Genomic DNA, 57,350 nt, shown 5'->3' with positions numbered 1-57,350 from the left:
GCCGTTCGGGCGGGCAGCTGACAACAACCCGGTCCATATTGCGGATCACAGTCGCAAAACGATCCAGCATGTGAGGATCATCCAAAGCTGGCGAGATGCAGGCTGCCTGGGCATTGATACGGTAACTGTCCGGCAGTTCGACGGCGGGTCCACCATCATCAATCACCAGCAGGTTGATCGCACGCGGCCCTACGTTGCGCCGGGTGAACGCCCCCAGGTTCAAGCGGATAGTAACGGCCAGCAGCACCGCCACAATCAATCCGCTGGCGAAACCGAAACGCGACACGAACAGGCTTGATCGGGCAAGGAACATGACGACGATCAACAGCAGGACAGCCAGCGCAAGCGCCACCAGGGCCCGCTGGAGGCCACGCGGCGGCCAGACCAGTGAATCCACCGAATACGTCCGGTTCAGCAAGGCAATCGTCCAGAACAGTGGCAGCAATAATTGCGCCGCGCCCCAAACCGACGGTTCAAACGGATCGCCCAGATAAAGATAGGCCGCGAGCATGAATCCCGCGAGCACGGCCGCACCATCGAGCAGCACCAAAAGCAGATAAAGGCGCAGCCTGCGCCGCTCTAGCGAGGGCGCCAAGGCCTGTGATGGCCCCGGTTTGGCTGATTTTCGAGATTCAGTCATTTTCCTAGAGACTAACCCAACCGGTTGCGACCCCGGTAGGTTCACCTAACAACAATGTGTGCGGCGCGGAATGCCTAATTGCGTTTCATCGCTGCGCGCGTGATTTCGGACAGTCCCTGCGCCAAAAGCAATTCGGCCTGTTGACTGTTGCCAAGCAAGGCCCGGTGCAACGCAATCAGCCGATCCACCAACCGCGCAAGCCGGGGGCCGCGCCATTTTCTGAGCTGGGTACTGATGTCGCGCTTGTCCTTCCAGAAAATCCGGCGCGCGGCGGATTCGCTTTCAATCAGGGCGTCAATATCGCCGCGCGGACCAACCTTTGCCGCCAGCGCCGCCAATTGCGCCGCACGGCGTTCGATCGCCAGCAGCACACCAACCGGATTAAGGCCCAACTCGCGCATCCGCCGCAATTCGCGCGGGAGCTTGGTTACTTCGCCGCCCAGCACGACATTGACGATCGGCGAAAGTCCGTCCTCTTCAGTCCGTGCGCCGACCGCGTCGAGCGCGGCAGCATCGGCACTGCGAGGGGATTGAGGATCCGCATCCAGGTAGAGTGCCAGTTTGGTCACTTCCGATTGCGCCAGGCGCAAGTCAAGCGAGACCCCGCGGGCAATCCGTTCGGCCAGTTCGCCGCTCAGCCGCACCCCGGCGGCATCGGCCAGATCCCGCACGGTGCCGGAAAACTGGCGCATATCCGGTGGATAGAACATCGCCATCAGCGCATCGGGGCGGTTGGCCAGCAACTTCGCCGTGCGTGACTTGTCGGTCGCACTGGTGGCGACAATCAGCACCGGGCAAGCCTCGGCATCTCCGCTCAGCAGGATCTCGACAGCATCGTGCGCTTCATCGCCATTGGCGCGGACATAGATATGGCGCTTATCGCCGAACAACGAAGTTGAGCGCGCTTCATCCCCCAGCCGCACCGGATCGCGCTTAAGATCGGCCCCGGTCAGTTCGACCCGCTCGCCAGCATCGGGGAGCAGTGCCACAATCTGCTGCGCTGCATCGGCCGCCCCGGATTCATCCGGGCCACAAAAGAAGAAAACGGTCGCATCGCGCGCAAAGCGCTGCGCCTGCCCGCGAAAGTCCTTTTGAGTAGCCTTCACTGCGCCTTGGCCGGACCGCTGCGTAAATGCAGCGAGACACGAGTGATGATCCGGTCTGCCACTTGCTTGGCAAGGTTTTCCAGCGCGGTGCGCTCCGCCGCGATCGTGGCATATTCGGATGACACCACGTCGATCCCCGCATCCGATCCTGCAGTGGCGTCAATCACGATCTCACCGCTGGCAAGATCGACCAACTGATAGCGTGCGCGCAAGGTGCGGCGTTCGCGTCCGATGGTATCGTCCGAAAGCAGACCGAGCCCTTCAAGCTTGTCATCCAGCCGGACATCAAGCCGGAAGCGCGCTGAAGCTTGTCCGCCCGCACCCAGCCGGTCGACCAGCGCGTTGCGGACCAGCCAGCCAGCCTTGCCTTCGATTGCCGGAACCTCGACCGCAGCCAGCCCTTGCGCGACCGCGCCATTGGCCCCGCCCGCATACATCGGCTGGAGCCCGCAAGCCGCGAGCGCCATGGGCAACAGCAAGGCGGCTAGCCGCTTCATGCCACCAGATTGACCAGCCGGTCGGGCACCACGATCACCTTTTTGACTGCCTTGCCATCAAGCGCACGCTGGACCTTCTCGCTGGCGAGCGCAAGCGCCTCCAGTTCCTCACGCGGCAAGCCTTTGGCGACGGTCAAGGTATCGCGCAGCTTGCCCAGCACCTGGATCGCCACGGTCACCTCATCCTCGACCAGCAGCGCCGGATCGACCGGCGGCCAAGCCGCTTCGGCGATCAGGCCGTCAGCGCCAATCGCCGCCCAGGCTTCTTCAGCCAGGTGCGGCATCATCGGCGCGACCAGCAGCAGCACGGTGCGGATCGCGGCGCTGCGGCTGGCGGACGGGGCAGACTTCTCGGTTGCATTGGTCAGCTCGTAAATCCGCGCCACGGCCTTGTTGAAGCCCAGCGCGGCGATGTCATCGGCAACGGCGGCGACGGTCTGGTCGCGTTTGCGATCGAGCGCCTTGTCCTCGCCAGTGGCGGCGGCATCGTACTGACCGAACAGCCGCCACAAGCGCTGGACGAACCGGGCACAGCCCTCAAGCCCGGCCACCGACCAAGGCAGGTCGCGTTCGGGCGGGCTGTCCGACAGCATGAACCAGCGGATCGCATCGGCACCGAAAGTCGTGATGAACTCGTCAGGATCGACGACGTTCTTCTTGCTTTTCGACATCTTGATCACCCGGCCAACCTCGACCGGCTGGCCATCGGCCCTGAGCGTGGCTCCGTTGCCGCCACGTTCGACTTCGCCCGGACCGAACCAGATCGGGGCACCGTTGACAGGATCGACGCGCGAATAGGTTTCGTGCGTGACCATCCCTTGTGTGAACAGACTGGCGAACGGCTCTTTCACATCGATCAGCCCGATATGGGCCAGCGCGCGGGTCCAGAAGCGGGCGTAGAGCAAGTGCAGGATCGCATGCTCAATCCCGCCGATGTATTGTTCCACCGGCAGCCACTTGGCGATCACCGCCGGATCGAACGGGCGGTCCCCCGGCTGGCTGGCAAAGCGCAGGAAATACCACGAACTATCGACGAAGGTGTCGAGCGTATCGGTCTCGCGCTCGGCCGGTTTGCCGCACTTGGGGCAAGCGACATGTTTCCACGTGGCATGGCGCAGCAGCGGGTTGCCAGGCGTGTCAAAGCTGACATCGTCCGGCAGCACCACCGGCAACTGGTCTTTGGGCACAGGGACCACGCCGCAGCTATCGCAGTGGATGAACGGGATCGGCGTGCCCCAATAACGCTGACGGCTGACGCCCCAGTCGCGCAGGCGGTACTGCGTTTCGCCCTGGCCCCAGCCATCGTGCTGCGCTTTGGCGATCACTGCCGCCTTGGCTTCATCGATGGTCATTCCGTCGAGCCATTCGGAATTCACGATCCGGCCCGGGCCGGTATAGGCCTCGTCGCTGGCGAAGGTTGCATCGGTCTCATCGCCGTCGGCCACCACCCGGGTCACCGGCAGTTCGTATTTCCGCGCGAAATCGAGATCGCGCTGGTCATGCGCCGGGCAGCCGAACACCGCCCCGGTGCCGTAATCCATCAGCACGAAATTGGCGACATAGACCGGCAGGTGCCACGCCTTCTTGAGCGGGTGCTCCACCGAATAGCCGGTGTTGAAACCCAGCTTGTCCGCCGTTTCCAGCTCTGCCGCGGTGGTTCCACCGCGTTTGCATTCGGCGATGAAGTTCTGCAGTTCGGGCAGGTTTTCAGCCATTTGCTGGGCAAAGGGATGGTCCGCCGCGATCGCGACAAAGCTCGCCCCGAACATGGTATCGGGCCGGGTGGTATAGACCTCGATCCCGTCTTCGCTGTCGACGAAGTTGAACTTGCAGCGCAGGCCTTGCGATTTGCCGATCCAGTTTTCCTGCATCAGCCGGACCTTTTCGGGCCAGTTCTTCAGCTCGCCCAGCCCGCTCAGCAGATCGTCCGCGAACTGCGTGATCTTGAGGAACCACTGGTTGAGCTTGCGCTTTTCGACCAGCGCACCGCTGCGCCAGCCGCGTCCGTCGATCACCTGTTCATTGGCCAGCACGGTCATATCGACCGGGTCCCAGTTGACCGCCGATTCCTTGCGGTAGATCAGCCCTGCTTCGTAAAGATCGAGGAACAGCGCCTGTTCCTGCCCGTAATAGTCAGGCTCACAGGTTGCCAGCTCGCGGCTCCAGTCAAGCGCGAAGCCCAGACGCTTGAGCTGCGCCTTCATGTTGGCAATGTTGTCGCGGGTCCAGCCGCCGGGGTGGACGCTTTTTTCCATCGCGGCATTTTCGGCCGGCATGCCGAACGCGTCCCAGCCCATCGGGTGCAGCACTTCATAGCCCTGCATCCGCTTGGCGCGGGCCAGCACATCACCCATGGTGTAGTTGCGGACATGGCCGATATGGATGCGCCCCGATGGGTAGGGGAACATCTCCAGCACGTAGGAACGGGGCTTGGCCGAATTGTCATCGGCCTTGAAGCTCTGCCGTTCGTCCCACACGCGCTGCCAGCGCGGATCGGCGCTGGACGGATCGAAGCGTTCTGTAGTCATGACGGCCCCTCTAGCCGCCCCTCGCGGCTTGTCGAGGGGTTCCGTTACTTGATAGCGCCGTTGCGCAGATCGCGGGCCTTGGTCAGGATCACGTCTTCAAGCTTCTGCACGGTCGCGGCCTGGACCGCTGCGTCCTGCCACACGCCGTTTTGCGAAACCTGACGGCTGGCGGCGACGCGCAGAGCATCGGCGCGCAGGTCCTGATCAAGGATCGTGACCGTCACTTTCATCCGCTCACCCGGGTTGTTCGGGTTGGCGTACCAATCGGTGACGATCACGCCGCCGTTCGAATCAGTTTGCAGCAGCGGCATGAAGCTCAGCGCTTCAAGGCTGGCGCGCCACAGATAGCTGTTGACGCCGATCGTGGTCACACGGCTGGCGGCAAGGTCTGCCTTGGGGTGCTTCTTGCCGCCGCAGCTGACCAGCGCGAGCGCGGCCATGGCGACAAGGCCAGCCCGGCCGAGCATACGAAAGTTGGAAGGGCGCTTGATCATGCTGGCAGTCATTGCGTTGGTCCGGATCCTTTGGTTCGCGTGCCTCTATAGCCGAGGCGGGGCGCGCGGCAAGAGCGCAGCGCCGTGCCTTCCACTAACGCGATCCGGCACTGAATGCCCGCTGAACGCGCGTTAAGCTGCAATTCAGTGGGCTTAATGCAGAAAAGGCTTGGATTCGGACGGCAAAGGCGGGACAACCGGCACATCATGGCAACCACGGGCATCACGGCACCAGGCGCACGGCGCAGCGGCAGCACTGCCGCCGTGCTGTTGAGCTGTGCCGTCGGTATGCTTGCCTTGCCCAGCGCGGTACTGGCACTGTCCAACCGGGATGATCAGCGCCCGCTTGGCCCTGATGGGGTGTCTGGGCAAAGCAGCTTCCAGCCCGCCATGGTCGATCCCAGGCTGGCTCGCTCGATCACGGTGCGCGCCTTGTCCAAGGGTCAGCTGTTCCGCTTTACCCCCGCAGCCTCGCCCAACCGGCTGGACCGATCGGTGACGGTTGCGGTGCGGTTTGATCAGTTCCACCCGATCGTGGTGCGCGGATCGCAGCAGGGCGGCGAAGGATTGGGCGAAGGCCTGTTGCGGATCGCCCCTACGGCCTACAGCCTGGGCGCGGCGCGCGGTTACAAGAGTTTCGCGCAAAGCGGCGCTCCGGAAATCCGCAAGATCGACATGCCCGATCTTGCCAGCTTCCAACCAACGGCTGGCCAGGGCAGCGATCCTTCGCGGTTCGCCACGCGAATCTCGCTCGACGAACGGCAGAAATCCGGCCGTTCACCCCGCACCTTTGAACAGAGCGATCAGTCCGTAGATCTTGGCGGATCTTACCGTTTGACGCGCAACATCAATGTCACCGCCGGGGTGCGTGTCACTTCTGATCGTGACCGGCTCAAACCGCTGACCGACAGCCGCCAGGATAACCAGGCGGTCTATGTCGGCACTCAATTCAAGTTCTGATCGCCCTTTACGTATGCAACCTGCTTGCGGGTTGTCGCTGCGCTGCATAGTCTTGCCCTTACGGAATCCTCCTGATGGAAAGGCAGACCATGGCACGAGTGGCAATTGTAACCGGCGGCACACGCGGAATCGGAGCGGCGATCTGCAACCGGCTGCATAAGCAGGGTCACACCGTGATCGCCAACTATGCCGGGAATGAGGAAAAGGCCCGTGCTTTTACCCAGGCCACCGGGATCCCCGCAATCCGCTGGGACGTAGGCGATCACGAAGCCTGCATCCACAATTGCAACGATATTGCCGCCGAATATGGTCCGATCGACATCGTCATCAACAACGCCGGGGTCACCCGCGACGGTGTGCTCCACAAGATGAGCTTTGATGACTGGAATGACGTGATGCGAATCAACCTGGGCGGTTGCTTCAACATGGCCAAGGCGACCTTCCCCGGCATGCGGGAACGCGGCTGGGGGCGGATCGTCAACATCGGCTCGATCAATGGCCAGGCCGGGCAGTACGGCCAGGTCAACTATGCTGCTGCCAAAAGCGGGATCCACGGTTTTACCAAGGCACTGGCCCAGGAAGGGGCCAAATTCGGCGTCACCGTCAACGCGATCGCGCCGGGCTATATCGATACCGACATGGTGGCAGCGGTGCCTGCCCCGGTGCTGGAAAAGATCGTCGCCAAGATCCCGGTTGGCCGGCTGGGCATGGCCGAGGAAATCGCCCGTGGGGTCGCCTTCCTGACCAGCGAAAACGGCGGCTTCATGACCGGTTCGACCATGAGCATCAACGGCGGTCAGCACATGTATTGAGTCCGCGATTCGCCGACCGGACCGACTGTGCGCTGAAAGGTGTCTGAAAGGCGCACAAGGCGGCCCAGTCGGCGCTGAACGTCATTCAGCAGCGCCATACGGCGTGTTGAATGGAGTCAATTGTTCCGAATATATGATGTATTTTCAGAACTTTAAGCAACCAAACGGTCAGTTCGCACGGCGCTAAGCCCATTGCCGGACCGTTTTAACGCGGCCCGGCAATGTAGGAAAACCGTTTCGTCGTGGAATGCCGGGACCGCTTAGTCCAGCATCAGTCCAACCACCCGCCAGCCGCCACCTTCATAGGCCAGCGCCAAGGTTTCGACCGCCTCGCGCCCCTGCGCAAAGTGGCTACGGAACCGGACGTTATAGACCCCGTCGGGCGGTGCCGGGCTGAAATCGGCCGTGATCAGTTCGCGGGTCAAGGCCGGCCCCAGCGTCCCGTGCGCACCCTGCGCGGCGGCGGTCCACCCCGCCAGCGTGTTGGCTTGCCGAAACTTGCTGCCGGTTGCGGCATAGCTTGCCTGCCAGTCCTTCGCATCAACCAGCGCAAGGAACCGCCGCGCCGCCTGTTCGGACCCCTGCTGCGCCTGGTCGGCGACCACGGGCCCATCCTTGACCGCGCCCGCCGGACCGGCAGTGCCGCCCATCAGCGCCGCAGCTGCGTAAATCGCCATTGCTATGCTCATTGCCAAACCTCCGATGATCCAGCCGGTCCGGCGAGACTTGCCGCGACCTTCCACTGGCTGATCGTCAAACTGGCCCGCCGCAGCAATCGCCGCAGCCCCGATTGGTTTGTCCCCCAACAATTGGGGGTCCGCCTGCTCGGCTTCGTGCAGCAGGCGCGCCGCCTCGCGGCTGCTCGATGTGGCCAGCTTGCGCCGCGCATCGCGCAGCCGTTCGTGGATCGTATGAACCGACAGGCCCAGGTGCCGCGCCATGCTTTTGGCATCATGCCCGCCGACCAGCAGGCGCAGGGCCTGCTTTTCCTTTTCGGTCAGAGTGTCGATCGCGCCGCTCATGCCCCCCGGTTTAGGTTGCGGCGATATTGCAGGCCACCCCGAATTATTCGTATCACCCCCGTTATGACCACCCCGTTCCACCCTCCGGTCAAACGCTCGGTCGAGATCGCCGGTCACAAGACCTCGATCAGTCTTGAGCCGTTGTTCTGGGAACTGCTGAAGCAGGCCGCCGCAGCCGAGGCGCTGCCGATCAACGCATTGGTCGCCCGGATCGACGCTGAGCGCATTCAGGCCCCGGTCCCACCAGGACTGGCCGGGGCGGTCAGAGTGTGGCTGGTCGGGTGGCTGGCAGCGCGGCTGGGGTGAACGCCCGGATCATCACCCTGGCCATCCAGGGCTAACGCGGCGGGAACCGTTTGCGCGGCGTCGGGGCCGGCCCGTTTCGGCCGCGCCACAGCGCCCGGATCTGCGATAGCACAGAAGACACCGCAGCCATGGCGGCGCGCAGCTCAGTTCGCCGGGGCGGCGCGGGCGTGGTTTGCGCACCCGCTTCACCGGGCAGATCCGCCTGCACCGGCGGCACCCCGGCGGGATCCTTGGCAGCCATCGTCGGTTCTGGAACAGCAAACTCCTGCGCAGACCAGCCCCGCTCCGGTTCAAGCGGGCCAAGTGTCAGCCGCTTGAGCCAGTCATCCGCATCAAGGTTTACCGGCACCGGCTCGGCATCGGCCGTTGCATCAACTGGCGGTTCCGGAGAGACCGGCAGGCTTGGCGCGAAGGCATCGCACTCGTCCGGCAGCTTGACCGGATGCTTCTTGACCAGCAGCGGGCTGGCCCCGGACAAGCCGGGAACGGGCGGTTCGGCATGGTCCTCAGCCGGAACCGGCTGGTCCTGCTCCGCCGTCTCGTCATTGCTGCGCAGCCGGGCAATGCGGCTCGCCATTTCATCGGCATCTTCCTCAAGCACCAGCACGGCCCGCTTCTTTGCGCGCGGAATGCCGGTCATCAGCAGGCTGCTGTAACGGCAGGCGGGTGCGCCCTGGCTGATGTCCTCGGGCATCACCGGAACGGCGGGAGAGGCATCTTCGAACCATTCGGGTGTCGCGGGCGGCGCTTCAACCGGCATACCGGCCACCGGCGCATCGAAAAAGGGATAGACCCCGCTGCTGCCAGACATGACGCACAGGGGGCGCGGCAGGCCATGCTGGTCGATCTGCTCACTCACCGCCTGGACCAGAAGCGCGGACAGCAGACATGCCCCCAGCGATCCCGCCCGCAGGCCGTCTTCATCCGGACTGTCGGATCCCAGCAGCACTTCTTCCAGATCGGTCAGCGCGGTGTGGAGATCATCGATCCCGCCAACCGACAAGGCCGTATCGGTTGCTTCGCAATCGTCACCCCAGGTGCAGCCATAGGACGAATAGCCATCCAGCAGATCGTCGCGCGTGCTTTCCGAAAAGGGAAAGGCCGCATCGGTGAAATAGCGGGTTTCGAGATAGGGCGACAAGTGGCCCGCGGCATCGCGCGGACGCGGTTCCTCTCCCGGCCAGCCAAACGCAATCGAAATTGCGGTAATCGGGCTGCCTGGCCGGTCATAACGCCGAATCGATTCGTCCAGCGCTTCCCAGCCGCTCAATACAAAGTCGCTCGTTTCGACCGTCAGGAAGCGTTCCGGCAGGATCTTGCCCGGCCCCGCATAGGGCGCAAGCAAGCGCCGCAACCGCTCAATCGCGACACTCGCCTGTTTTTCGCGCAGTCGGTTCTCGATCGCCCGGCGAAAATCTTCTTCGTTCAATCGATCGATGACAATGCTGGTCACGCGCATATCCTGAAGCTGGCGTAGCGCCGACTCTGTGCCGCAATGGTTGATTTGGGGTTACGATGGGGGCGGAATTTTCCGCCTTTTCGCCCGGCCTTCAGAAGGACTGAGGGCAGCCTTGACAATTGCCTCTTTCCGCACCACTGTATTAATACAACAATACAGGCAAAACATCATGCTGAGCTTGCTGACCGCGATTCTGATGGCCGCCCAGCCCGCTGCCGCCGCGCCACTTGATGCCGCTCCACAAATCCGGCTGGATGGGGATTTGCGTTGCCTGCTGGGGGTCTATGCACTGCCGGGCGGCCAGGCCGTAACCATCACCGGAACCGATGGTGCGCCGCGCGCGTTGAGCTTTGCCTTTTCGACCGGACGGTTCGGTGCATTGAACGAAACGGCCAAGGGGCGGTTCACGGCGGATGATCTGACAATCGAATTTGCGCCGTGCAAATCGGGCACCCTCAAGCTTCAGCAGGGCCAGACACTTCAGCGCGGAACCCGTTTGCGGCTGATCGAACGCATGACAACCTTTTCCAGCGGCGGAACTTCGCTGCACGGCAAGCTGATCATGCCTGCCACGGGTCAGGCGCGGGCGGCGGCGGTGTGGATCGAAGGTTCCAACAATGACCCGTCGACTGATGACGCGGTCTGGCCCTATGAACTGGCGCGGCGCGGCGTCGCGGCTTTCGTTTATGACAAACGCGGCACCGGCGCATCAAAGGGCGCGCCAAGTTCGGATTTTCATGTCCGCGCACAAGACACCGCGGCTGCGGTGAAGGAAATGCGACGGCTGGCTCCGCAGATCCGGCGGATTGGCGTGATTGGCGGCAGCCAGGGCGGGTGGGTTGCACCGCTGGCCGCGACCATGGCTCCGCTGGACTTCGTGATCCCCGCCTTTGCCATGGCGGAAGGCCCGATCGCCCAGGACCGCGAACTGGTGATGCAGCAATTGCGCGACGGCGGTTTCGATGGAACGGCCCAGGCCCAGGCCCGTGAACTCACCGCGATCACCGAACGGATCGTGCGTACGAACATGCGCGAAGGACTGGACGAACTGGATGCCTTCAAGGCCGCCCATGCCGCCGCCCCCTGGCTCAAGGCAATCCAGCCGCGCTCATATACCGGCCTGTTCCTGCTGTTCCCCTCTGCCGTGATCAAGACCAACGGCCCGGCCATGGCCCAAGGGCTAAGCTTCGATTTCGAGCCGCGCCCAGTGATCGAGGCGATCAAGGCCCGGCAGCTCTGGTTGCTGGGCGGCAGTGATCGGCAGGCCCCCAACACGGGCACCCAGGTGATCCTGAAGCAGATCCAGCAACAACGCCGTGATCTGGCGGTGGTGGTCTTCCCCAAAGCCGATCACGGATTGATCGAGCCGGCTTCGGGCAATGCAGGCGCGGCGAAGGTTTATTCGGCCGGGCAGTTCGATATTGCCGCGAACTGGATCAAGTCTGGCACTTTGCCCGGTGCAGGCCAATTCATCCTATTGCCAGTGGCCGACTGAGCGAACCCGGATCAATCCCCGCCAACCCGCTCGATCTGCGCGCCCACCAGCGCCAGCTTTTCCTCCAGCCGCTCATACCCGCGATCAAGGTGGTAGAGGCGGTGGACCTGGGTTTCGCCCTGGGCCGCCAGCCCGGCGATCACCAGGCTCATCGAGGCGCGCAGGTCGGTGGCCATCACTTCGGCGCCGGTCAGTTGCTTGACCCCATGAACAATCGCGGTGCGGCCCTTGGTTTCAATATGCGCGCCCATACGGCTGAGTTCGGGGACGTGCATGTAGCGGTTTTCGAAGATCGTCTCGGTCAGCACCGAGCTGCCTTCGGCCAGGCACAGCATCGCCATCAGCTGCGCCTGCATGTCTGTGGCGAAACCGGGGTACGGCGCGGTCGAGAGGGTCACTGCTTTCATCGGCCCTTGCGCCGCGACATAGAGCCCGCCGTCACGCGGTTCGACGAAGACATTGGCGTCGCGCAGCGCCTGCACCGTGGCGTCCATTTCATCGACCACGGCGTGTTTCAGGAACACATCGCCCCCGGTGATCGCGGCGGCGCAGGCATAGGATCCGGCTTCGATCCTGTCGCTCATCACCCGGTAGGTCGCGCCGTGCAGGCGGGGGACGCCGTGGATGGTGATGTCACTGGTGCCGATCCCTTCGATCTGCGCCCCCATCGCCACCAGCAGGCGGCACAGATCGACAATTTCCGGCTCGCGCGCAGCGTTGTGCAGCACGGTCTTGCCGGTGCACAGCACAGCGGCCATCAGCGCATTCTCGGTCGCGCCGACCGAAACCACCGGGAAGGCATAGCGCCCGCCGGGCAGCCCGCCATCGGGCGCAATCGCTTTCACATAGCCCGCCGCCAGTTCGATCGTCGCGCCCATCGCTTCGAGCACTTTGAGGTGCAGGTCGATCGGGCGGTTACCGATGGCACAGCCGCCGGGCAGCGAAACCGTTGCTTCCCCCATCCGCGCCAGCATCGGGCCCAGCACCAGGATCGAGGCGCGCATCTTGCGAACCAGTTCATAAGGCGCGACCGAGCTGGTGATGCGGGTCGCTTCCAGCGTCATTACCCGGCCGAAATCTTCAGGCCGGCTGCCCGCGATCGCGGTTGAAACGCCAAACTGGTTCATCAGGTGCTGGAACCCGTCGATATCCGCCAGCCGCGGCAGATTGCGCAGGGTCAGCGGCTCCTCGGTCAGCAGCGCGCAGGGCAACAGGGTCAGCGCCGCGTTTTTGGCGCCGGAAATCGGGATGGTGCCGGACAGCTTCTTGCCGCCCTCGATGATGATCTTGTCCATGGCACCGATTTAGACGGATTTGCGGGGGCGGCAAGCGCCGTGCATCCCTATGCACAGCAAGGTTGCATTGACGCCGGGCTTGCCCTTAACGCTGCTGCAACACGAACCCGCTAAAGGCCCCGCCATGACCAACGCTGCACCCCGCAAGCCAATCCGCAAGGCCGTGTTCCCCGTGGCCGGCATGGGCACCCGCTTTCTCCCCGCGACCAAGGCAATCCCCAAGGAAATGCTGCCGGTGATCGACCGCCCGCTGATCCAGTACGCGGTGGACGAAGCGCGCGAGGCGGGGATCGAACAGCTGATCTTCGTGACCGGCCGCGGCAAGACCGCGATTGTCGAACATTTCGACATGGCGTTCGAGCTGGAAACCACCATGAAAGAGCGTGACAAGACGCTCGAAGTGCTGGAACCCACCCGGATCCAGCCTGGCAACCTGGTCACCGTGCGCCAGCAGGTGCCGCTGGGCCTGGGCCACGCGATCTGGTGCGCGCGGGCGATTGTCGGGGATGAACCCTTCGCGATCTTCCTGCCCGACGAACTGATGATCGCCAACAAGGGCTCTACCGGCTGCATGAAGCAGATGGTCGAGGCCTATAACGAAGTGGGCGGCAATCTGATTTCGGTGCTGGAAGTGCCGGAAGAGGAAGTGTCCTCTTATGGCGTGATCGCCCCCGGCGCCCGGCATCTGGGCAGTGGGGGCGCCCTGACCGAAGTAACCGGGCTGGTCGAAAAGCCCAAGCGCGAAGCAGCGCCCAGCAACCTGATCATCTCGGGCCGCTACATCCTTCAGCCCGAAGTGATGCGGGTGCTCGAAGGGCAAGGCAAGGGCGCAGGCGGAGAAATCCAGCTGACCGACGCGATGGCGCGGATGATCGGACAGCAGCCGTTCCACGCGGTGACTTTCGCGGGCAAGCGCTATGACTGCGGCAGCAAGACCGGCATGGTCGAAGCAACCCTCGCCCTCGCCCTCGAACGCGAGGACATGGCCGAGGACGTCCGCGCCATCGCCATGCGGCTGCTCGGGCTCAGCTGACCCCTTGCCCCGCCGCCCTCGACCTCTAAGGTAGCCACAACGACTGCCGGAGAGGACCAGATGGCCGCCTTGGAATACACCGCCCACGATCACGTGGCGACGATCACGCTCAACCGTCCGGAGCGGCTCAACACCATCAGCCGCGCGATGCTGGACGAGCTTTGCGCCGCCCTGACCCGCGCCAACGAAGACCCAGAGGTCCGCGTCGTCGTGCTCACCGGCACCGGCCGCGCCTTCTGCGCCGGGCTTGACCTCAACGAAGCGGCCAGCGGCACCGGGATCGGCACCGGCAGCAGCTTCGCCGCCACGCTGGACCTGCGCAACACCCCGCCCACGGTGCTGCATGAAATCGACAAGCCGGTGATTTGCGCGCTCAATGGTTCGGCGGCGGGCTATGGCATGGACCTGGCGCTCGGCTGCGATATCCGGATCATGGCCGAAGATGCCAAATTGGCCCCGGCTTTCGTCAAGCGCGGAGTGGTTCCCGAAAGCGGGGGAACCTGGTTCCTGCCCCGGATGATCGGCTGGGCCAAGGCGAGCGAGATCATCTTCACCGGCCGCACTCTCAGCGCTGCCGAATGCCTGGCCGAAGGGCTGGTCAATCGGACCGTCCCCAGCGCCCAGGTTCAGGCCGAAGCCATGCACATGGCCGCCGAAATTGCCGCCAATGCCCCGCTTGCGGTCACTTCGGCCAAGCGGATGATGCGGATGGGGCTGGAGGAAAGCTTTCCTACCCACGTCCAGCACGTCTACCTGCAATTGCTGCCGCTGTTTGCCAGCGAAGACTTTCAGGAAGGCATCAAGAGCTTCCTGGAAAAGCGCCCGGCGCAGTTTTCCGGGCGTTAGCGCGCCCGCCCCGCGCGAGGTGACACAGCGGGTGACAAGGTGACACAAAGGTGACAGATCGGGCCAACCTGTAACCCTGATTTACCGCTTAAATACCAAACACTTAAGCCCAAAAAGGGTGACACATTCACGCTTTTTGGAAAAATTGCGCATTCCGGCCGGAATCCGCCAGATGGCGCAGGCCTGTTGCGGCGGAAACGACAATGTCAAAGAGCTTCATGCTTATCGCAGATTCGCGGCTTGTAGGAAAGTTCTGCATGCGCCTGCGCGCCCCGGTCCACCGGGCTGCCGCGCCACAACCGGGGATGCCGGACAGGCGCTTGCTGGTGCCCGGCGTATTGCAGCGCTAGACCACCGGCCATGGATGATCTCTTCGCCGCGCCCCCTGCCACTGTGGCCGCCACCCTGGCGCGGGCCGATGTCCAATCGCTGATCGGCCCGGCCCCGCGCCACCTGATTGATTGCGATCTTGAAGCAGCGGACCTGTCCGGGCTCGATCTCGGCCGCTGGCGCTTTGAATGTTGCAACCTGCGCCGCAGCAGCCTGTCCGGCGCCCGGCTGGAAGGAACGATCTGGCAGGGCTGCCGCGCACCCTTTGCCGACTTTTCCGGCGCGGATCTGGCCGAGGCGGTGTTCACCGGGGGGGATTACAACAATTGCTCGATGCGCCGCGCGGCCCTTACCTCGGCCCGCCTGACCGGCTGCAAATTCACCGGAGCCGACTTTACCGAAGCCCGCGCCATGCACATCCAGTTTGAAGAAGTGCTGCTGATCAGCGCCAAACTGCCCGCATTCGATTTCCGCAAGGAAAGCCTGCGCCGCGTCGATTTCTCTGGCGCGGACCTGCGCAAAAGCGATTTCCGCATGACTCTGTTCGAACAGTGCAGCCTGCGCGATGCCATGGTCGCGGGCTCTCGCTTCGAGGGTGCGGACCTGCGCGGCGTGGATCTTGGCGGCCTGCGCCTGATCGACGCCGGCCTGTTCCGCGGCGCCACAATCTCTCGCGAACAGGCCGGGCAATTGCTCGGCGAACTTGGGCTCAACGTGCGCTAAGTAGCCTGGTGACCGCTCGCGGTGCCCCCCGATCCGGACTTCCCCTTATCCCGCCGCGATGCCGGGCTTAACCCTGTCTTGTTAGGACTGGAGGCGAAAGCATTGCACCTGTCGGCTGTCGATGGGGGCCTTCGTGGGGAAACAGATCCATGACCAACAAGCCGCGCAGCACGATCAAACGCCGCCTGACCATCAGCCTTTGTGCGCTGGCCGCCGTGGGTGCGATGCAGTGCCTGGTCGGAATCTATCTGCAGTATTCGCTGAGCTGGAACGCCCGCGAACAACGCCAGATCGCCGAGGCGCAGGTTGCGCAGATGGAAAGCGACATGATGCACGATGCGGTGCGCGGTGACATGCTGGAACTGGTCGCCGCGCGTGGCACGGGTGATACGGCGCGGGCGGCGGTGCTGGAAAAGGATCTGGCCGGACATCTGGACCGGCTCGACAAGACACTGGCCGAAGCCAACGATCTGGCCCACGGTGAGGCGATCGCCGGGCCGGTCAAGGCGGTTCAGGATGGCGCAGCCGCCTATCGCCGCGCCGCCGATCAGGGCGCAGCCGCACTGCGCGGCGGTGAAACTGCCGAGCGCGCCATGGCCGGGTTCAATTCCGCCTTTGACGAATTCGAAGGGGTGCAGGAAAATCTGACCAAGGCATTGCAAGGTGAACTGCAGAGCAAGGTTGACGCGGCCGATGCCAGCCTGGGATTTGCCACGTTCCTGCAATTGTTCAGTGCGCTGGTCGAAGCGGTTTCGGTTTGCGCCGTGCTGATTTTCATCAACCGTTCGGTGGTCAAACCGATCGCTTCGACCGCGGCCTCGCTGCGCCGGATGGCTCAGGGTGACCTGAACGAACGCTTCGACAATGTGGGGCAGAGCGCCGAAATTGCCGAAATGATCGATGCCGCGGCAGTGTTTCAGGACAATGGCCGGGCCAAACAGGCAGCCGAGCTGGAACAGCAGGCCGCCGTTTCCCAGCTGAACGCCGCGCTCGCCCGGCTGGCAGTGCAGGATCTGGAATGGCGGATCAGCGATCCCCTGCCCGGCGGCTATGAAGAGCTGCGCCGCAACTATAACCGCGCGGTCGAAGCGCTGTCCGAAGCGATGAGCCAGGTTCGGATCGGTGCGGAAACCGTGACCCACGGCATTTCCGATATCCGCGAAGCCTCTGACGATCTTGCCCAGCGCAACGAAGTGCAGGCTGCCGCAGTTGACGCCGCCCACCGCGAAGCCGAAGCGGGCGGGCAAGTGGTGCGCCGCGCCACCCAGGCCATGGCCGAAATCGAACAGTCGACCGGCGAAATCACCAAGATCATCGATCTGATCGATGCGATCGCGTTTCAGACCAGCCTGCTGGCGCTTAACGCCGGGGTTGAAGCAGCGCGTGCCGGGGATGCAGGCAAGGGCTTTGCCGTGGTCGCCACCGAAGTCCGCGCGCTGGCCCAGCGCACCGCCGATGCGGCGGCCAGCGTCAAGGGCCTGATCAACACCAGCACCGGCCATGTTGCAGGCGGGGTGGCGCTGGTAGCCGAAACTGGCAAGCTGTTTGGCGAGCTGGCGGGCAAGATCGGCGCGATGTCGGGCATGATCCAGCAGAACGCAGCCATGGCCGAAGAAACCACCGCTGCCACTTCCAGTCTGGCCAGTGAAAGCGGCCAGCTGATCAGCCTGGTTTCACGCTTTCAGGTCTCTGCCGCACCGGCCAACCACCCGATCCCCAGCCCCGCGCTGGCCCGCAAGGCCGAAGCCGCGCGCGGCAAAGTGGCCGTCCCCACCGTGCAGGGCAACCTGGCCCTCGCGCCTGACTTCGATGACTTTACGGAGTTTTGAGGGCTCATACCAATCCGTACCCGTCACACCGTTGCAACATCATGTGCGCACAGGTTGGACATGCAGACCGAAACCACCGCATTCGACTGGATCCGCTGGTACGCCGCGATCCCTGGCATTCCCGCTGACTGGGGCCAGCACTCCAAAGTGCTGGCGCTGCGGCCAGACCGCCCCAGCGCCCGGCCGGATGAGGCCGAGCCGCTGCCCAAGGCCGCTTAGCTCGCGGTGATCCGCAGCGGCAGGGTTTTGAGCCCGCCGACAAATGTGCTCTTCGCGCGGCGCGGTTCACCGGCCAGTTCAACGCTGTCCAGCCGGTCAAGCAGGGCTTCGAACAGCAGCCGCATCTCCAGCCGTGCCAGATGCAGCCCCAGACACTGGTGCGCCCCGGCTCCAAACGCCAGGTGGCGGGTCTGGTCACGGGTCACATCGAACTTGCGTGGGTTGTCGAACTGCGCCGGATCGTGGTTGGCGGCGACATAGTTGATCATCAGCCAGTCGCCCTTGGCCACTTTCACGCCTGAAATCTCGGTATCCTCGGCCGCCATGCGCATGAAGTGCTGGACCGGGGTGGTCCAGCGGATTGCCTCCTCGACGATATTGGGCAGCAGGCTGCGGTCGGCCTTGACCTTGGCGAACTGTTCCGGATCACGCGCCAGCGCCAGCATCGCCCCGGCGGTGGAAGCGCTGGTGGTATCGTGCCCGGCGCTGGCTGTGATGATGTAGTAACCCGCCAGGTCCCGCCGGCTGAGCGGCTGCCCATCGATCGTGGCATTGGCCAGGATTGTCGCGACATCGCCGGTTGGCTCGGCGCGGCGGCGGGCAGCCAGGCTTTCGAAATAGGCTTCGAAATCGGCGACAGCCCCGACCACGATCTGGGTGATCTGTTCCGGGGTAAGGTTGGCCATGCCGGACTTGTTGAGCTCTTCATCCTGCCCGCCGAACATCTGCTGGGTCAGAAACAGCATCCGCCCCTCATCCTCCTCGGGCACGCCCAGGATCTGCATCACGACATGCAGCGGATAGGGCGCGGCGACTTCCTTGACGAAGTCCACTTCGCCCCCGGCCGCGATCAGGCGGTCAACAGTTTTGACGGCAAGTTCGCGGATGCTCGCTTCGATATTGCGCAGGTTCTTGGGCATGAACCAATCCTGCGTCAGGCGGCGCAATTTGGGGTGTTTGGGCGCATCGATCTGCACCAGCGATTGGACCAGATTGGGACTTTCCTCGCCCTGCTGCGCCGTGAACTGGCGGGCGAAGGCTTCACCGGCCCGGTCGGTAAAGACTGTCGGGCGCGGTGCGTTGAGGAACAGCGCATTCTCCTTGGAAATGCGCATCGCATCGTCATAGCGCGTGATCAGCCAGAACGGTTCGTGGCTGTCCTCGGGCGAGACGATCCGCAGCACCGGGCTTTCGGCGCGGATCCGGTCGAACAGGTCGAGCAGCGGATCCCAGCCCGCATAGCTGTTCGGATCGATCACGGCCCGCGCCACATCGGGCGCGGCAACGGGTACGGTCATCTGCTTTTCTCCCGGGAGGAGGCGTCAGGCGGTGGCCTGCGCCTTTTCATAGGCTTCCTTGTACTCATCGCGCAGCAGCCGCTTATAGAGCTTGCCGGTCAGTTCGCGCGGCAGCTGCTCGCGAAAATCAATCTGGCGCGGCATTTTCACGCGGCTGAGCTGCGGGGCGAGCCAGGTGCTGAGTTCCTCGGCCAGCGCGGGTCCGGCTTCGGCCATGTTCGCGGGCTGGACCACCGCGACGACTTTTTCCCCCATGTCCGGATCGGGCGCGCCAATCACCGCTACGTCTGCCACTTTGGGGTGGGTGATCAGCAGGTTCTCGATCTCTTGCGGGTAGATGTTGACCCCCCCGGCGATGATCATGAAGCTCTTGCGGTCGGTCAGGAAGACATAGCCTTCCTCATCCTGGATCCCCACATCACCCAGGCTGGTCCAGCCGTGCTTGTTGCGGCTTTCGGCGGTCTTGACCGGATCGTTGTGGTATTCAAACGGCTTGGCGGCAGTGTCGGTCGGCTCGAAAAAGATCTGCCCTTCGGTGCCGCGCGGCACTTCATCGCCATTTTCATCGCAGACCCGCACGATCCCGGTCAGCGCGCGGCCGACCGAGCCGGGGCGCTGGAGCCATTCGGGGCTGGAGATGAAGGTAAAGCCGTTGCCCTCGGTCCCGGCGTAGTATTCGAACAGGACCGGGCCCCACCAGTCGATCATCGCGTGCTTGACCGGCACCGGGCACGGCGCGGCGGCGTGGATCGCGCATTTGAGGGTGGAAACGTCGTACTTCTTGCGCACGTCCTCGGGCAGCTTGAGCATGCGCACGAAATGCGTCGGCACCCACTGGCTGTCGGTGACTTTGTATTTTTCGACCATCGCCAGCGCATCTTCGGGGTCGAAGCGTTCCATCACCACCACGGTCCCGCCGATCTTGTGAACCGTCATCGACCAGCGCAGCGGCGCGGCGTGATAGAGCGGCGCAGGCGAGAGATAGACCCCGCTCTCCTGAATTCCGAAGGCCATCCGGGCAAGATCGACCAGCGAATTGCTTTGCGCGATTGCGGGATCATCCGGCAGTGCGATCTTGACACCTTTGGGCCGCCCCGTGGTGCCTGAGGAATAGAGCATGTCGACCCCGGCGCGCTCATCCGCAATCGGCGTGGCCGGCTGCGCGGCAAGCGCGGCCTCGGCCGATCCGGCCCCCTCGGTGCCAAACCGCAACTGCGGCAGGCCTGGCACCAGCTTGGCCACTTCATCCATCACCGGGGCGAGGTAAGACGAAGTGAATAGCAGCTTGGCGCCGCTATCCTCAAGGATATAGGCCACTTCGGGCGCGGTCAGGCGGCTGGAAATGCAGACATAATGCACCCCCGCCCGCTGCGCGCCCCAGGTCAGGCCGAAATACCACGGGTGGTTTTCCAGACATACCGCCACGGTATCGCCAATCTGGATCCCCTGGCTGCGGATCAGCTGCGCCACCTGATTGGAACGGGCATCCAGCGTGCCATAGGTTATCACCTCACCACTGCTGCCCATGATGATCGCGGGCTTGTCGGGATTGGTTTGCGCATGGATTGAAGGATGCATGGTGAATCACTCTCCGGTTGCGGCATTTCGCCGCTTTGGGAGAAGTTTAACCGTTCGATTAAATGATGCAATGGGGAAGGTGGGCAAGCCGACGTTTCAAGCCGTCAATCCCTCTCCATTTTCGCGTAGCGCAAATGGGGAGGTGGCATTTGCGCAGCAAATGACGGAGGGGCCGTTACCCTTGCGCCATTACCCCTCCGTCTCGCCTGCGGCGATCCACCTCCCCATTTGTGGCATTCGCCAAAAATGGAGAGGGACTTGTTTGGCCCACAACAGAAAAGGGCGACGGCATCGCCGTCGCCCTTTTCCCAGCATCCTCTCCGAAGCTGAAACCCCGCTCCGGGGCTTCCGCCCGGATGCGCGGAAGAACTTGTGTTACTTCGAACCGCCGATGTCGATCGCCACGTCAGCCGCCGAACCGCCCTGCATGTAGGGGATCGGGCTGACGGCGGTGCCGGCAATGCGGACTTCATAGTGCAGGTGCGGGCCAGTCGAACGACCGGTCGAGCCGACATAGCCGATCACGTCACCCTTGCGGACGTTCTGTCCGGCCGCAACGTTGAGGCGCGACATGTGGCCATAACGGGTTTCGATGTTGCCGCCGTGTTCAAGGCTGACATAGAGGCCATAGCTGCTGAACCAGTCAGCCTTGCTGACCACGCCATCGGCCGTGGCGCGAACCGGAGTGCCGGTCGGCTGGGCCAGATCAACACCCTTGTGCGCGCGGCGGCCGCCGAGCACCGGGTGCCAGCGCTGACCAAAGCCGCTGGTCAGCGCAGCGCCGCCCACCGGATTGATCGAAGGAATCGCGACCCGGGTGGGCACGGCAAAAGTGGAACCGGCCGGAGCCATCGGCGTGGTGACCAGGCCGGGGTTGGCAGCCTTGCTTGCGGTCATCACCGGGGTCACCATCGCGCCGTTGCGGGCATCGAGCGACTTCCAGCCCGCAAACAGGCGGCGGAATTCTTCATCGTTGTTCGGGACAACTTTGGCGGCGCGGGCTTCACGCAGCGGCGCAGTGATGTCCGCGTTGGCGGCAGCACTGTTGGCCATGGCAAGGTTGGGAAAGGCCAGGCTGGCGGCAGCTGCGGCAAGCGCGGCGACCGAACGGAACTTGGCAAAAAGCGCGATAGCGACCACAAAAACACCTTGTCTCAACGTAGCGACCGGATCGGACTACTACGTGCGAACCCTAACATTTGAGATGGTCGGACCCCCCGCCGTCTCGTTGGATCGGGGTGTGCCGGGCTCAATCCGATTGCGCAACCCCGGTATAGAATTCGCGCGGTAAACCGGCTTCGAGCCGCGCCGAGTCGTTGAACGGTGGCTTAACGGCACCTCTGAAATGGCGCGTAACCAGCCTTTTCCATAGGATTTCCGCAGATTCGCTGCGCTGCGCAGCAACTGCGATGAAATGCGTTGAGCCGAATCGAACGTGGCGAATTTCATCGTCAAGGATTCGTTTCAGAATGCGCGCGCCGCGCTCATCCCCGCTTGCCTCGACCCGCGCCAGCGTGGCCGGGGTGACATCCAGCGCCCGCGCTTCGAGCACCATTGGCACCACCGCCAGTCGCGCCGCCACATCGTGGCGCGTCTCATGCGCGGCATCCCACAGCCCGCCATGCGCGGGCAGTGCGCCGTAATGGCTGCCCATATTGCGCAAATGCCGCGCGATCAGCGCGTAATGCATCGCTTCATCCGCTGCGACCCGCAGGAAATCGGTGACGAATTGCGGCCCCATCTCTGCCCCGAACCGCCCGGCCATATCCAGCGCCAGATCGATCGCCACGAATTCGATATGCGCCAGGGCATGCCACAGCGCGATCCGGCCCCGGTCCGATCCGGCCTTGCGGCGTTTGGGCATCAGTTTGGGCGGGAGCAGTTCGGGCGCAGCGGGGCGGCCCGGTTCATCCGGCATGGCACAGTCAAAGGCAAAGTCCAGCCGCCCCAGACCCCAATCGCGCGCCACGGCCCGCGCGGCAAAAGCCTTGGCGGCCGGGTCCGAAAGCAGCAGTGCGGCACGGATTGCCGCAGCAACGCAAGTCACAACGCCCGCGCCGCCTCCAGCACTTCGGCAGCGTGGCCCTTGACCTTTACCTTGCTCCACACCCGCGCAATCGTGCCATCGGCGGCGACCAGCAACGTGGTGCGGACCATGCCCAGATAAGTGCGGCCATAGTTCTGCTTTTCGGTCCAGATTCCCAATTCGTCCGAAAGCCCGCCAGCTTCGGCATCGGTCGCCAGCGGAGCCCTGAGGCCATGCTTGGCCGCGAACTTCTGGTGCCGTGCCGGGCTGTCCTTGCTGATCCCGAGCAGGGCGGTTCCGGCTTTCGCGAAATCATCCGCCAGCGCCGAAAAATCGATGTTTTCAGTGGTGCAACCAGGGGTATCGTCCTTGGGATAGAAGAACAGCACCAGCTTCTTTCCGGCGAAATCGGAAGGCTTGACCGCGCTGCCATCGGGCGCGGTCAGGGCGATGTCGGGCAATTTTTCACCCACATTGGCACTCTTGCTCATCAGTCCAGCTCCAGGGTCTCTTCAAAATTGGCCGCCCAGGCCCGCGCAACGGCGGCGCGCGATTCGCCAAGCGCGGCAAGCAGGTGCTCCCAATCGCGGCATTGGCAGGCCTTGGCAAGCACCGCGCGCGCGGCGGGCGGGGGCAGTTCGGCATCGGGAGCCAGCAGCCGTGCGGCGATCAGAAACCGGCCCAGCGTGGCATGGGCTGTCAGCATTTCGTCAGACATCAAGCCTGCCGCGCCCAGCTCTGCCAGCGCTGCCGGGATGGCCGGAACCAGCGCCACATGCGTCCCTAATTGCAGGTAATGGGTCAGAAATTCGACATCGACCAGCCCACCACGTGCCAGTTTGACATCAAGCGGGCCTTTCGCCGGCTTGTGCTCAGCCATGGTCGCGCGCATCCCCAGCACGTCCGTGCGCAGCTTCACCGGGTCGCGCGGCAGCAACAGAACTTCGCGCACGATCCGTTCCAATTCGGCCCGGGCCGGAGCAGAGCCAAACAGCACACGGCTGCGGGCCAGCGCCATATGTTCCCAGGTCCAGGCCGCTTCGCGCTGATAGCGGTCGAAACTGTCAAGACTGACCGCGATCGGGCCTTGCGCGCCAGACGGACGCAGCCGGGTATCAACTTCATACAACGCGCCTTCCGCAGTGGGGACGGAAAGCGCGGCAATCACCCGCTGGGCCAGCCGGTTGAAATAGAGCGTTGCGCCCAGCGGCCGTGCTCCATCGCTTTCCGCCGCGTGATCACCGGTGAACAGGAAGACCAGATCGAGGTCCGAGGCGTGGGTCAGAGCCCCGCCGCCCAGGCGGCCATAGCCCATCACCACCAGTTCCCCGCCCGGCACTTTGCCATGAATCCGTTCGAATTCGGCAATCGCGGCGCGGGCCAGCACATCCAGCGCGGCTTCGGCCACGCGGCTGAGCCCCTGGCCGACCGCCATCGGATCGCCCACCCCTTCTATCAGCTGCACACCCAGGGCAAAGCGCCGTTCCCCAACCTTGCGGCGAACATGATCGAGCAATTGCTGGTAATCCGCAGCGTCCTCTCCGGCGGCAAATTCGGCCGACAGGTCCACCACGCTGCCGGGCAGGTCAAACGCGGTGGCATCGATCAGCGGATCAAGCAGGTCTGCCCGCCGCGCCAGCGCATCGGCCAGCGGCGGGGCCAGGCTGAGGATCCGGGCGAGCAGTTCCAGCAAGGCGGGACGCGCTTCCAGCAGGCGGAACAGATTGACTGCGCTGGGCAGGTTGGCCAGCAATTGCTCCCACCGCCCCACCGCACGGTCCTGTTCTGGTGCCTTGGCCAGTGCGGTCAGCAGGGGCAGCTGGATCGCATCATAGGCGGCGCGTGCCGCCTCGCTGCGCAGCGCGCGCAATTTGCCGTCACGCCAGCCGGTGATCCGCTGGCTCAGTTCGGCGGGGTCGGCAAAGCCCAGCCGCGCCAGCTCGGCCTCCAGGGCTTCACCCCCGCGCGGGGCCACGGCGACCAGCGTGTCCCCTTCCCCGGCATGCTGTGCGATCAGCCGGTCATAGCGCTGCCCGACCGCCTCGGTGATCGCATCCAGTTCTGCCACCAGCGCCGCCCCATCGGGCAAACCATCGAGCCGGGCGACATTGTCCAGCGCAGCCGGATCATCGGGCAGCGAATGGGTTTGCTGGTCAGCCACCATCTGCAGCCGGTGCTCAATCACCCGCAGCCGGTCATAACTGTCCCCCAGCAGCCGCGCATCGGCGGGATCGATCAGCCCGCAACCAGCCAGCGCATCAAGACTGGCCCGGGTGCCGCGCAGCCGGATCGCGGGATAGCGCCCGCCGTGGATCAGCTGATGGGTCTGGGCGAAGAATTCGACCTCGCGGATGCCGCCGCGTCCTTGCTTGAGGTTAAAGCCGGGGCCGGGCCGGGTGGGGCCGCTGTGGTTGGCGCGGATCCGCTGGGTCAGCCGCCCGATTTCGGCAATCGCCCCGAAATCGAGGCTCTTGCGCCAGACGAACGGCCGAATCCAGCTGAGGAACTGTTCCCCCGCAGCGACATCCCCCGCACAGGCGCGGGCGCGGATGAAGGCGGCGCGCTCCCACGCCAGCGCCGAACTTTCGTAATGGCTGAGTGCTGCTTCCACCGGAATTGCCAAAGGGCTGACCTCGCTGGCGGGGCGCAGGCGCAGATCGACGCGAAAGACATAACCATCTTCGGTCTGGTGGCTCATCAGTTCCATCAGCGTGCGCGCGACGCGCTGCGCTGCCTCGCCAGGCTCATCACGCTCGCGCCGAGGCAGGCGGGCGGGATCATAGAGCAGGATCGGATCGATGTCGGAGCTGTAGTTCAGTTCCTGCGCCCCGTGCTTGCCCAGTGCCAGCGCGATGAAGCCCTGATTGGGCGCATCGGGCACGCGGCGATGGATCGCCTCGGCAATCGCGGTGTTCAGCGCACGGTCGGCAAAGGCGGACAGTTCGCCGGTGACTTGCAGCAAGGGGAACGCCCCCGCCAGATCACCCACTGCCAGCGCGACCGCCAGAGCCAGCTTTTCCCGCCGGAGCGCACTGGCCACATCCGGCGCATCGGCGCCGGCTGCCTTGGCCCAGGCCAGCGCGGCTTCGCCCTGCCCGGCGGCCAGCAAAGCCTCAAGCGCGGGCAGCTTGGCCAGCCCGTGGGCAAGGAACGGCGCATGCGCGCGGGCGCGTTCGACAGCTTCGGTCCAGTTCACATCCATCACGTCCTGCCTGCCTGTCCCCCGTCGGCCAATCAAGTCATTCGTCGAGCCATGCCCTTGATCGCCCTGCCCTGCTCTGCCAAGCCGGGGCAATGATGAAGATCAATGAGGTATCCGCCGTGTCCTATCGCCTGTCCGTGATCGCACTTGCCCTTGCCCTGTCCGCCCCGGTGGCGGCCAAGCCCTTGCCTGTGCCCAATGTCACCCCCGTGCCGATCGAGCAGCGGGGGCTGGAAGACATGGTCCGCACCCTGTCGTCCGACGCCTACGAAGGCCGCGCGCCCAGCACAGCGGGTGAGGACAAGACCGTGGCCTACCTGATCGAACGCTTCAAGGCCGCCGGACTGCAGCCGGGCAACAACGGCAGCTGGACGCAGGAGGTTCCCACCGTTGAGATCACCGCCCAGAACCAGGCCGGGCTGGCGGTAACCGGCGGCAAGCAGACCATGCTGTTCGCCCCGGGCAAGGATTTCGTCGCCGGATCGTACCGTGTTGCGCCCCAAACCGCAGTCAGCGATGCGGAGCTGGTGTTCGTGGGGTTTGGCATCAACGCCCCGGAACTGGGCTGGAACGACTATGCCGGGATCGACATGAAGGGCAAGATCGCGGTGATTCTGGTCAACGATCCGGACTATGAAACCGCCACGGAACAGGGCCTCTTCAAGGGCCGCCGGATGACCTATTACGGGCGCTGGACCTACAAGTTCGAGGAAGCCGCGCGCCAGGGCGCCGCCGGGGCGCTGGTCGTGCACGATACCTTCCCTGCCGCCTATGGCTGGAACGTGGTTGAATCGAGCTGGACCGGGGCACAGTACTTTGTCCAGAAACCGAACGACGCGATGGACCAGACCCAGTTCAACGGCTGGATCCAGGGCGATGCGGCGCAGCAGATCTTCAGCGCGGCGGGTCAGAACCTGACCGCGCTGGTCGCCGCCGCCAAGCAGAAGGGCTTCAAGCCGGTGCCGCTCGGGCTGAAGGCCAGCACCCGGTTCGACAACCAGATCCGCAAGGCGATGTCGCACAACGTCATCGGCATCCTGCCCGGCAAAAAGCGCGCAGATGAATATGTGCTCTATACCGCGCACTGGGATCACCTTGGCCGGTGCAAGGCCGATGCCCATGGTGACGACATCTGCAACGGCGCGGTCGATAACGCCACCGGCACCGCGCTGCTGGCCGGGATCGCCCAGGCCAACGTCAAGGCCGGGGCGGCTGATCGCAGCCAGGTGTTCCTGGCGGTGACGCTGGAGGAATCGGGCCTGCTGGGCAGCGAATACTATGCCCAGAACCCGGTCTATCCGCTGGCCAGGACGGTCGGCGGGGTCAACATGGATGCGATCGCGCCGGGCAGCCCGGCCAAGGACGTTCAGGTTACCGGCGGCGACAAGAACGAGCTGACCCGCTATCTCAAGGCCACGATGGCCGCGATGAAGCTGTATGAAAGCCCCGAGGACCATGTCGAGCGCGGGCACTATTACCGCAGCGACCACTTCAGCCTGGCCAAGCGCGGCGTACCGATGTTTGCCGTTGGCCGCGGCGGGGACTGGGTGCCGGGTGGCAAGGCGGCATCGGATGCAGTGGCGGGCAAATACGTCAAGGAAGACTACCACCAGCCGAGCGATCAGTTCGACGGCAAGTGGGACTGGTCGGGCATCCTGCAGGAAGGCGAACTCTATTACCGGCTGGGCCGCCAGCTGGCCATGACCAGCGACTGGCCCAACTGGCACCCCACCGACGAATTCCGGGCGGTGCGCGACAAGAGCCGCAGCGGAAAGTAGAGCCATGACCGGAGCGACTTTGCGGATGCCTGCCGAATGGCATCCGCAGCAATGGCTGTGGGTGGGCTTTCCGCACGATCCGGTCGAATGGCCGGGTTTCCTTGGCCGCGCGCAAGAGCAGATCGCGGAATTTGCCAGCGCGGTGGCGGATAGCGGCCAGCCGGTGCGGCTGATCGTGCGCAATGAGGTCAACGCGGCGCGGGCGCGGGCGCTCTGCTCTGCGGCAGTCACGTTGGAAGTGCGGCGCTATGGCGATGTCTGGCTGCGCGATACCGGACCGCTGGTGGTGCAGGATGGCACCGGCCAGGTGGCGCGGCGGTTCGGCTTCAACGGCTGGGGCGGCAAGTACCTGATGGACGGGGATCAGGAGATCGGGGCGCAGCTGGCAGCAAGCGCCGGCTTGCCAGTTGAGGCTTGCGACTGGATTTTGGAGGGCGGCGCGCTCGACAGTGACGGCACCGGGCTGGTCGCGACGACCGAGCAATGCCTGCTCAATCCCAACCGCAATCCCGGCCTGTCACGCACAGACCTTGAAGACCGGCTGGCGCGCGACCTGGGGTTTGACCGGGTGCTGTGGCTGGGGGATGGCCTGATCAACGATCATACCGATGGCCACGTTGACAACCTGGCCCGGTTCGTCGCCCCGAACGTGCTGGCCCTGCCCCGCGCAACCGGGGCGGATGATCCCAATGCCGCGATCTATGCCGATGCCAGGGCGCGGGCCGAAGCGTTCGGTGTGGCGGTGCGCGAGGTGCCTTCGCCCGGGCGGGTCGAGACGGACGGGCGGATCGAACCGGCCAGCTACATGAACTTCTGCATCTCCTCGAAACTGGTGGTGGTGCCAACCTATGGCACCCGGCACGATGCGGACGGCGTGGCGGCGATCGCCGAACTGTTCCCCGACCGCGAGGTGGTGGGAATTCTCGCCGATGCCGTGCTGGCGGGGGGTGGCAGCTTCCACTGCGCCAGCCAGCAGATGCCGGTGCTGTAACCGGAGCATCCCTTCCTCCGTTCGTGTCGAGCGAAGTCGAGACACCTCGCGCGGCGTGTCTCGACTTCGCTCGACACGAACGGTGCTTGGGTGGTCAATTGGAGGTCGAGGACGCCATCCCGTGCCCACCCTGCGCTTGACTCCCTCCCTCCCTCGATATAGTTTCATTTGCAACTTTCATGCATTGGAGCACGCGCCGCCATGGCCGACCTGTTCGACAACCCCCTTGGCCTCGACGGCTTTGAATTCATCGAATTCTGCGCACCCGAAAAGGGTGTGCTGGAACCGGTCTTCGCGGCGATGGGATTTACGCTGATCGCGCAGCACCGTTCGAAAGACGTGCAACTGTGGCGGCAAGGCGCGATCAACCTGATTGCCAATTACGAGCCGCGCAGCCCGGCAGCGTGGTTCGGCGCAGAACATGGCGCTTCGGCTTGCGGCATGGGCTGGCGGGTCAAGGATGCGGCCAAGGCGTACAAGCTGGCGCTGGAACGCGGGGCGGAGCCGGTGGAAAGCCGCACCGGGGTGATGGAACTGCGCCTGCCTGCGATCCGCGGGATCGGCGGGTCGATCATCTACCTGATCGACCGCTATGACGGGCAGGAAGCGGGCGATCTTTCGATCTACGACATCGACTTCGTCTATCTGCCCGGCGTCGATCGCCACCCCAAGGGCGCGGGATTCCACACGATCGATCACTTGACCCACAACGTCTATGGCGGACGCATGGCGCATTGGGCGGCGTTCTATGAACGGATCGCCGGTTTCCGCGAGATCCGCTATTTCGACATCAAGGGCGAATATACCGGCCTCACCAGCAAGGCGATGACCGCGCCCGATGGCAAGATCCGCATTCCGCTGAACGAGGAAGGCCGCAGCGGCGGCGGCCAGATCGAGGAATTCCTGCGCGCCTACAATGGCGAGGGGATTCAGCACATCGCCTTTTCCTGTGATGATCTGCTGGGCTGCTGGGACAAGCTGAAAACGCTGGGCACCCCTTTCATGACGCCGCCACCTGCCACCTATTACGAAATGCTGGCCGAGCGGCTGCCCGGCCACGGCGAGCCGGTGGAAGAACTGCAACAGCGCGGCATCCTGCTCGATGGCTCGACCACGGCGGGCGATCCCCGGCTGCTGCTGCAGATTTTTTCCGAAACGATGGTCGGCCCGGTGTTCTTCGAATTCATCCAGCGCAAGAAGGATGAAGGTTTTGGCGAAGGCAACTTCACTGCCCTGTTCGAAAGCATGGAGCGTGACCAGCTGCGGCGCGGAGCGCTGCAGGTGGAAGGAGCAGGCGAATGACCGTCCCCGTCCTCCAGCGCATCCACCACGTCGCCTATCGCTGCCGCGACGCGAAAGAGACGGTGGAATGGTACGCCCGCGTGCTGGGCATGACCTATACCACCGCCTTTGCCGAGGACACCGTGCCATCCACCGGCGAAGACGATCCCTACATGCACGTGTTCCTCGACTGCGGCGGGGGTAACGTGCTTGCCTTTTTCGAATTGCCGCAGCAGCCGGAAATGGGCCGAGATCCGGGCACCCCGGCCTGGGTCCAGCACCTCGCCTTCGAAGTGGCGGACGAAGCCGCACTGCTTGCCGCCAAGGCGCATATCGAGGCGCAGGGGATCGACGTGCTGGGGCCGACCTGGCACGGCATTTTCCGCTCGATCTATTTCTTCGATCCCAATGGTCACCGGTTGGAACTGGCCTGCAACATCGGCACGCCGGACCAATATGCGCAGCTGCGCGAACTGGCCCCGGCGATGCTGGAGGAATGGAGCCAGACCAAGCGCGCTCCGCGTCACGCCGCCTGGCTGCACGAAGATCCGGCCGAGCGGGGTGACCGCTGAGGGCAGATCACCTGCCAGTCATATTGGATCGACGAACGGCACCAAATTGCCCTTTCCAACCGGACATAACCGGCTAAGGGCATCGCCGTGCGTTCGCTTTTCATCATCGGGGGCCTGACCGGGCTGACGCTCGCCATGACGCCACATGCCGCGCTGGCCCAACGCGCAAGCGAGAATGCGACCACGCAGTCGAGCGATGCTTTCGGCCGCTCGGTCGGCAGCGAGAAGACCGGGCTCTACAACAGCGAAGACGTGCGCGGGTTCAACCCGGTCGACGCTGGGAATGTCCGGCTGGAAGGGCTGTACTTCGATCAGGTGGACCGCATTTCATCACGCCTGGTCGATGGCAACACAATCCGCGTTGGCCCCGCCACGCTGCGTTATCCCTTCCCCGCGCCCACCGGCCTGGTCGACTATTCGCTGACCCAGCCACACGGCAAGCCGATCTATTCGCTCAACCTGGAACAGGGCTCGTCCAATGCCCGCGGCATGGGCGGGTCGTTTGAATTCAAGCAGCCGTTTGATGGTGAGCGGCTGGGCCTGTCGGGCGGGTTCGGCTGGCGCAACGCGCAGCGGTTTGAAGGTGGCCAATCGCGTTACCGCACGGTCGGGGCAACGCTCGCCTGGCGGCCTTCCCCGGACACGCAGGTGCTGCTGTTTGGAGGCGATTTCATCTATCGCAGTGACGAGGCCGTGCCCGTCTATTTCCCGGCTGGCACAGCCCTGCCGCCCAAGCTGAAGCGTGGCGAAAACCATGCGCAGGACTGGACATCACGCAGCCAGGATCTGTGGACCGCCGGAGCCGTGATCAAGGCGCCGCTGGGCGGACTGCGGGCGGAAGCTGGCCTGTTTTACAGCCTGCGTGACCAGCACAGCGTCTTTGCCGACATCATGGCCGGGGTGCAGCACGACGGTACGGTGGCCAGCCACCGGATCGTGGCCGATGCCGACAGCCGCGATGGATCGCTTTCGGGCGAAATGCGGCTGGTAAAGCGCTGGACCAGCGGCAGCATCAGCCAGCAGCTGACGGCATCGCTGCGCGGCCGCGCGCGCGACCGGCGGTTTGGCGGGGCGCAGACCGTGTTGCTGGGACCCAGCACCGTGCTGGCTCCCGATCCCCGTCCCGAACCGGTGATCACGATCGGCCCGAAGAACCAGGACCGTGTGCGCCAGTTGACCTATGGCCTGGCCTGGTCGTTGGTATCGGCGCACGGGTTCAGCTTCGACGCCGGGGTTTCGACCAGCAACTATCGCAAGGCAATCGACTTTGCCAATCCGGCGCTGGCCGATCCGATCACGCGCGATCACCCGCTGCTGTTCAATCTGGGCGGGTCGTGGAACCCGGCGCACAGCCTGATGATCTATGCCGGGGTCAGTCACGGTCAGGAAGAAGCCTTGATCGCCCCCGACATCGCGACCAATCGCGCCGAAGCCCCGGCCGCGATCCACACGCGGCAGATTGAAGCCGGGATCAAGTATTCCGTTACCCCGCGCCTGACGCTGATCGCGGGGCTGTTCAAGATCACCAAGCCTTACTTCAACCTCGATCCGGCGCTGCGCTATCGCAAGCTGGGGAAACTGCGCAACCAGGGCATCGAACTGTCGCTGACGGGGCAGCTGGCGCCCGGGCTGACGCTGGTTGGCGGGACCATGCTGCTCGATCCGCGCATTTCCGGAGAGGCGGTTGAGGCAAAACTGATCGGCGTGCGTCCGGTCGGCCAGATCCGCCGTCGCAGCGCAGCCAACCTGGATTGGCGGCTCGATCACGGGAAAAGCCCGCTAAGCTTTGATCTGGCGCTGGAAAGCTTGTCCGGCCGGGTCGGCAATTCGGCCAACACGCTCTACGCCCCGGCGCGTGCCACGGTAAACCTGGGCGCACGCTATCGCTTCAAGGCGGCCGGAGCAGACTGGTTGCTGCGTCCGGTGCTGCTCAACGCGTTCAACAATTACGGCTGGCAGGTCAGCACCAGCGGCGGCTTCACCTATACCACCCCGCGCACCCTGACCTTGCAACTGGCGGCGGATTTTTAGAGTCAGGACCTCTCCACCCGCAACGTGGCCACAGCCGCGAGAACCAGTGTGCCCGCCGCAAAAGCCATGGTCCAGATCGGCTCGCCGGGGAACCAAGCCTGCATGATCGATCCCATCACCGTCGCGACCAGCAATTGCGGCACCACCACGAAGACATTGAACAGGCCCATGTAGATTCCCAGCTTGGCCTGCGGCAGGCTGCTGGCAAGGATTGCGTACGGCATGGCCAGGATCGAAGCCCAGGCAATCCCGACCAGCACTTCGCTCAGCAACAAGTGCTGCGGATCGCGCAGGACAAAGAAGCTGGCATAGCCCAGTGCCCCTGCCAGCAGGCACAGCGCATGGGTTCGGACTTGCCCGATCCGGCGCGATAACCACGGCAGCAAAGTCAGCGCCGCAACGGCAGCAACCCCGTTATAGACCGAGAACAGCACTCCCACCCAGTTGGCGCCCTGTTGATAGGCGGCGCTGGCCGGATCGCCCGATCCGAAAAAGCTCTGTGCCACCACCGGGGTGGTGTTGATCCACATGATGAACAGCGCGGACCAGCTGAAGAACTGCACCACCGCGAGCCGCCGCATGATCGGAGGCATGCCTGAAAAATCACCGACAATGCTGGCCAGCATCGATTGCGCCCGGCCCGCGCGCGCCAGCAGGATCGCGGCCATGGTGGCAAGGCCATAACCGGCCAGCAAGCCGCCGAGCAGGTAAACCTCTTGCTTCAGCGCCCAGTGCCGCGTTGCCCCGGCAACCAGCGCGCCGGCCACCAGCCAGGGCAGCGCAGTAAGCAGGCTGCGTGCGGCAAGGTCCGGCCCCGGCACTGCGGCTTCCTCTGCCTCGCCAAAGGCGCGGAGCTGATCGGGCGAGTATTCCTGCGTGGTCAGCACGGTCCACAGCACTGCCCCCAGCAGCGCCGCACCGCCCGCCCAGAACGAATAGCGCACCGTATCGGGGATCGCCCCCAGCGGCGCTTCGTTCGACACGCCGAAGTGATCGAGCAGGTAGGGGAACAGCGATCCCGCCACTGCCCCCGCCCCGATGAAGGCAGTCTGCACGCCATATCCGGCAGTGTGCTGATCCTTGCGCAGCATATCGCCCACAAAGGCGCGGAACGGTTCCATCGCCACATTGAGGCTGGCATCGAGCAGCCACAGCAGCATGGCCGCCGACAGCAGCATGGTGCTTTGCGGCATCAGGACCAGCGACAAGGCTGCCAGCAGCGCCCCGGCCAGAAAGAACGGCCGCCGCCGCCCCAGCCGGCCCAGCCAGGTCTTGTCGCTCAGATGGCCGATCACCGGCTGGACCAGCAGCCCGGTCAGCGGCGCGGCGATCCACAGCGCGGGCAAGTCATCGATGCTCGACCCCAGCGACTGGAACACCCGGCTCATATTGGCGTTCTGCAAGGCAAAGCCGATCTGGATACCGAAGAACCCGAAGCTGATGTTGCACAGCCCGGCCCAATTCTGGCGCGGTTTTTCCATGGCCTTGTCCTCTCCCCGTATCTGCCGGGGTTCGCATGCCGCCGCGCGCCGGGCAACACGCATACGAATACGCAAATCGGACCTAGTCCCCCGAACTGCGCCGCACGACCAGCCGCGCAGGCAAGGTGCGCGGCGGCGGTTCGCGTTCCTCGATTTCGGCAACCAGGGTTTCAACCAGCAATTCGCCTGCGCCCCGCAGGTCCTGCATCAGGGTGGTCAGCGGCGGATTGGTCATGCTGGCGGCGGGCAGATCGTCAAAGCCGACCACGGCCACGTCTTGCGGCACAGACAGACCCGCTTCGGCCAGTTCGCGCATCGCGCCGATCGCGATCAGATCGCTGGCGGCAAAAACCGCGTCAAAACCGGTTCCCGCATCGATCAGCGCGCGCACCGCGGCGCGGCCCGAATCCTCAAGGCTCAGCGCGTCAGCCTGCAAGGCCGGATCCACTGCAATCCCGGCAGCGGCCAGCGCCGCGCAAAGCCCGCGATAGCGGTCGGCGAATTCGGGATAGTGTTCGTCCGCCTGGCCCAGAAAGGCGATCCGCCGCCGTCCCCGCGCCAGCAGGTGCTCGCCCGCCTGCCGCCCGGCGCCCAGATTGTCCGAACCCACCGTGACCCCGATGTTGTCTTCCTGCACCGACCCCCACCGCACGAACTGGGTGCCATGCTCGACCAGTTCGGTCAGGCGGCTTTCGTAGAGCGTGTAGTCCCCATAGCCGAGCAGGATCAGCCCATCGGCCCGGTGACTGTCCTGGTATCTGACGTGCCAATCATCTTCCATCTTCTGGAACGAAATCAGCAAGTCCAGCCCGCGATTGGCGCATTGCCGGGTGATCGACCCCAGCATGGCGAGGAAAAACGGGTTGATCTTCGAATCGTCCGTGGTCTGTTCTTCAAAGAACAGCAGCGCGATCGTGTTGGACCGCTGCGAGCGCAGCGATGAGGCGTTCTTGTCGACCGAATAGTTGAGCTCACGCGCGATCGCTTCGATCCGCTGACGGGTGGCAAGACTGACCGATTTGGACCCGCGCAACGCGCGGCTGACCGTGGGTTGGGACACCCCGGCGCGATAGGCGATGTCAAAACTGGTCGGCTTGTTCGACCGTTTGCGCCCCATGTTTCCTCCCCTTCCGCACCATGCCAAGCTGGTTCCGGAACCATGTCAGACTAGGCCCGGCAATACCGCAGGGCAAGCCGGAGCCATTGGTAAGCACTGCTTACAAATAACGTGACATTCGGGACACAGCAGGACTGAGCGCATAATATGCGTATACGTATGCCTTCTTCCAGCAAGGCGAATTGCAGTCCTATTGCGCCGACCCAATGTGGGGAGGGTCCGAAATTCTCCCGCAGTCATGGGTCGTACCACCTGGCCCGTCAGTATCCGGTGGTTCACAGGGAGAGTTCAATCGTGAACGCTAATCGCTCGCTCAATCGCGGCCTCGGGGTTTCAGCCCTGGCCATTGCTATTTCCGCATTTGCCCTGCCCGCCGCAGCGCAGGCACAAGATTCCGCCCCGACTGGAGACGCCACTGTCGCTGATGATGGTGCGATCGTTGTTACCGGGTTCCGCGCCTCGCTGCAGAACGCGGTCAACACCAAGAAAAAGGCCGACACGATCGTCGAATCGGTTTCGGCCGAAGACATCGGCAAGCTGCCCGACGCTTCGATCGGCGAATCGATCGCCCGTCTGCCCGGCCTCACCTCGCAGCGCCTGTTCGGCCGCGCCAATTCGGTTGCAATCCGCGGCCTGGGCCCGGACCTGTCCTCGACCACGATGAACGGCCGCCCACAGACCTCGACCGGTGAACAGCGCAACGTTGAATTCGATCAGTATCCGTCGGAAGTGGTTCGCCGGGTTGACGTGTACAAGGCGCCGATGGCCTCGCTGGTCTATCAGGGCCTGGTCGGCACGGTTGACATCAAGACCCTGCGCCCGCTGGAACTGAAGGAACGTATCCTCTCGGTCGGCGCGCGCGGCACCTATGCCGATCTGGGCAAGGTCAACGCCGAAAGCACGCAGTACGGCTACCGCGTTACCGGCACTTATGCCGACAAGTTCGCCAACGACACGATCGGCGTGGCGCTGTCTGCCGCCTATACCGACGATCCGTACCAGAGCCAGGAATTCGAAGCCTGGGGCTATGCCGATAGCGGCACCAACAAGGTGATCGGCGGAATGAAGCCATTCGGCGTTTCGAGCCGGGTCAAGCGCACTGCCGTGCAAGGCACGCTGCAGTGGGAAATGAGCCCCACCTTCACTCTCACCGCCGATGGCTTCTACAGCCATTTCCGCGACAAGCAGATCAAGCGCGGGATCGAATTCCCGCTGGCCTGGTCGGGCGCGACGCTGACTCCGGCAGGCACCACTGGCAACCTGATCACCAGCGGCACCTTCACCGGCGTAGGCGCGGTGGTGAACAACCATGGTTATGAGCGCAACGCCGATATTTTCAGCGGCGGCCTGAATGGAAAGTACCAGGGCGATGATGGCTGGTCGGCCGAATTTGACTTTGGCTATTCCAAGACCAAGCGCAACGAACTGAGCCTGGAATCAAACGCCGGTACGCTGAACGTACCGGGCAAGGTGCTGGATACGCTGAAGTTCGTTACCGACACGAACGGCACCCACTTCACCAGCCACGCGCTTGACTATTCCAACGTCAACCAGATCGTTTTGACCGACCCGCTTGGCTGGGGCGGCGGCGCGCCGAGCGGCCATCAGGAAGGCTATTTCAACGATCGCCGGATCAATGACGAGATCTTCAGCTTCCAGGCCAATGTTGCCAAGGAACTGGAAGGCGGGTTCATTTCGAACCTTCGCGCCGGTGTGAACTACACCGCCCGCGACAAGACCAAGACCCCGGTTGAAGCCTATCTTAACCTGGCTGGCGGCGCGAGATCGCTGGTCCTGCCGACCCAGTACCGCCTGGCCCCCACCGATTTCAGCTATATCGGTTCGGGCCCGATGCTGAGCTATGATCCGTTCAAGCTGCTGGCCGACGGCGTCTATGTCGCGCTGCCCAACACCAGCAAGGACATCCCGGCCAAGGCCTATGCCGTGTCGGAAAAGATCATGTCGGCCTATATCCAGGCTGACGTGAAGAGCCAGCTGGGCGCGGGCGAACTGACCGGCAACTTCGGCGTGCTGGTCCAGAACGCTGACCAGAAGTCGACCGGGATTCTCAACCTGGCGACCTTCCCGGCCAGCCAGGCACTGACCACCCGCGGTGCGAACTATTGGGACGTGCTGCCCAGCATGAACCTGTCGCTGCGCCTGCCCAGCGATTTCGTGGTCCGCCTGGCCGGTGCCCGCGAAATCCAGCGCCCGCGCATGGATGATCTGAAGGTGTCGAAGGAGTACGGCTACTCCACCGCCAGCGGCCTGATCAGCGGCACCGGCGGCAACCCCTTGCTGCAGCCGTACAAGGCCTGGGCGGCGGATCTGAACTTTGAAAAGTACTTTGGCAGCAAGGGCTATCTGGGCTTGCAGATGTTCTACAAGCACTTTGACAGCTACATCTACCGGGCACCGACCAAGTTCGATTACACCGGCTTGCCGATCACCATCCCGACCGGGTTCCCCTATAACCCGATCGGCACGATCACCCAGCCGATCAACGTCAAGGGCGGCGAGCTGTACGGGGTGGAACTGGCCGGCACGCTGCCGTTCGAAGTGATCACCCCGGCGCTGGAAGGCTTCGGCATCACCGGCGGTGCAGGTTACACCAAGACCAGCATCAACCCGACTGCAGGCGGCAAGGCCGAAGACATGCCCGACTATTCGAAGTGGGTCGCCAACGCCACGCTGTTCTTCGAAAAGGCTGGCTTCAACGCCCGTGCTTCGATGCGCTATCGTTCATCGTTCGTTGGCCAGTTCGTTGGCTTCGGCGGTGAAATCGAACGCCGCCGCGCGCTGGGCGAAACCATTGTCGATGCGCAGATCGGCTATGATTTCCAGGAAGGCAGCAAGCTGGCCGGGCTCTCGCTCTACATCCAGGGCCAGAACCTGACCAACGAACCCTTCATCGCGATCGACAACGAATCGGAGATGCAGGTCCACAACTATCAAAACTATGGCCGCCGTTTCATGGCGGGCTTCACCTACAAGTTCTGATAGACATGTCGCGCCCGGTCGCAGCAATGCGGCCGGGCGGGGCAGGGAACCATGTCATGAGCCACGCGGCACCACGGCGGATCGTCATTGTCGGCGGCGGCAGCTCCGGCTGGATGACCGCAGCCGCGCTGGCCCGGTTCCTCGATCCGTCATGGTCAGTCACTTTGGTGGAAAGCGACGCGATCGGCACGATCGGCGTGGGCGAGGCCACCATCCCGATGATCCGCAATTTCAACCAGGCACTGGGCCTGAACGAAGCGGAATTCCTGCGCCGCACCCAGGGCACGGTCAAGCTGGGGATCCAGTTTGACGGCTGGGGGGCACCGGATCAGCATTACATTCATGGCTTTGGCCTGGTCGGACGCGGGCTGGGCCTGATCCCGTTCCAGCATTTCTGGCTGCGCGGCCGCCAGCTGGGCCTGGCCCGTCCGCTTGGCGAATATTGCCTGAACGTGGTGGCGGCTGAGGCGAACCGCTTCGCCCCGGTAGAGCGCGGCGCGGACAGCCAATTGCCGCCCTTGCCCTATGCCTATCATTTCGACGCAAGCCTCTATGCCGCGCAGCTGCGCACATTGGCCGAACGCGGTGGTGTGGCGCGGCGCGAAGGATTGATCCGCAGCGTCAATCGCGATGGCGAAAACGGCGATGTGACCGCCGTGGTGCTGGAAAACGGCGAGGAGATCACCGGCGATCTGTTTATCGATTGCTCCGGCTTTCGCGGGCTGCTGATCGAAGAGACTCTACAGGCCGGGTTTGAAGACTGGAGCCATTGGTTGCCGTGTGACCGCGCGGTCGCCGCGCCGTGCGCCGGGACGCGCCCTTTGCTGCCCTACACCCGCTCGATCGCCAAACGCGCGGGTTGGCGTTGGCGGATTCCGCTGCAACACCGCACCGGCAACGGCTATGTCTTTTCATCGGCCCATATCAGCGAGGATGAGGCGACCGCCGCGCTGGTGGCCGATCTCGACGGCGAACTGCTCGCCGATCCGCGCGTGATCCGCTTCACTGCCGGGCGGCGACGCAAGGCGTGGAGCCACAATGTCGTTTCGGTGGGTTTGGCTTCGGGCTTCATCGAGCCGCTCGAATCGACCTCGCTCCATCTGGTCCAGACCGCGATCAGCCGATTGCTGGATTTCCTGCCGGTGGACGGCCGGATCGATCCCGCCAGCCGCGATGACTTCAACCAGCGCGCCGCTTGGGAAATGGAGCGGATCCGCGATTTCATTGTGCTGCATTACCACGCCAATGGCCGCCACGGGGAACCGCTGTGGGACGCTGTGCGCAGCATGGCCCTGCCGGACAGTCTGGCTGACCGGATCACGATGTTTCGTGCCTCTGGTCGCGTGCTGCGTGACGGTGATGAGCTGTTCGACGTACCTGGCTGGGTGCAGGTGATGATCGGCCAGGAAATTGTCCCGCAGGCCTGGCACCCACTGGCCGATCAGCCGGATGAAGCACAGCTTGCAGGCTTCCTTGCCGCGCTCCACGGCGCCCTGGCGCAGGATGCGGCGCGGCTGCCGGAACACGGCGCATTCATTGCGCAGAACTGCGCCGCGGAGACTGCCCATGCTGCGTAAGTTGTTCCCCTTCGTCGTTCTGGCGCTCACCCCTGCACTTGCCGGGGCGCAGGATTACCGTGCCCGCACGCCTGAACAGGAAGTGGTCTATTTCGTCCTGCCCGACCGCTTTGAAAACGGCGATCCGGCGAACGACAAAGGCGCTCTGAAGGGCGATCGGCTGAAGACCGGCTATGATCCGACCGCAAAAGGGTTCTACCATGGCGGCGACCTGAAGGGACTGACTGGCAAGCTCGACTATATCCAGGGTCTGGGCGCGACCGCGATCTGGTTTGCGCCGATTTTCAAGAACAAGCCGGTGCAGGGCCCAAAGGGCGACGAAAGCTCGGGCTATCACGGCTACTGGGTGACCGATTTCACCCGGGTCGATCCTCATTTCGGCACCGATGCCGAATTCAAGGCCTTTGTTGATGCCGCCCATGCGCGGGGGATGAAGGTCTATATGGACATCATCGCCAATCACACCGCAGACGTGATCGCTTACCGCGAGGGCGGCGACTATGCATATCGCGGGAAGGCCGACTATCCGTTTTCGCGCCGCGGCGGGGTGAACGGCGCGCCGATCAATTCCGGCTTCAACGGCGATACCGATCCGCGCCCGGACAACTGGGCGAAGCTGACCGATCCGTCCTTCGCCTACACCCCCTTCGTGCCCAAAGGTGAAGAGCAGGCCAAGGTCCCCGCCTGGCTCAACGATCCGGCGCGTTACCACAACCGCGGCAACACCGACTGGAAGGGCGAAAGCTCGCAATACGGCGATTTCGTCGGGCTCGATGATCTGGCGACTGAAGATCCCAAGGTGGTTGCCGGGATGATCGCAATCTACCAGGGCTGGATCGAACGCTATCGCATCGACGGCTACCGGATCGATACGGCCCGTCACGTCAATCCGGAATTCTGGCAGGCCTTCGTTCCCGCCATGCTGGAAACGGCGCGGCGGGTGGGGGTGCCCAATTTCCACATCTTCGGCGAAGTCGCGACCGGCGAAATCGACCCCGCGATCACGGCGCGCTGGACCCGGACCTCGGGCCTGCCCAGCGTGCTTGATATGCCGCTCGCCGCTGCCTTGCAGCAGGCAGTTAGCGGGCCGGGCGGGACCGACAAGCTCGCTCGGTTGCTGGAAGACGATGCCCTTTACGAAGGCGGAGCCAAGGCCGCGCTGCAGATGCCGACTTTCCTGGGCAACCACGATTTCGGCCGTTTCGCCATGTTCGTGAAGCAGGCCAATCCGGCGATTGGCGATGACGAACTGCTGGCCCGCACCATGCTGGGCCACGCCATGCTGCTGACCCTGCGCGGCGTGCCGGTGATCTATTACGGCGACGAGCAGGGTTTCATCTCCGACGGCAATGACCAGCTGGCGCGGGAAGACATGTTCCCGTCCAAGGTGCCCGAATACAACGACAACAAGCTGATCGGCACCACAGCCACCACTGCCCAGGCCAATTTTGACCGCAGCCACCCGCTCTACCGGCAGATCGCCACGCTTTCGGCGGTGCGGCGTGAAACCCCGGCACTGACTGGCGGTCTGGGCAGAGTGCGCACGGCCGGCGAAAAGCCCGGGCTGTTCGCCCTGTCGCGGTTCGATCCCACCACGGGCAAGGAATTGGTGCTGGCTTTCAACACCGCGGCCCACAGCATTTCGCAGCGGATCGAAGTCAATCCCGCCAGCACCGCCTTTTCCCCGCTTGCCGGGCAATGCGCCCCCGTGGCCGATGCCCCCGGCAGCCTTACCATCACCCTCCCCGCATTCGGCTTTGCCGTCTGCGCCGCCAAAGACTGAATGCGATTCCGATCCCTCCCATGAACGAACAGACCCGCCTTACCCCGCAAGCCGAACTGACGCTGGAAACGCCGTGGTGGCGCGGTGCGGCGATCTATCAGGTCTATCCGCGCAGTTTCCGCGATGCCAATGGCGATGGGATCGGCGATCTGGCCGGGGTTACCCAAGGGCTGGATTACATCGCTGCGCTGGGGGTGGACGCCATCTGGCTATCGCCGTTCTTCACCTCGCCGATGAAGGATTTCGGCTATGATGTGGCCGATTACTGCGATGTCGATCCGATCTTCGGCACGCTGGCCGATTTCGACACGCTGATCGCGGCGGCCCATGCGCGCGGGCTGAAAGTGATCATCGATCAGGTCTATGCCCATACCTCTGATGCGCATGCCTGGTTCACCGAAAGCCGTCAGAGCCGGGACAACCCCAGGGCCGATTGGTACGTCTGGGCCGATCCCAAGCCCGATGGCTCACCGCCCAGCAACTGGCAATCGGTGTTCGGCGGCCCGGCCTGGACCTGGGATGCGCGGCGCGGCCAGTACTACATGCACAATTTCCTGAGCAGCCAGCCGCAGCTCAATTGCCACTTGCCTGCGGTGCAGGACGCGCTGCTGGATGTGGCCCGGTTCTGGCTGGAGCGCGGGGTCGACGGGTTCCGGATCGATGCCTTGAACTTTTCGATGCACGATCCCCAATTGCGCGACAATCCGCCTGCCCCGGACGACGGCAAGCCGCGCACCCGCCCGTTCGATTACCAGCAGCGGCTGTACAACCAGTCGCATCCCGGCATCGTCCAGCTGATCGAACGGATCCGGGCCCTGACCGATAGCTATGATGCGATCTTTACCCTGGCCGAAGTGGGCGGAGCCAGCGCCCTTTCCGAGATGCACCAGTTCACGCAAGGTCCGGCCCGGCTGAACAGCGCCTATGGGTTCGACTTCCTTTATGCTGATCGCCTGACCCCGGCGCTGGTCACCAAGGCGCTGCATGACTGGCCGGCCGGACCGGGCATGGGCTGGCCCAGCTGGGCCTTTGAAAACCACGATGCGCCGCGCGCCCTGTCGCGGTGGTGCGCGCCGGAACACCGCGATGCCTTTGCCCGGCTCAAGGCGATGCTGCTGGTCAGCCTGCGCGGCAACGTGATCGTCTATCAGGGTGAGGAGCTGGGTCAGGTTCAGGTCGAAATCCCGTTTGAACAATTGCAGGACCCCGAAGCGATCGCCAATTGGCCGCTGACCCTGTCGCGTGATGGAGCCCGCACTCCGCTGCCCTGGGCTGCGCAGGACGAGCATGGCGGCTTCACCACCAGCCAGCCCTGGCTGCCACTGGGCGAGGACAATCTGGCGCGCGCGATTGACCGGCAGGAACGCGATGCCGCATCGCTTTTGCACCTGACCCGCGAACTGCTGGGTCTGCGGCGGAACAATCCGGCGCTGCGACTTGGCGACTGCCGCGCCGATGCAGTGTCTGATCAGGTGCTTGTGCTGCACCGCATGGTGGGCTCGCAATCGACCGTATCAGTGTTCAACCTGGCCTCCCAGCCCGCTGACTGGCCCGCCGGGCTCAGTGCGGCAGGCACAGTGCTGGCCGCCGTCAACGGAGCGGAGCCGGGGCACCTGCCGCCCTTTGGCGCGCTGTTGATCGAGGAGACGAATTGAGATGAAGCCGCTCCCCTTTGCACTGGGTCTTGGTCTGGCTCTGGCTGCCGTGCCCGCGCTGGCCCAGCAGGCGCCAGTCAGCGCCGCATCGCCCGATGGCAGCGTTGCCGTGACGCTCAGCATCGATGGTGATGGCCGCGCGGCCTATGCCGTGACCCGCAAGGGCAAGCCGATTCTGGCGCCATCCAGACTGGGCTTCCTGTTCACCGACGTTGCCAAGATTGATCGCAAGCTGACCGTGACCGGCACCGAGCTGCGCGATTTCGATGAAACCTGGACCCAACCCTGGGGCGAATGGTCAAAGATCCGCAACCGCTACCGCGAATTCAAGGTCCATCTGAAAGAGACCACAGCCCTAGCGCGGGTCTTTACTGTCGCGTTCCGGATCTATGATGACGGGGTTGGCTTTCGCTATGAATTCCCCGCGCAAGCCGGTCTCGCCAAAGCCAATGTTGCCGAGGAGCTGACCGAATTTTCCTTTGCCCAGGATGGCACCGCCTGGTGGAAGCCCGCGTTCCTGTGGAACCGCGAGGAATACCTTTACAACAAGACCCCGCTGTCTTCGGTCAGCAACGCCGCTACCCCGATCACGATCAAGCTGGCCGATGGCACCCATGTGGCGCTGCACGAAGCCGCGCTGATTGACTATTCCGGCATGGCCGTGGCCCGCACTGAAGGCACCACCCTGCGTGCCGCACTGACCCCGGGCGCGGACGGAGCCAAAGTGCAGAAGACCGGTGCCTGGACCACCCCCTGGCGCACCCTGATCCTGGCAGACGATGCGCCGGGCATCTACCACAGCCACCTGATGCTGAACCTCAACGAACCCAACAAGCTGGGCGATGTTTCGTGGTTCAAGCCCGGCAAGTTCGCCGGGGTGTGGTGGAACATGATCAAGGGCGAATGGTCCTGGGCGCGCGGACCGAAACACGGCGCGACCACCGAAAACGTCAAACGCTACATCGATTTCGCGGCCGCCAACCAGATCCCCAACGTGCTGGTTGAAGGCTGGAACGTGGGCTGGGACGGGGATTGGTTCGGCAACGGTCACGACATGGACTTTGCACAGCCGACCGAGGACTTCGACGTCAAGGCACTGGTCGCCTATGGCAAAAAGAAGGGCGTGCGCCTGATCGGCCACCACGAAACCGGCGGCGCCGCCACCCATTACGAAAAGCAGTTCGACAAGGCGTTCCAGTTCGCCGCCGATAACGGCTACATGGTGGTCAAGACCGGCTATGTCACGGATGCGGCGCAGATGGAGCGCGAGGACGCCGATGGGCGCAAGTACCGCGAATGGCACGAAGGCCAGTGGATGGTGAACCACCAGCTGCGGATGGTGCAGACCGCCGCGCGCTACAAGATCGCGCTCGACAGCCACGAACCGGTCAAGGGCACCGGCCTGCACCGCACCTGGCCCAACTGGGTGGCGCGCGAGGGCATGCGCGGCATGGAATACAATTCGTGGGCCGGGAAGAACCCGCCCGAACACGAAGCCAACATCGTCTTCACCCGCATGCTCGAAGGGCCGATGGATTTCACCCCCGGCGTGGTCAGCCTTGAAGGCGAAAAGGGCAGCGCGATCCTGTCCACTCTGGCCAAGCAGCTGGCGCTGTATGTGGTGATCTATTCGCCGGTCCAGATGGCGGCGGACACGCCGGAAAACTATGCCAAGTACCCCGGCCCGCTCAAATTCATCCGCGAAGTGCCGACCGACTGGGATGAAACCCGCGTGCTGAACGGTGAGATTGGCGACTTCGTGACCATCGCCCGCAAGCAGCGCGGCGGTGAAGGCTGGTACATCGGCGCGGTGGGCGACGAACAGGAGCGCGGCAGCAGCTTCAAGCTTGATTTCCTGACCCCCGGCAAGCGCTACAAGGCAGAGATCTACCGCGATGGCGACGATGCCGACTATCGCACCGCCAAGCGCCATTCGATTGTGATCGAAAGCAAAGTGGTGACCAGCCAGGACGCCATGAGCCTGCGCATCGCGCCGGGCGGCGGCTTTGCGATCCGTTTGGTGCCAGTGAAATGATCCGCGCTGCGGCCCGCCTGCTGGTGCTGCTTGCAGCGCTGCTGGCGGGCCCGGCGCCAGTCCGATCCGATCAGGGCCGCCTGCTGGAATTCGAACATGTTGCCGCCGCTGGCCTGCCCGAACAGCGGCTGACGGTGTGGTTGCCCCCGGGCTATGACCGGTCAAAGCGGCGCTATGGCGTGGTTTACATGCACGACGGGCACAACCTGTTCGATCCGGCCAAAGCGAATTTCAAGAAAATCTGGGCGGCGGACAAGGCAATGCTGGCGGCGATGCGCAAGGGAATTGCTCCGCGGATCATCGTCGGCATCTGGGCTCCGGGCAAGGACCGCCAGCGCCAGTACCTGCCGCGCAGCGCCTATGCCATGGCCAGTGCGCCGGTCCGTGCGCGAATGGATGCGCTGGCGCAGGGAGCAGTCGTTTCGGACGCTTACCTCGACTGGATCGCGGGACCGCTCAAGCAATGGGTCGACGGTACTTTTCGCACGCGCCCCGGCCGCGACGATACGGCGATGGTGGGATCGAGCATGGGCGGGCTGATGACCTGCTATGCCTTCCTCGAACGTCCCGTCGTGTTCGGCCAGGGGGCCTGCGTCAGCTCGCACTGGCCCGCCGCCATTCCCAGTGCGCCGGGCGAATTCAATCCCGAGGTGGCGCAGCTGTGGAGTGACTGGTTCGCGGCGCGGCTGGGCCAGCCGGATGGGCGGCGGCTGTGGCTCGATCACGGCACGGCCACGCTCGATGCGTTCTATCCGCCCTATCAGCAGGTGATCGACGCGCGGCTGACCTCCAGCGCCTGGCAACGCGGGCGCGATTGGGAAAGCCGGGTCTATCCCGGTGCCGAGCACGAGGAAAACGCCTGGGCGCGGCGCCTGCCTGAAGTGTTCGAATGGCTGTGGCGCAAGGGTTAGGCTATCTCAAACCCACCTCCGTTCGTGTCGAGCGAAGTCGAGACACGCCGTGCAAGGTGTCTCACCTTCGCTCGACACGAGCGGGGGTAGGGAGGGAAATCGGCCGGAAGGACTCGCCTAGACCGGCCGGACCAGCGCAGTCGTCGCCTTCATCCGTTCCATCGAAAAGGTCGAACTGACGTCGGTCAGCCCGGGCACCGCAGCGATCAGCTTGCGATAGATCCGGTCATAGTGGGCGATATCGCGCACCACCAATTTGAGCAGATAATCGACATCGCCAGCCATGCGGTGGCATTCGGTAATCTCGTCAATCCGGGCAATACCGCGACTGAAGGCTTCCAGCCATTCGGGATCGTGGCGGCTGGTACGGATTGCGACGAACACGGTGGTCGCCAGCCCCAGCTTGGCCGGATCGAGCAAAGCCACGCGCCGCGCGATCACTCCGCTGTCCTCAAGCCGCTTGATCCGCCGCCAGCAAGCGTTGCTTGACAGGCCAACCCGCTCTCCCACCTCATGCACCGGGAGCGAGGCGTCGGCCTGCAGCACACCGAGGATCGCCCAGTCAATCGAATCAAGTTGCGTGATATCGTCCTTCATTGGGATGAATTAACCGACATTTGTGCAAATAGCCATAAATCAGGTGATGATTTCGCGCCGCAGCGTGCATATTCTCTGCCGCACGAGGAGATTTGCCGCATGTCGCTGACCAAACTGTTCACCGATCACCCCACTTCGGTTGACGAAACCTATGGTGAGCATCTGGTCATGGCGAGCAGCTTTGGCCTGCGGATGATCCTGGGCGGCTTCGCCTGCCTGATCCACGGCCTGCTGCCGTTCCTGTTCGTCAAAACCGGCAGCCAGCAGATCGGCGCGCTGCATGACATCATGGTGGTGAACCGCAACCGCAAGCAGCGGCGCGAAGTGCAGATGCCCGCCGTGCTCGATTTCGTGATCTGATCCGCCTCCTGCCCCCGCTGGGGGAGGCTGGGGCCGACCGCTTGCGCCCACGGGTCGCGCAATTCCCCGCGCGCGGATGGTCGGCCCCGAACGCAGGATCCGATGCGGATCTGACGGGGCATTTTCCTACACGGCGCGGTTCTGTCATGCTTGCCAAGGCTCGCCCGAATCGCTCGCGCTTGCTTCTTTGACATTGTCGGCAATCGAGCAACGCAGGCTGCGGCAAACGGAAAGTCACAGATCCGGGCCGCAATGCAGCGCCAAATCTGCGCTTTTCCCTATACATTACAAATTGATGGACCGCCGGAAAGTCACACGAATTCCGCCATGCTTGGGTGTCTACCAAGGGCCGCTTTCAGCTCATCCTTTGAGCCGGGCCGTTTCCGATGATGTGCTGGCCGGGCCGGTATTGCGGCTGGTCAGCCCGAACACGCGCGGGTTGCGGTCAAACGGTTCGGGATCGCCAGCGCGCGGCTGATAGCCGAACAGCGGGCTCATGCCCGGAATGCGGCCCAGCCCGCCAAACAGGTCGAACCCGCGATCGATCCAGTCACGCAGCGGTTCGTCATCGGTCATCGGCGGCACATCGGCGCAGCTGGCGCACCACAGGAACACTGCCAACGCGCGGTAGTCCGCATAGTTGGGCGTATCCCCGCCCAGCCATGGCCGTTCACGCAGCAAGCCGCGCAGCGGTTCGAGATCAGGCAGGACTTTGCCGAACACTTCCTCGCGCCCTTTGGCCAATTCCTCGCACGGCGCGCCCCACATGTTGAGGCGGCTTTCGGTGATGTACTGCACGTCTTCCGGCTTGCAGCGATCCCGGTACTGCACGGCATAGGCCCGCACCCACGGGCCCACGGCAGTCTTCCACAACCAGCCTTCCAGGAATTCGATCAGCGGCTTGAGCGAGGGATCAGGGATCAGGGTGGGCCGGTCAGGGTATTTGGCATCAAGGTATTCGGCGATCAGCCAGCTATCCAGCACCCATTCGCCGTCATCTACGATCGCGGGCAGCCGCTCGCTGCGCCGGTGGGTTCGGTCCATGATCCCGGTGAACCCGCCATCGACCACGTCGAGATCAAAGCCCTTGTGCTTCAGCGCATACTTGGTCGCCCAGACGAACGGACTGGTGGTCGCCCCGCTGGCGTGTTGCAGGTCGTAGAAGGTGATCGTGTTGTTCAAGGCCATGGGGTCAATCCTGTTGCAGAAGGAGAAGAAGCTGATCGAGCTTGTCGATCACGTGATGCGGTTTGCGGTGATCGGATTGCTGGGCCCACTGCGCGGCGCTGGTGGTGCCGGTGGTCACCCCCACGCCCAGGGCTCCGCCGGCGCGGGCCATTTCGATCTCGACACGCGGATCATCGCCGACCACCACCACCCCGTCGCGCGGCACGCCGAGACGGGCGGCGACGAAATCGAGCGCGTGGAGCGAGGGCTTGCCGGTAACTTCGGCATCCGTGCCGGTCACCCGGTGGATCGCCCCGGCGATGGCGCAGGAGTAGCCAAAGGCCGGGCCGCTCTGCGTGGCAAAGAACGGCACATCGCTGGCGGTATAGAGCGCCGCCCCGTCCAGCACGGCCGAACAGGCGGCATGAATATCGGCCATCGTGCAGTCCGGATGCCAGGCAACATAGACCGCGTCCGCATGGCCATCGCCGGGCGCGCAGGTGGCGATCCCCAGTTCCTCCAGCGCATCGCGCACGCCTGCGGTGCCCAGTACCATCACCCGGCCGTGCCCCCGCGCCGCGAACAGCTCTGCGGCGACGGAGTTGGGAGTGTAGAGGTTGTCGGCCGTGATCGGCAGGCCCAGCGCGGCCAGGCGCGGTGCCTGCGCCCGTGCGGGATAGGCGCTGCCGTTGGTCAGCGCGAGGAACGGCACGCCGCGTTCCTGCAAATGCTCCAGCACCTCCACCGCATGGGGCAGCAGGTGGTAATGACCAAGCTGGCGGTCGCTGAGGATCAGCGTGCCATCCAGATCGAACATCACCCCGCGCGCGGCCATCACGACAGCTCCAACCGGAAGCCCTCGCGGGCGATGGCAATGGTCTCGACATCGCTGCGCTCGAGCAGGTCCCGCAGCAGATTCATCGCGCCGCTTTTGGTGGGGTCATAGTGCAGGTCCGCCGCCTCACGCATCGCAGCAACCTGTTCCGCAGGCATGGTCGCGCGCAGCAGGAACTCCTCGTCCGAAAGCTGCGCACCCAACCGCTGGCGCAGCGTGGCTAGGTCGGCCATGCCGGTCTCCGCCGCCAGTTCCTTCGCGCGCGGGCTGGCCATGATCCGGTCCATCACATGGGGCGCGATCGGCACGTTGGGCCGCCCGAACTTGCCCAGCGCATAGCGCACCACCTCGTCCGGGATCACGCCATAGCGTTCGGCCCCGGTGACATTCATCACCGCCTGGGTCAGCACCATCTGCGCAAACGGGGTCATCACGATCGGCCAGCCCAGCTCTTCGCGGACCCGGCCGATCTCCTCGATCACCTGGCCTTCGACCTGGCTGAGCCGCTGTTCGGACAGATGCCGCCGCATCGTCCCGACCATGCCGCCGGGCAGCTGGTGGCGATAATAGGCCGCATCGAAGGCCTGCGGCATGCCGCGCGGCAGATCTTCAGCCTGTGCGAGGTCATCGAAATAACGCGCGATCCGCGCCACGGCCTCTTCGTCCACATCGACGGTGTGGCCCAGTGCCTTGAGGTTGGCGATCACCCGTTCGATCGGCGGGTTGGAAGTGCCGTCCCCGGCGGCGCCGCTGGCGCATTGCAGCGCGTCCACGCCAAGCTCGGTCGCGGCAAGGTAGCAGGTATCGGCCTGGCCGATGGTGCAATGGCTGTGCAGTTCCAGCGGCTTGCCAGCGATCACCGCCTGCACAGCCGGGATCAGGGTGCGCGCGCGTTCGGCCGAGAGCAGCCCGCCCGGATCCTTGATATAGAGCGCATCGACATCAGCCGACGCGGCAAGTTCGCGGGCGCACTGCGCAAAGTGCGCATCATCGTGGATCGGGCTGACGGTGAAGACCAGCGCGGCGATCACCTGATCCGCCCCGCCCGCCTTGGCCATGCGCGCACCCGCAAGGTTGCCGGCCACATCGTTCATCGGATCGGCCAGCGCAAACCGCCGCATCCCGTTGGTCACCAGCGTCTTGTAAGCCAGCGCCATGAAGTCCGGCGTCGCGGTTTCCCAGCTGATGAAGCGGAACCCCGTGGAGAGGAACTGCAGCGGCACATCCGGGCAGGCCTGCGCCATCAGCCGGATCCGCTGCCACGGATCTTCCTGCTTGTAGCGGACGGCAACGCCCATGTGGGTCGAGGTGGTGAAATCGATCGCGCGGAACCCGGCGGCAGCCATCAGCGGCGCAACCGTCAGCGTGCGCGCGCTGTCCACCCCCAGCGCCGCCCACAGGCTCTGGTTGCCATCACGCAGGCTGGTTTCGACCATGCCGATCCTGGCCATCAGACCGCCACCCGGATCAGCGGCTGCCCGGCTTCCACCGCCGCGCCATTTGGGGTAAGCGCGGCCACCACCGTCCCGGCCACCCCAGCACGGATCGGGTTCATCAGCTTCATCACTTCGATGATCCCGATCACCGTATCCTCACGCACCTTCTGCCCCGGTTCCACGAACGGCGGATCGCCGGGGCGCGGAGCGTGAAAGAAAGTGCCAAGAAACGGCGCCGGGACATCTTGCTCGCCCGCAGCCGGGACACTGGTGACAGGCAGCGGGGCAGGATCGGGCGCGGCGATGGGCGGCGGCGGAGCGTCCGCGAAACCTCCACCGCTCTGCCCGTCGCGGCGGATGCGCAGCCGGAAATCGCCGATCTCCAGCTTGAGTTCGGTAAAGCGCGACTGATCGAGCAGCCGGGCAATCTCCGCAACATCCTTGCCCGACAGGCTCATTTCCGGCCTCCGAACACGGTCATCAGATGACCCAATGGATTGGCCTGCGCGGTTGCGACCGGGGCCTGGTCTTTGGCGGCCCAGACGGTTTCCGGGCGGCTCTGGAGCAGCAGCACCTCGCCGCTCACGCGGTCGATTGCCCATTCGATGTCTTGCGGCTTGCCGTAATGCTTTTCAACCTGCCGCCCGATCGCGCGCAGACGCTGCAAGTCATCATCGGAGAGGCAGGGGACTTTGCGTTCGGTGTCCGGCACCGCCTCATCGACGATCCCGCCGCCAGGGGCCGGAACCTGGCGGATATGCTTGTCAGAGATGTCGCGCACCGGAATCTCACCAGTCAGCTTGCCGATCACCCAGCGGTCCGGCGTCACCTCGCCCGAGACCACTGCGCTGCCAAGGCCCCACGCGCCCTCGATCGTGATGACCGAGCGGTCCCCCGTGGTCGGGCTGCGGGTGAACATCACCCCGGCGCACCGTGCATCGACCATCCGCTGGATCACCACCCCCATCGCCACCCCAGCTTCGGGCAGGCCGTGCTTGCGGCGATAGGTGACGCTTTCGAGGCTGTAGAGGCTGGCCCAGCAGCGCCGCACGGCACCCAGCACCTGCTCCGGCCCGATCTGCCACAGGTAGGTATCCTGCAGCCCGGCAAAGCTGGCTTCATCAGAATCCTCGGTCGTCGCGCTGGAGCGGACCGCGACCGGCTCACCCTGCGGGACCAGTTCTGCCAGTGATGCGCGCACCGCCTGTTCGACCGTAGCGGGCAGCGCCGCCGCCTCGATCCGCGCGCGCACTGCGGCGCACACCGCCTCGGCACGGGCGAGGTCGGCAGGATCGAGCGCCTCGACCGGCGCGCGCAGTGGCTCGGCCGCGTCGAGCGCAGTGACGAAGCTTTCGAACCCTTCGGTCCGCACCACGAAGCCCGGGGGCACCGCGATCCCTGCCTTGATCAGTTCGCCCAGGCTCGCGCCCTTGCCACCCACGGCGGGGCGGTCAGCAAGCGTCAGATCGGCAAACCAGGCCACGGTCACAGTATGGTCACCAGCCCACGTGCACCGTCCACCCGGATGCGGGCGCCATCGGGGATGCGGGTGGTGGCCTTGCCGGTGCCGACCACCGCGGGCAGGCCATATTCGCGCGCGACAATCGCCGCGTGGCTCATCGAGCCGCCGATGTCGGACACGGCAGCGGCGATCTTCTGGAACACCGGCGCCCAGGTGGGATTGGTGACCTGGCAGACCAGGATGTCGCCCTGTTGCAACCGGCCGATGTCCTGCACCGATTTGACCACCCGTGCGGTCCCTTCGACCACGCCTGAGCTGGCGGCAAAGCCCTTGATCTCGTTCGGGTTCTCCTCTCCGCCATCCAGCCAACGATCAAGGCTTTCGCGGGTGATCCCCCACAACATGACGATTGCCGGATCATCGATCAGATCGGGGACCTCGCCCAGCGCCGGGCTGCTTTCCATCCCGGACCAGACCTGAAGCGCGGCCTTGCGTTCGGCAATCAGCGGTCGCCAGCGCTGCGTCCCGCGTGGCGGCAGGCCGATGGCCCAGCTGGTCATGGCATCGACGATCGCCTGCTCAACCTCATAGCGGCTGAGGTGGAAGATGTCCTCCTCCGCGTCCCACATCCCCAGCCCGGCCAGCAGTGCGCCGTATTCACGGACCTTGTTGAAGAACAGGTTGGTGTACCAGTGCTCGCAATAAAACTTGTGCCCCTCGACATAGGGGAACACGCGGCAGGCCAGCTCGATCATCTGGTCATAGGCAGCGCGTTCCTCGTCGCTGCCCAGCAGTTCGCGGTAACCCTCGATCAGCTCCTGCCGTTCGGCCATCAGTGCCTCGGTGGGGCGCTCGATATTCTCGCCCGCGCGGATCTTGGCGGCATAGCCGGGGATCGCCGCGAAGGGCAGCGACAGGTCGTCGTTCCAGCTGCGGTGATAGTGATAGAACCCGTCGCCGACGTTGACGTTGAACCATGGGTTGCGGCTGCTCTCCAGCGCGGTGAGCCAGTCCTGCCCGGCCTGACCCGACGCCTGTAGCGAGGCCATGATCTGATCGGCGCTTTGACTATCGATGAAATGGTGATCGACCCCCAGTTCCACCGCGCGGCGAGACAGACGTTTCACTTCCTCATCGGGCTGGAAGATCTCCGCTTCGAACCCGGCTACCATCCGGGCGATGGTCTGGTCGGTGATCTCGGGAAAGGCCTTCTTGCAGAAATCGAAGAACACCATGTAGGCGCCGTAGCCCAGCAGCAGGAATTCGAAGTGGTGGTGCCACATGCGGAAGTAACCTTCCAGCGTGGCGTGCCAGGTGGTCAGCAGTGTGTGGTTGGCGGCAACGCCCTTGCCCGCGTGGACATTTTCCAGCGGCTCGTAACGGGGCAGTTCGACCTTTGGCAGGGCCTGTGCAGCGTTGATCAGCGCCTTCATCTTGCCTTTCCACTGATCGTAAAGCCGCTCCCAATGCTCGTAGTAATAGAACGCGCGCTGCTGGAATTCGGCAGTGCGTTCCTCGATCTCGGCAGGATCGGTCACGCCGTGGCCGCCGATATAGACCCGCCCGTTGACGATCCGGTAATCGATCCCCTTGGTGGTGGGCAGCGAGTGGACCCGCGTGTTTGATGCCCCCAGCGCGATATAGGCCGCCTCGGCCGTAACCATATCAAACAGGCACATCGGTTCGGGGAAATGCATCGAATTGTAGAACCAGAAACGGGTATCGTCGCCCGGTTCAAACTGCATGTACCACGGATAGGCCGCCTGCGCGGCTTCGGTGCCGGGGGCCACCCCGACCGAACTGGGCAACGGGAATCGCTTGGCAGATTGCGCCATGGACCGTTCCTCTCCTGCCGGCTTCGCAGCGCCGGATTATTGTTTGTCAGACTGACGATTACGCCTTGCGCTTCATCCTGCCTGTGGCAAGAATAGGCGTAATAACTTACAAATTCCAGAGGGGATGCACAGGTGGCGCGGGCTTTCCGTTTTGCCCCCGAAATCCCCGGTAAGGCGGGAGATTGGCGATGATCGGCAAGCTCGGCTGGGGCCAGCAACTTGGCACGGTTGCCCAGATCGCCTGGGTGGTTGAGGATCTGGATACCGCGATCGACCACCTGATTCGCGATTGCGGCGCAGGGCCGTTCTTCGTGATCGACCATTTTCTGCAAGCCGGACAACAAACCTATCGCGGCGCAATCAGCACCGCAGATCAACGGATCGCGATGGGCTTTTCCGGACAGACCTGGTTCGAACTGATCCAGCCGCTGGATAAAGAGCCTTCGGTCTACCGGGAAGTGATCGAAAGCAGGGGCTATGGCTTGCACCACCACGGGATTGCCGTAACCGATGTAGATGCCGCCCTGGCCGAATATCAGGCGCGCGGCTGGCGCGAATGTTTCCGCTCTCCGGTGCCGACAGGCGGGGACGTGGTGTTCCTTGAAAGCGGCCATTGCGCTGCCCCCGCCTTTATCGAGCTGCTGCCGGTAACGCCGGGAATGGATGCCCATTTCACCAGTTTCTGGAAGGCCGCGCAGGATTGGAACGGCAAGGATCCGATCCGTCCGTTCATCTGATCACCGCGACCGCGTTAGACACAAAGGGGACAGTTCAATGCAGGCACCATCCAGCCCGGCCCCGCCCACCGAGACCGGCCGTTCGACCGGATATCAGGCGTTGCTGGTCGGCTTGCTCAGCCTCAACTTCGGGATCGTGTTCTTCGATCGCAATTCGCTCAACTTCCTGATGCCCTTCGTCCAGCCGGACTTGCAACTGAGTGACGGACAGGTTGGTGCGGTGGCGGGGATCTTTTCGTTCACCTGGGCGCTGGCCGCCTTCGGGATCAGCCGCCTGTCAGACATGGTCGGCAACCGCAAGCTGCTGCTGGTGATTGCCACTCTGGCCTTTTCGGCGTGCTCGTTCCTGACCGGACTTGCCGCCAGCTTTGCCATGCTGGTCGGCGCGCGGATCCTGATGGGGATTGCCGAAGGCGGGGTCATGCCGATCAGCCATGCGATGGTCGCGTCCGAAGTGGAACCAAGATGGCGCGGGCTGGCGCAAGGGATCGCGCAGAACTTTGGCTCGAACTTCTTCGGATCCTTCGTTGCCCCGGTGGTGCTGGTCTGGCTGGCGGCAAATTATGGCTGGCAGAACGCTTTCTACATCGCCGGGCTGCCCGGCCTGATCAGTGCATTGCTGATCTGGTTCCTGCTTGATGAACCCGCCCCCAACCCGCACGCCGCCCCGGCTGGCGAGAGTGGCAGCTTTTCCGGCTGGGTCGGCGCGGTGCGCGAAGTGCTGAAAGTGCGCAACATCTGGGTTTGCGTGGTGATGGGGATCGCGCTGGTCGCCTATCTGGTTACCTGCTGGGCCTTCATGCCGCTGTACCTGATCCAGAACCGCGGGTTCGATCAGACCACCGGCAGCTGGCTGATGGGCACCCTTGGGATTTCGGCGACGCTGGGCAGCTTTGCCATTGCCGGTCTGTCCGATGTGATCGGGCGGCGACCGGTGATGATTGCCTGTTCGTTTCTGGCAGTGATCCTGCCGCTGGGCGCGATGTATTATCAGGGATCGGCCTGGGGGCTGGCGGCGATCTTCTTCGTCGGCTGGGCGCTTAACGGCATCTTCCCGTTGTTCATGGCCACCGTGCCTTCCGAAAGCGTCAGTCCGGACAAGGCAGCGACCGTATTCGGCCTGTGCATGGGATCGTGCGAGATTTTGGGCGGCGCTGGCGGACCGGCAATTGCCGGGCAGCTCTCACAGTCGCTGGGCCGTGATGCACCGCTGTGGTTCATGGTCCTGCTGGCGCTCGCTGGCGGGGTCGCCGCGCTGTTCCTGCAGGAATCCGCCCCGCGCGTGCTGGCGCGCGGCAAACAATAATCAACGAGGAGAGAACACATGGCTACCGTAGACCGCAGTGTGCCGCCATCTGACTATGCCGAAATCGTGGATGTACCGTTTGACCAGCGCGCGCTGGTCGAAAAATACAGCCCCGGCGGGCGCTATATCGATGCGTTGACCGATGTTGACAGCCCGTGGGTTCCGTTTGGCGATAATGCCGCGATCAAGCACCTGTGCTTTGACGTGCGCCAGAATCTGTTCTCCAACATCCTGTGGGTTAAGGGCCCCGGCGCGATCGGCACCCACCTGCACCGCGGCACCATCACCATGGTCTGCCTGGAAGGGTCGGTGCGCTATCTGGAGTATGACTGGGTTGCGACCCCGGGCGGGCTGATCCTGGAAGTGCCGGGAGAAAGCCACACACTGGTCACCGAACATCCCCAGGGCGTGAAGCTGTTCGGGTGGATGCAGGGTCCGATCGAATTCTACAATTCGGATGCGACCTTCGCGTTCACCGCCGATGTCTGGTGGTTCATGGAACACTATGAAAACCACTGCAAAGCCAACGGCATTCCGATCAACAAGAAGCTCTATCTGTGAAGACACTCGATCAGTTCGCGATTACCGGACGTTCCGCACTGGTCACCGGTGCGGCATCCGGCATCGGCCTTTGCTATGCCGAGGCCATGGCCGAAGCCGGTGCGAAAGTAACCCTGACCGACATCGACGCGGCGGGGCTGGAGCGTGAGGCCGCGCGCCTGACCACTGAAGGCTTTACGGTGCGCACCGCCGTGCTGGACGTGACGGACCGCGCGGGCTGTGATGCAGTGTTCGATGCCCATGCGGCCGCTTTCGGCGGGCTCGACATCTGCTTTGCCAATGCGGGCCTTGGCGAAGGGCCAGGCTTCGTCGCCCCCGATGGCAGCCGCGTAGCCGATGGGCAGATCGACACCTATGATCCCGCGTTGTGGGATCGGGGCATCGCGATCAACCTGACCGGTAGTTACAACACCATGCGCAGCGCCGCGCGGCTGATGAAGGCAGGCGGAGCGGGCGGGTCGATCATTGCCACGGCCAGCAATGCAGGGATGATCCTGGAGCCGATCGTGCCGATGCCCTATCACCCGGCCAAGGCGGGCGTGCTGCACATGGTCCGCGCGCTCGCGCTGGAGCTGGCCCGCTTTCGCATCCGCGTCAACGCCATCGCCCCGGGACCATTCGTGACCAATATCGGCGATGGCTGGGCCAAAAAGGACCCGGCAGTAAAGGCCGCGTTCGACGCGACCATCCCGCTGGGCGCAATGGCTGAGACGCACCAGATGAAGCCGCTGGCGCTCTATCTGGCCAGCGATGCTTCCAGCTTCATGACCGGATCGACCCTGCTGATCGACGGCGGGGTTGCCTTGGGTCCGCCCAAATGAAGGCAGCGGTCTTCACCGGTCTGGGGCAGCGGCTGGCGCTGGAACATGTGCCCGACCCTGCCCCCGGCGCGGGTGAAGTGCTGGTCAAGGTGGCGCGCTGCGGCATTTGCGGCAGCGATCTGCACATGGCCGAGGATGCCGCCTATGGAGCGTGCCCAGGCGACGTGTTTGGCCACGAATTCGCGGGCGAAGTGGTGGCACTGGGCAAAGGCGCGGACGGGCTGCGCACGGGCGATCTGGTCTCGGTGATCCCGCTCAAAAGCTGCGGCACCTGCGATCATTGCCGCAAGGGTGAAGTCCAGTGGTGCGCGCAGTTTGGGCTA

At 64.1% G+C, this 57,350-nt stretch carries 48 protein-coding genes (1 of these 48 running past the window's edge); 26 read left to right on the top strand and 22 right to left on the bottom strand.

Annotated elements, in window-relative coordinates; genetic code table 11:
- Nucleotides 1-714: 714 nt before the first annotated feature.
- Genes holA through MNBBLIKP_RS15510 form a run of 4 tightly spaced genes read right to left on the bottom strand, consistent with a single transcriptional unit; the run spans nt 715 to nt 5,238 of the window.
- On the bottom strand, nt 715-1,746 hold the full coding sequence (holA, locus tag MNBBLIKP_RS15525; RefSeq protein ID WP_088311172.1) for a DNA polymerase III subunit delta: 1,032 nt from the start codon (nt 1,744-1,746) through the stop codon (nt 715-717).
- Entirely contained in the window at nt 1,743-2,243 is a 501-nt protein-coding gene (gene lptE, locus MNBBLIKP_RS15520) for an LPS assembly lipoprotein LptE (RefSeq protein WP_088311171.1), read from the bottom strand. Before lptE ends, holA begins: the two co-directional genes overlap by 4 nt.
- Entirely contained in the window at nt 2,240-4,771 is a 2,532-nt protein-coding gene (gene leuS / locus MNBBLIKP_RS15515) for a leucine--tRNA ligase (RefSeq protein WP_088311170.1), read from the bottom strand. Before leuS ends, lptE begins: the two co-directional genes overlap by 4 nt.
- A 44-nt stretch (nt 4,772-4,815) precedes the next feature.
- On the bottom strand, nt 4,816-5,238 hold the full coding sequence (locus MNBBLIKP_RS15510; RefSeq protein WP_441339287.1) for a DUF3576 domain-containing protein: 423 nt from the start codon (nt 5,236-5,238) through the stop codon (nt 4,816-4,818).
- A 234-nt stretch (nt 5,239-5,472) separates the two neighbouring features.
- On the opposite strand from MNBBLIKP_RS15510, the gene MNBBLIKP_RS15505 reads away from it, so the two are divergent.
- Both MNBBLIKP_RS15505 and phbB read left to right on the top strand, forming a co-directional pair.
- Nucleotides 5,473-6,225 carry a hypothetical protein gene (locus MNBBLIKP_RS15505; RefSeq protein ID WP_176399800.1) on the top strand — a complete coding sequence of 251 codons (753 nt, stop codon included), beginning with the start codon at nt 5,473-5,475 and terminating at the stop codon, nt 6,223-6,225.
- An 89-nt stretch (nt 6,226-6,314) separates the two neighbouring features.
- Complete coding sequence (gene phbB / locus MNBBLIKP_RS15500) at nt 6,315-7,037, top strand: acetoacetyl-CoA reductase (RefSeq protein WP_088311199.1); 723 nt, start codon at nt 6,315-6,317, stop codon at nt 7,035-7,037.
- Nucleotides 7,038-7,297: 260 nt separating this feature from the next.
- On the opposite strand, the gene MNBBLIKP_RS15495 is transcribed toward phbB, so the two are convergent.
- The gene (locus MNBBLIKP_RS15495; protein WP_088311169.1) at nt 7,298-8,059 is read right to left on the bottom strand and encodes a helix-turn-helix domain-containing protein; all 762 of its coding nucleotides are present in this window, start codon (nt 8,057-8,059) and stop codon (nt 7,298-7,300) included.
- Nucleotides 8,060-8,122: 63 nt separating this feature from the next.
- Here MNBBLIKP_RS15495 and MNBBLIKP_RS15490 point away from each other — a divergent pair, with 63 nt between their 5' ends.
- Nucleotides 8,123-8,365: a ribbon-helix-helix domain-containing protein gene (locus tag MNBBLIKP_RS15490; protein WP_176399799.1), complete on the top strand. Its 243-nt coding sequence runs from the start codon at nt 8,123-8,125 to the stop codon at nt 8,363-8,365.
- 31 nt (nt 8,366-8,396) lie between these two features.
- Here MNBBLIKP_RS15490 and MNBBLIKP_RS15485 read toward each other — a convergent pair whose 3' ends face one another.
- A complete protein-coding gene (locus MNBBLIKP_RS15485) occupies nt 8,397-9,818 on the bottom strand; it encodes a hypothetical protein (RefSeq protein ID WP_140420628.1) in 1,422 nt (473 codons plus the stop codon).
- A gap of 175 nt (nt 9,819-9,993) precedes the next feature.
- On the opposite strand from MNBBLIKP_RS15485, the gene MNBBLIKP_RS15480 reads away from it, so the two are divergent.
- The gene (locus MNBBLIKP_RS15480) at nt 9,994-11,319 is read left to right on the top strand and encodes an alpha/beta hydrolase family protein (protein WP_088311167.1); all 1,326 of its coding nucleotides are present in this window, start codon (nt 9,994-9,996) and stop codon (nt 11,317-11,319) included.
- A gap of 11 nt (nt 11,320-11,330) precedes the next feature.
- On the opposite strand, the gene murA is transcribed toward MNBBLIKP_RS15480, so the two are convergent.
- Nucleotides 11,331-12,614: a UDP-N-acetylglucosamine 1-carboxyvinyltransferase gene (gene murA / locus MNBBLIKP_RS15475; RefSeq protein ID WP_088311166.1), complete on the bottom strand. Its 1,284-nt coding sequence runs from the start codon at nt 12,612-12,614 to the stop codon at nt 11,331-11,333.
- A 124-nt stretch (nt 12,615-12,738) separates the two neighbouring features.
- Between murA and galU the strand changes: the two genes are divergently transcribed.
- The 5 genes from galU (at nt 12,739) to MNBBLIKP_RS18120 (ending at nt 17,594) form a co-directional block, all read left to right on the top strand.
- Nucleotides 12,739-13,647, top strand: coding sequence for a UTP--glucose-1-phosphate uridylyltransferase GalU (galU, locus tag MNBBLIKP_RS15470; RefSeq protein ID WP_088311197.1), 909 nt, complete (start codon nt 12,739-12,741; stop codon nt 13,645-13,647).
- A gap of 60 nt (nt 13,648-13,707) precedes the next feature.
- Nucleotides 13,708-14,493, top strand: coding sequence for an enoyl-CoA hydratase/isomerase family protein (locus MNBBLIKP_RS15465; RefSeq protein ID WP_088311165.1), 786 nt, complete (start codon nt 13,708-13,710; stop codon nt 14,491-14,493).
- A 360-nt stretch (nt 14,494-14,853) separates the two neighbouring features.
- On the top strand, nt 14,854-15,546 hold the full coding sequence (locus MNBBLIKP_RS15460) for a pentapeptide repeat-containing protein (RefSeq protein WP_088311164.1): 693 nt from the start codon (nt 14,854-14,856) through the stop codon (nt 15,544-15,546).
- 149 nt (nt 15,547-15,695) lie between these two features.
- Entirely contained in the window at nt 15,696-17,375 is a 1,680-nt protein-coding gene (locus MNBBLIKP_RS15455; protein WP_088311163.1) for a methyl-accepting chemotaxis protein, read from the top strand.
- 60 nt (nt 17,376-17,435) lie between these two features.
- Complete coding sequence (locus tag MNBBLIKP_RS18120) at nt 17,436-17,594, top strand: hypothetical protein (RefSeq protein WP_176399798.1); 159 nt, start codon at nt 17,436-17,438, stop codon at nt 17,592-17,594.
- Here MNBBLIKP_RS18120 and MNBBLIKP_RS15450 read toward each other — a convergent pair.
- From MNBBLIKP_RS15450 to MNBBLIKP_RS15425, 6 genes are all read right to left on the bottom strand, one after another.
- On the bottom strand, nt 17,591-18,892 hold the full coding sequence (locus tag MNBBLIKP_RS15450; protein WP_088311162.1) for a cytochrome P450: 1,302 nt from the start codon (nt 18,890-18,892) through the stop codon (nt 17,591-17,593). The two genes, MNBBLIKP_RS18120 and MNBBLIKP_RS15450, sit on opposite strands and share 4 nt — an antisense overlap.
- 24 nt (nt 18,893-18,916) lie before the next feature.
- Nucleotides 18,917-20,470, bottom strand: coding sequence for an acyl-CoA synthetase (locus MNBBLIKP_RS15445; RefSeq protein ID WP_088311161.1), 1,554 nt, complete (start codon nt 20,468-20,470; stop codon nt 18,917-18,919).
- A 375-nt stretch (nt 20,471-20,845) separates the two neighbouring features.
- Nucleotides 20,846-21,610, bottom strand: coding sequence for a M23 family metallopeptidase (locus tag MNBBLIKP_RS15440; RefSeq protein WP_254913079.1), 765 nt, complete (start codon nt 21,608-21,610; stop codon nt 20,846-20,848).
- A 109-nt stretch (nt 21,611-21,719) separates the two neighbouring features.
- A complete protein-coding gene (locus MNBBLIKP_RS15435) occupies nt 21,720-22,517 on the bottom strand; it encodes a ferritin-like domain-containing protein (protein ID WP_088311160.1) in 798 nt (265 codons plus the stop codon).
- Nucleotides 22,514-22,987 (bottom strand): peroxiredoxin, encoded by a 474-nt coding sequence (locus MNBBLIKP_RS15430; RefSeq protein WP_088311159.1) that lies wholly within the window; start codon nt 22,985-22,987, stop codon nt 22,514-22,516. The genes MNBBLIKP_RS15435 and MNBBLIKP_RS15430 overlap by 4 nt, the downstream gene beginning before the upstream one ends.
- Complete coding sequence (locus MNBBLIKP_RS15425; RefSeq protein WP_088311158.1) at nt 22,987-25,698, bottom strand: bifunctional [glutamine synthetase] adenylyltransferase/[glutamine synthetase]-adenylyl-L-tyrosine phosphorylase; 2,712 nt, start codon at nt 25,696-25,698, stop codon at nt 22,987-22,989. The genes MNBBLIKP_RS15430 and MNBBLIKP_RS15425 overlap by 1 nt, the downstream gene beginning before the upstream one ends.
- Nucleotides 25,699-25,790: 92 nt before the next feature.
- Between MNBBLIKP_RS15425 and MNBBLIKP_RS15420 the strand changes: the two genes are divergently transcribed.
- The 5 genes from MNBBLIKP_RS15420 to MNBBLIKP_RS15400 all read left to right on the top strand — a co-directional run bounded on the left by MNBBLIKP_RS15420 (nt 25,791) and on the right by MNBBLIKP_RS15400 (nt 32,351).
- Nucleotides 25,791-27,476, top strand: coding sequence for a M28 family metallopeptidase (locus MNBBLIKP_RS15420; RefSeq protein WP_088311157.1), 1,686 nt, complete (start codon nt 25,791-25,793; stop codon nt 27,474-27,476).
- 4 nt (nt 27,477-27,480) lie between these two features.
- The gene (locus tag MNBBLIKP_RS15415) at nt 27,481-28,467 is read left to right on the top strand and encodes an agmatine deiminase family protein (protein WP_088311156.1); all 987 of its coding nucleotides are present in this window, start codon (nt 27,481-27,483) and stop codon (nt 28,465-28,467) included.
- 201 nt (nt 28,468-28,668) lie between these two features.
- Entirely contained in the window at nt 28,669-29,769 is a 1,101-nt protein-coding gene (gene hppD / locus MNBBLIKP_RS15410; protein WP_088311155.1) for a 4-hydroxyphenylpyruvate dioxygenase, read from the top strand.
- Entirely contained in the window at nt 29,766-30,320 is a 555-nt protein-coding gene (locus MNBBLIKP_RS15405; RefSeq protein WP_088311154.1) for a VOC family protein, read from the top strand. The genes hppD and MNBBLIKP_RS15405 overlap by 4 nt, the downstream gene beginning before the upstream one ends.
- Before the next feature lie 87 nt (nt 30,321-30,407).
- Entirely contained in the window at nt 30,408-32,351 is a 1,944-nt protein-coding gene (locus MNBBLIKP_RS15400; RefSeq protein ID WP_088311153.1) for a TonB-dependent receptor domain-containing protein, read from the top strand.
- A 2-nt stretch (nt 32,352-32,353) separates the two neighbouring features.
- Here the strand turns inward: MNBBLIKP_RS15400 and MNBBLIKP_RS15395 are convergent, their stop codons facing one another.
- Together MNBBLIKP_RS15395 and MNBBLIKP_RS15390 are read right to left on the bottom strand one after the other, a co-directional pair.
- A complete protein-coding gene (locus tag MNBBLIKP_RS15395) occupies nt 32,354-33,832 on the bottom strand; it encodes an MFS transporter (RefSeq protein ID WP_088311152.1) in 1,479 nt (492 codons plus the stop codon).
- 82 nt (nt 33,833-33,914) lie between these two features.
- Nucleotides 33,915-34,949, bottom strand: coding sequence for a LacI family DNA-binding transcriptional regulator (locus MNBBLIKP_RS15390; RefSeq protein WP_088311151.1), 1,035 nt, complete (start codon nt 34,947-34,949; stop codon nt 33,915-33,917).
- Nucleotides 34,950-35,243: 294 nt separating this feature from the next.
- Here MNBBLIKP_RS15390 and MNBBLIKP_RS15385 point away from each other — a divergent pair, with 294 nt between their 5' ends.
- The 6 genes from MNBBLIKP_RS15385 to MNBBLIKP_RS15360 are packed head-to-tail and all read left to right on the top strand — an operon-like array spanning nt 35,244 to nt 45,910.
- A complete protein-coding gene (locus tag MNBBLIKP_RS15385) occupies nt 35,244-37,949 on the top strand; it encodes a TonB-dependent receptor (protein WP_254913078.1) in 2,706 nt (901 codons plus the stop codon).
- Nucleotides 37,950-38,005: 56 nt separating this feature from the next.
- The gene (locus tag MNBBLIKP_RS15380) at nt 38,006-39,526 is read left to right on the top strand and encodes a tryptophan halogenase family protein (protein WP_088311149.1); all 1,521 of its coding nucleotides are present in this window, start codon (nt 38,006-38,008) and stop codon (nt 39,524-39,526) included.
- Entirely contained in the window at nt 39,516-41,309 is a 1,794-nt protein-coding gene (locus MNBBLIKP_RS15375) for an alpha-amylase family glycosyl hydrolase (RefSeq protein ID WP_088311148.1), read from the top strand. Before MNBBLIKP_RS15380 ends, MNBBLIKP_RS15375 begins: the two co-directional genes overlap by 11 nt.
- Before the next feature lie 20 nt (nt 41,310-41,329).
- Nucleotides 41,330-42,964: an alpha-amylase family glycosyl hydrolase gene (locus MNBBLIKP_RS15370; protein ID WP_088311147.1), complete on the top strand. Its 1,635-nt coding sequence runs from the start codon at nt 41,330-41,332 to the stop codon at nt 42,962-42,964.
- A gap of 1 nt (nt 42,965) precedes the next feature.
- On the top strand, nt 42,966-44,999 hold the full coding sequence (locus MNBBLIKP_RS15365) for a glycoside hydrolase family 97 protein (RefSeq protein ID WP_088311146.1): 2,034 nt from the start codon (nt 42,966-42,968) through the stop codon (nt 44,997-44,999).
- Nucleotides 44,996-45,910, top strand: a complete 915-nt coding sequence (locus MNBBLIKP_RS15360; RefSeq protein WP_088311145.1) for an alpha/beta hydrolase — start codon at nt 44,996-44,998, stop codon at nt 45,908-45,910. Before MNBBLIKP_RS15365 ends, MNBBLIKP_RS15360 begins: the two co-directional genes overlap by 4 nt.
- 117 nt (nt 45,911-46,027) lie before the next feature.
- Here MNBBLIKP_RS15360 and MNBBLIKP_RS15355 read toward each other — a convergent pair whose 3' ends face one another.
- The gene (locus MNBBLIKP_RS15355; RefSeq protein ID WP_088311144.1) at nt 46,028-46,507 is read right to left on the bottom strand and encodes an Lrp/AsnC family transcriptional regulator; all 480 of its coding nucleotides are present in this window, start codon (nt 46,505-46,507) and stop codon (nt 46,028-46,030) included.
- A gap of 99 nt (nt 46,508-46,606) precedes the next feature.
- Between MNBBLIKP_RS15355 and MNBBLIKP_RS15350 the strand changes: the two genes are divergently transcribed.
- Nucleotides 46,607-46,867: a DUF6356 family protein gene (locus MNBBLIKP_RS15350; RefSeq protein ID WP_088311143.1), complete on the top strand. Its 261-nt coding sequence runs from the start codon at nt 46,607-46,609 to the stop codon at nt 46,865-46,867.
- Nucleotides 46,868-47,227: 360 nt separating this feature from the next.
- Here the strand turns inward: MNBBLIKP_RS15350 and MNBBLIKP_RS15345 are convergent, their stop codons facing one another.
- The 6 genes from MNBBLIKP_RS15345 to MNBBLIKP_RS15320 are packed head-to-tail and all read right to left on the bottom strand — an operon-like array spanning nt 47,228 to nt 53,602.
- A complete protein-coding gene (locus MNBBLIKP_RS15345; RefSeq protein ID WP_088311142.1) occupies nt 47,228-48,055 on the bottom strand; it encodes a beta-etherase in 828 nt (275 codons plus the stop codon).
- A gap of 4 nt (nt 48,056-48,059) precedes the next feature.
- Entirely contained in the window at nt 48,060-48,869 is an 810-nt protein-coding gene (locus MNBBLIKP_RS15340) for an HAD-IIA family hydrolase (RefSeq protein WP_088311141.1), read from the bottom strand.
- Complete coding sequence (locus MNBBLIKP_RS15335) at nt 48,869-50,320, bottom strand: biotin carboxyl carrier protein (protein ID WP_088311140.1); 1,452 nt, start codon at nt 50,318-50,320, stop codon at nt 48,869-48,871. Before MNBBLIKP_RS15335 ends, MNBBLIKP_RS15340 begins: the two co-directional genes overlap by 1 nt.
- On the bottom strand, nt 50,320-50,763 hold the full coding sequence (locus MNBBLIKP_RS15330) for an acetyl-CoA carboxylase biotin carboxyl carrier protein (protein ID WP_088311139.1): 444 nt from the start codon (nt 50,761-50,763) through the stop codon (nt 50,320-50,322). The genes MNBBLIKP_RS15335 and MNBBLIKP_RS15330 overlap by 1 nt, the downstream gene beginning before the upstream one ends.
- Nucleotides 50,760-51,794, bottom strand: a complete 1,035-nt coding sequence (locus MNBBLIKP_RS15325) for a PEP/pyruvate-binding domain-containing protein (RefSeq protein ID WP_088311138.1) — start codon at nt 51,792-51,794, stop codon at nt 50,760-50,762. Before MNBBLIKP_RS15325 ends, MNBBLIKP_RS15330 begins: the two co-directional genes overlap by 4 nt.
- Nucleotides 51,791-53,602: a PEP-utilizing enzyme gene (locus MNBBLIKP_RS15320; RefSeq protein ID WP_088311137.1), complete on the bottom strand. Its 1,812-nt coding sequence runs from the start codon at nt 53,600-53,602 to the stop codon at nt 51,791-51,793. Before MNBBLIKP_RS15320 ends, MNBBLIKP_RS15325 begins: the two co-directional genes overlap by 4 nt.
- A 188-nt stretch (nt 53,603-53,790) precedes the next feature.
- Here MNBBLIKP_RS15320 and MNBBLIKP_RS15315 point away from each other — a divergent pair, with 188 nt between their 5' ends.
- The 5 genes in view from MNBBLIKP_RS15315 to MNBBLIKP_RS15295 are tightly spaced (at most 37 nt apart) and all read left to right on the top strand, a layout consistent with a single transcriptional unit that may run on beyond the window.
- Nucleotides 53,791-54,339, top strand: coding sequence for a VOC family protein (locus MNBBLIKP_RS15315; protein ID WP_088311136.1), 549 nt, complete (start codon nt 53,791-53,793; stop codon nt 54,337-54,339).
- 37 nt (nt 54,340-54,376) lie between these two features.
- The gene (locus tag MNBBLIKP_RS15310; RefSeq protein WP_088311135.1) at nt 54,377-55,645 is read left to right on the top strand and encodes an MFS transporter; all 1,269 of its coding nucleotides are present in this window, start codon (nt 54,377-54,379) and stop codon (nt 55,643-55,645) included.
- Nucleotides 55,646-55,663: 18 nt separating this feature from the next.
- Nucleotides 55,664-56,206 (top strand): 2,4'-dihydroxyacetophenone dioxygenase family protein, encoded by a 543-nt coding sequence (locus tag MNBBLIKP_RS15305; protein ID WP_088311134.1) that lies wholly within the window; start codon nt 55,664-55,666, stop codon nt 56,204-56,206.
- Nucleotides 56,203-57,027, top strand: a complete 825-nt coding sequence (locus MNBBLIKP_RS15300) for an SDR family NAD(P)-dependent oxidoreductase (protein WP_088311133.1) — start codon at nt 56,203-56,205, stop codon at nt 57,025-57,027. Before MNBBLIKP_RS15305 ends, MNBBLIKP_RS15300 begins: the two co-directional genes overlap by 4 nt.
- Nucleotides 57,024-57,350, top strand: partial view of an alcohol dehydrogenase catalytic domain-containing protein gene (locus MNBBLIKP_RS15295; RefSeq protein WP_088311132.1) — the 5' portion only. Its footprint extends 678 nt past the window's final position; only the first 327 of its 1,005 coding nucleotides appear in the window; the start codon lies at nt 57,024-57,026; its stop codon lies off the right edge, out of view. Before MNBBLIKP_RS15300 ends, MNBBLIKP_RS15295 begins: the two co-directional genes overlap by 4 nt.

This window comes from Novosphingobium sp. B 225, assembly GCF_002198665.1.
Lineage (GTDB): Bacteria > Pseudomonadota > Alphaproteobacteria > Sphingomonadales > Sphingomonadaceae > Novosphingobium.
Note: the sequence above shows the minus strand (reverse complement) of the source record. Positions and strands in the feature narration are given on the sequence as shown.

Coding starts and splice junctions, on each gene's coding strand:
- MNBBLIKP_RS15460 (WP_088311164.1), top strand. CDS start 14,854: ATGGATGATCTCTTCGCCGCGCCCCCTGCCACTGTGGCCGCCACCCTG.
- MNBBLIKP_RS15405 (WP_088311154.1), top strand. CDS start 29,766: ATGACCGTCCCCGTCCTCCAGCGCATCCACCACGTCGCCTATCGCTGC.
- MNBBLIKP_RS15415 (WP_088311156.1), top strand. CDS start 27,481: ATGACCGGAGCGACTTTGCGGATGCCTGCCGAATGGCATCCGCAGCAA.
- MNBBLIKP_RS15335 (WP_088311140.1), bottom strand. CDS start 50,320: ATGGCCAGGATCGGCATGGTCGAAACCAGCCTGCGTGATGGCAACCAG.
- MNBBLIKP_RS18120 (WP_176399798.1), top strand. CDS start 17,436: ATGCAGACCGAAACCACCGCATTCGACTGGATCCGCTGGTACGCCGCG.
- MNBBLIKP_RS15510 (WP_441339287.1), bottom strand. CDS start 5,238: ATGCTCGGCCGGGCTGGCCTTGTCGCCATGGCCGCGCTCGCGCTGGTC.
- MNBBLIKP_RS15345 (WP_088311142.1), bottom strand. CDS start 48,055: ATGGCCTTGAACAACACGATCACCTTCTACGACCTGCAACACGCCAGC.
- MNBBLIKP_RS15455 (WP_088311163.1), top strand. CDS start 15,696: ATGACCAACAAGCCGCGCAGCACGATCAAACGCCGCCTGACCATCAGC.
- MNBBLIKP_RS15480 (WP_088311167.1), top strand. CDS start 9,994: ATGCTGAGCTTGCTGACCGCGATTCTGATGGCCGCCCAGCCCGCTGCC.
- MNBBLIKP_RS15375 (WP_088311148.1), top strand. CDS start 39,516: ATGCTGCGTAAGTTGTTCCCCTTCGTCGTTCTGGCGCTCACCCCTGCA.
- MNBBLIKP_RS15505 (WP_176399800.1), top strand. CDS start 5,473: ATGGCAACCACGGGCATCACGGCACCAGGCGCACGGCGCAGCGGCAGC.
- MNBBLIKP_RS15425 (WP_088311158.1), bottom strand. CDS start 25,698: ATGGATGTGAACTGGACCGAAGCTGTCGAACGCGCCCGCGCGCATGCG.
- MNBBLIKP_RS15465 (WP_088311165.1), top strand. CDS start 13,708: ATGGCCGCCTTGGAATACACCGCCCACGATCACGTGGCGACGATCACG.
- MNBBLIKP_RS15350 (WP_088311143.1), top strand. CDS start 46,607: ATGTCGCTGACCAAACTGTTCACCGATCACCCCACTTCGGTTGACGAA.
- MNBBLIKP_RS15320 (WP_088311137.1), bottom strand. CDS start 53,602: ATGGCGCAATCTGCCAAGCGATTCCCGTTGCCCAGTTCGGTCGGGGTG.
- MNBBLIKP_RS15365 (WP_088311146.1), top strand. CDS start 42,966: ATGAAGCCGCTCCCCTTTGCACTGGGTCTTGGTCTGGCTCTGGCTGCC.
- lptE (WP_088311171.1), bottom strand. CDS start 2,243: ATGAAGCGGCTAGCCGCCTTGCTGTTGCCCATGGCGCTCGCGGCTTGC.
- murA (WP_088311166.1), bottom strand. CDS start 12,614: ATGGACAAGATCATCATCGAGGGCGGCAAGAAGCTGTCCGGCACCATC.
- MNBBLIKP_RS15315 (WP_088311136.1), top strand. CDS start 53,791: ATGATCGGCAAGCTCGGCTGGGGCCAGCAACTTGGCACGGTTGCCCAG.
- MNBBLIKP_RS15355 (WP_088311144.1), bottom strand. CDS start 46,507: ATGAAGGACGATATCACGCAACTTGATTCGATTGACTGGGCGATCCTC.
- MNBBLIKP_RS15305 (WP_088311134.1), top strand. CDS start 55,664: ATGGCTACCGTAGACCGCAGTGTGCCGCCATCTGACTATGCCGAAATC.
- MNBBLIKP_RS15490 (WP_176399799.1), top strand. CDS start 8,123: ATGACCACCCCGTTCCACCCTCCGGTCAAACGCTCGGTCGAGATCGCC.
- MNBBLIKP_RS15430 (WP_088311159.1), bottom strand. CDS start 22,987: ATGAGCAAGAGTGCCAATGTGGGTGAAAAATTGCCCGACATCGCCCTG.
- MNBBLIKP_RS15380 (WP_088311149.1), top strand. CDS start 38,006: ATGAGCCACGCGGCACCACGGCGGATCGTCATTGTCGGCGGCGGCAGC.
- MNBBLIKP_RS15495 (WP_088311169.1), bottom strand. CDS start 8,059: ATGAGCGGCGCGATCGACACTCTGACCGAAAAGGAAAAGCAGGCCCTG.
- galU (WP_088311197.1), top strand. CDS start 12,739: ATGACCAACGCTGCACCCCGCAAGCCAATCCGCAAGGCCGTGTTCCCC.
- MNBBLIKP_RS15390 (WP_088311151.1), bottom strand. CDS start 34,949: ATGGGGCGCAAACGGTCGAACAAGCCGACCAGTTTTGACATCGCCTAT.
- MNBBLIKP_RS15445 (WP_088311161.1), bottom strand. CDS start 20,470: ATGCATCCTTCAATCCATGCGCAAACCAATCCCGACAAGCCCGCGATC.
- hppD (WP_088311155.1), top strand. CDS start 28,669: ATGGCCGACCTGTTCGACAACCCCCTTGGCCTCGACGGCTTTGAATTC.
- leuS (WP_088311170.1), bottom strand. CDS start 4,771: ATGACTACAGAACGCTTCGATCCGTCCAGCGCCGATCCGCGCTGGCAG.
- MNBBLIKP_RS15420 (WP_088311157.1), top strand. CDS start 25,791: ATGATGAAGATCAATGAGGTATCCGCCGTGTCCTATCGCCTGTCCGTG.
- MNBBLIKP_RS15395 (WP_088311152.1), bottom strand. CDS start 33,832: ATGGAAAAACCGCGCCAGAATTGGGCCGGGCTGTGCAACATCAGCTTC.
- MNBBLIKP_RS15340 (WP_088311141.1), bottom strand. CDS start 48,869: ATGGCCGCGCGCGGGGTGATGTTCGATCTGGATGGCACGCTGATCCTC.
- MNBBLIKP_RS15370 (WP_088311147.1), top strand. CDS start 41,330: ATGAACGAACAGACCCGCCTTACCCCGCAAGCCGAACTGACGCTGGAA.
- MNBBLIKP_RS15360 (WP_088311145.1), top strand. CDS start 44,996: ATGATCCGCGCTGCGGCCCGCCTGCTGGTGCTGCTTGCAGCGCTGCTG.
- MNBBLIKP_RS15330 (WP_088311139.1), bottom strand. CDS start 50,763: ATGAGCCTGTCGGGCAAGGATGTTGCGGAGATTGCCCGGCTGCTCGAT.
- MNBBLIKP_RS15310 (WP_088311135.1), top strand. CDS start 54,377: ATGCAGGCACCATCCAGCCCGGCCCCGCCCACCGAGACCGGCCGTTCG.
- MNBBLIKP_RS15450 (WP_088311162.1), bottom strand. CDS start 18,892: ATGACCGTACCCGTTGCCGCGCCCGATGTGGCGCGGGCCGTGATCGAT.
- phbB (WP_088311199.1), top strand. CDS start 6,315: ATGGCACGAGTGGCAATTGTAACCGGCGGCACACGCGGAATCGGAGCG.